The following is a 56,009-nucleotide window of genomic DNA, read 5'->3' as shown; positions in this document are numbered from 1 at the left end:
GTTCGGCATCCGTAATGTGACCGACATCCCGGCGGCGCTGCGCGAGGCGCACCGCGTGCTCAAATATGGCGGGCGCTTTTTCTGCCTGGAATTTTCCAGCACCACCTGGCCGGGCTTCGGCGATGTGTACGACGCTTATTCGCACAAACTGGTGCCCAAGCTCGGCCAGATGATCGCCGGGGATGCGGAGAGCTACCGCTATCTCATCGAATCCATCCGCCGCTTCCCGGACATGCCCAGGTTCAAGGGCATGATCGAAGAGGCCGGCTTCGTGCAGGCGAAGGCCGAGCCGATCATGGGCGGCCTCGTCGCCATCCACTCGGGGTGGAAGATATGACCGGCCGGCGCAGCAGCCCCATGGTGCGTTCCGTAAGGCGATAAGGTCATGACAGCGCATATCACCCATCTCTGGCGCCTGCTTTCGTGGGGGCGGACCCTCGCCCGGCATGGCGCGCTGCGCGGTATCGAGCGGGATGGCAATACGCCCGCGCCGGTCCGCCGCCTCGCACGGCTGGCGCGGCTCGGTGCGCGCGTGCCCAAGGAGCCGCGCTATGCGGAGGCGTTTCAAGCCATTGGCCCGGCCGCGATCAAGCTCGGCCAGTCGCTGGCGACGCGCCCCGATCTGGTCGGTGAGGATGCCGCCCGCGATCTGCTGTCGCTGCAGGACGCGCTGCCGCCCATGCCCTTCTCCGCGATTCGCGCCGAGATCGAAGCCAGCTTCGGGCGACCGCTCGACTCGATCTACGCCAGTGTCGATGAGCACGCCGTGGGCGCGGCGTCCATCGCGCAGGTGCATCGTGCCGTGACGACGGACGGCCGCGCGGTCGCCATCAAGGTGCTGCGCCCGGGCATTCGCGAGCGATTCAACCGCGACATCGACACTTATGAATGGGCAGCGGCGCATCTGGAGCAACTGGGCGGCGAGGCCTCGCGCCTCCGACCGCGTCTGGTCGTCGCCAATCTCAAGCGCTGGACAGCGCGCGAGCTGGATCTGCGGCGCGAGGCAGCCTCTGCCTCCGAACTGGCCGAGGCCATGTCCGCCGTGCCGCGCTATCGCATCCCGCAAATCGACTGGGATCGCACCAACGGCCGGGTGATGACCCTCGAATGGATCGACGGGATCAAGATCAGCGACCAAGCGGCGCTGGTCGCCGCCGGGCATGATCTGAGCGATCTGGCCGCGCGGCTCGTCAACACCTTCCTGCGGCAGGCCATCGCCGACGGCTTTTTCCATGCCGATATGCACCAGGGCAATCTCTTCGTGCAGGCTGATGGCACCATCGTCGCCATCGACTTCGGCATCATGGGGCGGATCGACCGGCGCGCGCGGCTGTGGCTGGCGGAGATTCTCTACGGCCTCATCACCGGCAATTATCGCCGCGTGGCGGAAATCCATTTCGAGGCGCAATACGTCCCCGCCCACCATAATGTCGCTGAGTTCGCGACTGCCCTGCGCGCCGTCGGCGAGCCCATGCGCGGTAAGCCGGTCAGTGAACTCTCTGTGGGCCAGATGCTGGACGGCCTCTTCGCCATCACCCGCGATTTCGACATGCAGACGCAGCCCCATCTGCTGCTGCTGCAAAAGACGATGGTGATGGTCGAGGGCGTGGCGACCATGCTCGACCCGACGATCAACATGTGGGACGTTTCCGGCCCCTATGTGAAGAGCTGGCTGCGCGACGAACTAGGCCCCGAAGCCAAGCTCGCCGATTCGATCCATGAAACCGTGGACACGATCCGCCGCCTGCCCGGCCTCGTCCGGCGGCTGGAGGAAGCCTATCCCGAGCCGGGTGGCGCCCCGCCCCCGCCCCCCCTGCCGGCGGTGAAGCTGGTGCAGGTGAAGGTCGGCTGGTTCTGGCGATATGCGGGCGTGGCGATTCTGGCGGCAGCAGCCGGCGCCGGCGCCATGGCGCTCCTTGGCTGACATCCCGCCCCTGCCGAGCCGCTAGCCGGACCGGCGCCCAGCCGCTATGGAACCATCATGACCCAGCGGATCCTCCTCATCGTCTCCGGCGGGATCGCCGCCTACAAGGCGCTGGAACTGGTGCGCCTGCTCAAGGGCAAGGGCCTTGGCGTGCGCGCCGTGCTGACCGACGCCGCCACCAAATTCGTGACGCCGCTCTCCTTCGGCGTGCTCACCGAGGATCATGTCTATGGTGACATGTTCGACCTCAAGGAGGAGCGCGAGATCGGCCATATCCAGCTCAGCCGCGAGGCCGACCTGATCGTTGTCGCGCCGGCAACCGCCAACATCCTCGCCAAGATGGCATCGGGCATCGCTGACGATCTCGCCACCACCGTGCTGCTCGCCACCGACAAGCCGGTGCTCGCCGTGCCCGCGATGAATGTGCGGATGTGGCACCACAAGGCCACCCAGCGAAACCTCGACACGCTGCGCGGCGATGGCATCCATGTGATGGAGCCGGACGTCGGCGCCATGGCCTGCAACGAGTGGGGCAAGGGCCGCCTGCCCGAGCCAGCCGCCATCGTGCAGGACATCGAGCGTCTGCTGGCAGAGGCGCCGTCACCGGCCGCGCTGCTGACCGACACCAGCCGAACGATCCACGCGCCCGACCTCAGCCACGCCAATCTGCTCGGCCGCCATGTGCTGGTCACCGCCGGCCCCACACATGAGCCGATCGACCCGGTGCGCTACATCGCCAATCGATCCTCCGGGCAGCAGGGCTTTGCGATTGCCGCCGCCGCCGCACAGGCCGGTGCGCGCGTGACGCTCGTCGCCGGACCGGTCAGCCTGCCCACGCCGCGTGGCGTCACCCGCGTCGACGTGCAGACCGCGCGGGAGATGCAGGCCGCCGTGGAGGGAGCCTTGCCAGCCGATATTGCCATATTGGTCGCAGCAGTGGCCGATTGGCGCGCCGCCGACGAGGCCGATCAGAAGATCAAGAAGGATGGCTCGGGCACGCCCGCCCCGCTCGCGCTGGCCGAGAATCCGGACATTCTCGCCACACTGGCGCGGCACATCCAGCGGCCCGCCTTGCTCGTCGGCTTCGCGGCCGAGACGGAAACTGTCGTCGACCACGCCATCGCCAAGCGCCAGCGCAAGGGCGCGGACTGGATCGTCGCCAATGACGTGTCCGGCGATGTCATGGGCGGATCGCATAACAGCGTCCATCTGGTCACGGCGCAGGGCGTCGAAGACTGGCCGGACATGCCCAAAGCCCTTGTCGCCACGCGGCTGATTGAAAGGATTTCCGATGAACTGGCCGCTCGTTGACATTGCGGTGAAGCGCCTGCCCCATGGCGAAGACCTGCCATTGCCCAGCTATGCCACCGCCGGCGCAGCCGGCATGGACGTGGTCTCCGCCGAGGATGTAACGCTGCCGAGCATGGCCCGCCATGCGGTGGCCACAGGTCTCGCGCTTGCCATTCCCGAGGGGTTCGAGGTGCAGGTGCGCCCCCGGTCGGGGCTGGCGCTCAAGCATGGCATCACGCTGCCCAACACCCCCGGCACGATCGACAGCGATTATCGCGGCGAATTAAAGGTGATCCTGGTCAACCTTGGCGAGGATGATTTCGAGATCAAGCGCGGCGACAGGATCGCCCAGTTGATCGTGGCGCCGGTGCAGATCGCGCGCATGGTCGAGGTCGCGACGCTCGATGATACGGCGCGCGGTGCGGGCGGTTTCGGCTCCACCGGTGTCCGCACGGTCTGACGCACAGCCGCACTGATGGACTTCACCGACGATCAGCTTGAGCGATATGCCCGCCACATCGTGCTGCGCGAGATCGGCGGCGCAGGGCAGGCAAGGCTGGCCGGCGCGCATGTTGCGATCATCGGGGCGGGCGGCATCGGCTGCCCGGCCATCGCCTATCTGGCTGCGGCCGGCATCGGCACCCTGCGGATCATCGATCCTGACATAGTGAGCCTCTCCAACCTGCAGCGGCAGATCCTGTTCGCCAGCGACGACATCGGTCGTCCGAAGGCGGAAGCCGCGCGGGATGCAGTGCGCCAGCTCAACCCGGATTGTCATGCCATTCCGATCAACACCGCGCTGGATGCCGACAATGCCGCGACGCTGCTGCGCGATGCCGACATCATTCTGGATGGCTGCGACAATTTCGAGACGCGCCTCGCCGCTTCCGACGCCGCGACCCGGCTACGCATTCCGCTGGTGAGCGCTGCAGTCGGCCAGTTCGAGGGGCAGATCGGTGTCTGGCGGGGATGGGAAGCCGGCCAGCCCTGCTATCGTTGCCTGGTCGGCGACACCCGCACCGACCCCGCCCGCACCTGCGCCGAGGAAGGCATTGTCGGGGCGCTGACCGGCATCATCGGATCGATGGCGGCGCTGGAGGTCATCCGCGCCCTCGTGCCCTTCGGTGAAGCGGCGACCGGCAAGTTGATCGTCTTCGATCTGCTCGCCCGTCGCCTGCGGACCATGGCTATTCCGCCGGACCCGGCCTGCAAGGCCGCGCTGGCCTGCGCATGAGCGCGCGGCCGCCTCTCGCTCTCGTCGTCGTCAGCGCCGAGCCGTCTCGGTTGCGCGCGGCCCTGTCGCTCGCGCGGGCGGAGGTCGCTCTGGGGAGTGCGGCCCGCATCTTCCTGCAAGGCGATGCCGCTGCCCTGTTGCGCACCCCGATCCGCGCGCCGCAGGACGCCGCCTGGGCTGCAGCCGGGGAGCCGACACTCGCGCAGTTGCTGGATGATGCGCTGGATGAAGGCGTGGCGGTCAGCCTCTGCCAGAGCGGCCTTGCCATGGCGGCCGTGGTAGCGGACAGCCTCGACCCCCGTATCGAGATCACCGGCCCCATTGCCTTTCTCGCGGCGGCTGGGCCGGACATCCGCCTGCTGACGCTCTGACCATGAGCCTGGCTCTGTCTCCATCGCTGATCGGGCTTCTCGCCGCTCTCGCCGCCGGCCTTCTGATCGGCCTCGAACGAGGCTGGACTCAGCGCGACAAGCAGGCCGGGCAACGGGTTGCGGGGTTTCGGACCTTCGGCCTGATCGGCTTTGCCGGGGGCCTGTCAGCGCTCCTGCCGGAGATGATCGCCGCGATCATGGCGCTGGGCGTGGTCGGCGCGCTGCTCATTGGTTTCGGTCAGGCGATTCGCGACGACCAGCTTTCCGCCACCACGATTGTCGCGGCGCTCCTGACCTTTGCCATTGGCTATGCCGCGCTGGCGCTCTCGCCAGCCATCGCTCTGGCGGCGGCGGGCGCGGCCTTCGTGCTGCTGAGCGCCCGCCATTCGATGCACGCCCTGCTGCGCGGGCTGACGGAAGGCGAGATCGAGGGCGTCGCCCGCTTTGCGCTGGTCGCCCTCGTCGTCCTCCCACTGCTGCCCGATGCCACTTATGGCCCCTACCATGCCTGGAACCCCCGCCAGATCTGGATGGTGGTGGTGCTGGTCGCCGGGCTCTCCTTTGCTGGCTATGTCGTCGCCCGTCGGTTCGGCAGCAGCCGGGGCGTATTGATGATGGCGCTGACCGGCGCCATCGTCTCGTCCACTGCCGTGACGGCCTGGTACGCCCGCCGCCTGCGCACCGAGCCGGAATTACGCGGCGTGCTGACCGCCGGCATCGCCATAGCCACCATCGTCATGTTCGTGCGCGTGCAAGTGCTGACTGCCATCCTCGTGCCCCGCGCCCTGCCCACGCTCGCGCTGGTGCTGGCGCCGGCGCTGGTCGTCTCGGCGATCATGGCCCTGCTCGCCTGGCGCCGTGACGATTCGCCGGATGGGCCACCGGTCAAGCTCGGCAATCCTTTCGATTTTGGCCCGGCACTGATGCTCGCCGGCTTCGTCGCGGTCTTCTCGCTGGTGGCGCGCTGGGCGCTGGATGTCTGGGGCGACGAAGGCATCGCGGTTGTCATCGGCCTCACCGGCTTCATGGATGTGGACGCGGCGGTGCTCACCCTTGCCGGCCTGCCCGCACAAACGCTCGACAATGCCACGGCGGGCTTCATCCTCGCCGCGCCGGTCTTCGCCAATACCGCCGTCAAAGGCGTGATGGCGCTCGTGCTGGCCGGGGGACGCAATGGCATCGTCGCATCCGCTCCGCTCTTTGCGTCCCTGCTCGCCTCGCTGGCGGGCGCTGCTCTGTTCTGGCTGAGCTGAGCGCGGCGCACCTGCAACGGCGCGGCAACCGATGCCACCAGCGGACGCGCGGGGGCATGACAGCCTGCGTTTATCCTGATACCGCCTCCGCCACCTGAACCCATCCAGCCTCAATGGACAGATTTCGCATGTTGGACTTCACGACCCAGCCGCTCGCCACCCCCACCTCGCCCGAGGACCGTGTTGCCGCCATGGCCACGCTCGGTTTCGGCACGCTCTTCACCGATCATATGGTGACGATCCGCTATACCGAGGGGCAGGGTTGGCATGATGCCGTACTGGGTCCGCGCCAGCCGATCCCGCTCGATCCGGCAGCGGCGGTGCTCCATTATGCGCAGGAGATTTTCGAGGGGCTCAAGGCCTATCGCCTGCCCGACGGCTCCGTCGCCAGCTTCCGCCCAGAGGCCAACGCCGCCCGCTTCAACCAGAGCGCCACGCGTCTTGCCATGCCGCATCTGCCCGAGGAGCTTTTCGTCGAGAGCATCCGCAAGCTGGTCGCGGCGGACATCGACTGGGTGCCGGATGCGGACAAGGGCAGCCTGTACCTGCGCCCCTTCATGTTCGCCAGCGAGGCCTTCCTCGGCGTCCGCCCGGCGCGCGAATATGTCTATTGCGTGATCGCGTCCCCGGTCGGCGGATATTTCAAGAGCGGCAAGTCGGCCGTGACGCTGTGGGTCAGCCATGATTATGTCCGCGCGGTCCCCGGGGGCACCGGTGCTGCCAAGTGCGGCGGCAATTATGCCGCGAGCCTGCAGCCACAATCCGTCGGCATCGAGCATGGCTGCGACCAGGTGCTGTTCCTCGACGCGGTCGAGCGCAAATGGATCGAGGAACTGGGCGGCATGAACATCATGTTCGTGTTCAATGACGGCACGATCATCACCCCGCCGCTCAACGGCTCGATCCTGCCCGGCGTCACCCGCGATTCGTTGCGGCTCGTCGCCGAGGACGCCGGCTACACGGTGAAGGAGGAACCCTACAGCTTCGAGCAGTGGATGGCCGATGCCAAGAGCGGCAGGCTGAAGGAAGCGTTCGCCTGCGGAACCGCTGCCGTCATCACGCCCATCGGCGAGGTGCGCTCGACCCAGGGCGATTTCATCATTGGCAATGGCGATGGCGGCGAGGTGGCCCGCGCGCTGCGCGAGGCGCTGGTCGGCGTGCAGCTCGGCCAGAAGCTGGACCAGCATGGCTGGATGACCCGCCTGGCCTAAGCGGGTTGGCCTGAACGGGCCGGCAGACGGCCGGGAACGGAGCGGGTCATTCTGCATAAGGATATGAACAAGTCTATCTGAAGGAGCAGACCCGATGACCTTGCGCCAGACCGGCATCGACAGTGTCGACATGATCATCCTGCCGCCCGTGCGCGATTTGGGCGACGGCTTTCAGGTCCGGCGCGCGCTGCCATCGGCCCATCGCCGGATGGTCGGCCCCTTCGTGTTCTTCGATCAGTTCGGCCCGACGACCTTCTCGGCCGGCGAGGGCCTGGACGTCCGCCCCCATCCGCACATCGGCCTCGCCACGGTGACCTATGTGCTGGAGGGCGAAATCCTCCACCGCGATTCGCTGGGCAAGGTCCAGCCGGTGCGCCCCGGCGCCGTCAACTGGATGACGGCAGGGCGCGGCATCGTCCATTCCGAGCGCAGCGCCGATGATACCCGCGCCGCAGGCGGGCCGTTGTTCGGCCTTCAGACCTGGGTCGCGCTGCCGCAAGCGAAGGAAGAGGTCGATCCGGCTTTCTTCCATCACCCCGCCGACACGATTCCCGAAACGGAGGCAGAGGGCGTGCGCATCCGCGTCGTCGCTGGGAGCAGCGACGGGCTGACCTCGCCGGTGCAGGCCTTCTCGGACATGCTCTACGCCGACGTCACGCTCCAGGACGGCGCGCGCTACCGGCTGGGCACCGACCATATCGAACGCGCGGTCTATGTCATCTCGGGCGGACTGGCGGTGGAAGGCCAGAGCGGCGGTTTCAACGCCGGCGAACTGGTGATCTTCAAGCCGGATAGCGAGATCGTCCTGCGCGCCAATGGCCCGACCCGCATCATGCTGGTCGGCGGCGAGCCATTGGATGGGCCACGGCACATTTACTGGAACTTCGTTTCCAGCTCCCGCGATCGCATCGAGCAGGCCAAGGACGACTGGCGGCAGGGCCGGTTCGACACCGTGCCCGGCGAGCGCGAGTTCATTCCGCTGCCCGACTAGGCTCTCGCAATCTCAGGCCGGGCGGAGGCCTTCAATCCCGATCCATTTCCTGGATCGCCCGCTCCCGATCGAGCTGGACTTCGGCATTGTGCGTCAGCGCATCGAATGTCGTCATGAAGCTGTCGAGCTGGTCGGCAGGGATGCCCTGAAACAGGAACTCGCTGCGCCGAACCGCTGTCTCCTCGATGATCTGGCTCACCGCGCGTCCCTTCTCGGTCGGACCGAAGAAGCCGTGGCGGCGCCCTGGTCGCCCGGTGCGCTCGATCAGGCCGATCTCGATGAGATGATTGACCGTGCGGCCCGCCTGGCTCTGGTCGCGCGCCAATGCCAACACCAGCTGAGGCCAGCTGATCGGGGGATTGCGGCAGATTTCCGCCATGACCCAGGTCTCGAAATTCGAAAGGCTCGTCTGGCGCTTATGGGCTAGGGCACCGCCGCGCAGCATGTAGGAGCACAGAGTGACGAAGGGCGGCAACACGCGTGAGCGGTCCGCCGCCACACCGTTTTCGTCCGGCAGGCCCTCATCGACGAGATCCTGAAATGCCACGGTTTCGAGCCGCTGGTTGCTCGCCGCCTGCTTGCGCTCCTGCTCGAACAGGGCGATCGCGCGGGTCAGCAGCAGGTCCAGCACGCCGGAGAGCGTCTGAAGCTCCTCGTCGCTGATGCCGAAGGTCAGCTCCCGATTGCGCAGCTCGGCATGGCGCTGCAGTCGATCCGCCAGCTGCTTGCCGCTCGGGCTAAGCCGGATGGGGCTGCGGATGCCGCTGCGCAGCAGCAGGGCGACCTCGCCCATGCGCTTGATCGCACGGCTGATCTGCGCCTTGTCGACACCGCAGGCCAGGGAAATCTGCGCGAGGGTCATGCCGCCCTGGACATGAAGGAGCAGCAGGATCCGGCGGTCCAGCTCGTTGATATGCGCGGTGCGGGCGAAGGAGATATTCGCGCTCTCGCGGGCATTGCGCAGAAAGACCCAGAGCTTGGACTGGAACCGGGCCTGACGCTCATCCCGCGGCCCGGGCGCCGGCGACGGCGCATCGACGGCGATGCCGTCGAGCAGGACATCCAGCTGGCGATCGAAGGAACTGTCAGTCCCGGAAGGCTCTACGCGGGCCTGCTCGACCAGCGTCCACCCGATCACGAAATGCTCGAGCGCCTGCGCGATCACGCGGGCTTCATCGAGCGCGAGGCCGACTTCGCACAAGGGTGCGACGGCGTCCGGCGTCCCCACCGCGAGAGGAAAGCGCGAGGCGACGTGCGCGAACAGCCTGGCGCCATCGCGACTGGAGAGCATAGCGACCCGGCTGGTCTGCGCGCGCAAGGCAAGGCGACCGCGCCAGCCCGGGCCTGCGGCGGCGCCCTCGGCAGCACGCACCATATCCTGCGCCAACGCCGTCAGAAGTTGATCGTCGCTCGCGAAATGCTCTTCGATCTCGGCCGGATCGGCTTCAAGGTCGGCAGCGACGGCCTGCAGAGTGCATCCCTCCAGTCCCGCCCGGCCCAACAGGGCCAGACCGGCGCTGATAATCGAAGCCCTGCTGATGCGCGCCCGGACCGAACCGAGCGCCGCGCGCCCCTTATTCATGATGACCGATCCCCAAAGACCCACCTTTCGCGTGATTCGGCCAGATTCATCGCATTTTCGAGCAGCGGTCAATGTTTATGCAAAATAATCAGACATGATCGTCATCCCCGAGCGATCCGTAAAATCGTTAGACCCGCAATAGATGGCGTAGTAAGATTTTCGCCACGCGGACGACCGCGTCACGAGAAGACAAGATATGTGGGAGCGAGAGGACCGGTGATCAGCAAATCCGTGGCGGCAGTCAGCGCCTTCATCATCGTCGCAGCCGGACTGAGCGGCGTGGCCCAAGCGCAGGGCAGCCTGAACGACCAGTTGGCGACCTGCGCGAGAATTGGGTCCACGGAAGCCCGCCTCGCCTGCTACGATTCGGTGGCGCAGTATAATCAGCCGCAAGGCGGCACCTCTGCGCCCGCGCCTGTGCCGGGCGCGGCCGGCTCCGGCAGTGCGAGCCGCACACCTACGCCCGCACCGGCTGCCCCGCCCGCTCCGGCCGCGACGAGCGGCTTTGGCGCCGAGCAGGTGGAGCGCGCCACGCGCCAGCCCCGCGCATCGCAGGAGGACAAGGAAACAAGCGCCACCGTGGCAAGCGTGCGCGAGATCGGCCCGGGGCTCTGGCAGGTCACGCTCGGGGATGGCGCGGTCTGGCGGATGACCGAGCGGATGACCGCCTTCCAGCCGCCCGCCCCCCAGGACTCGGTCACCATCCGCAAGGGCGCGCTCGGCAGCTATCTGATGCAGGTCGGGCGGCAGGCGGCTGTGCGCGTGAACCGCGTGCGCTGATCGCGCGCGGCATCCGGCGGAAAGACCTAATCAACAAACCGCTGGCTTGCTGCAAGCAGGGTCGGACCCGCCTCTGCTCTGACTTATCGCCTAATCGACTGTCGCGCACCGCAGTCACGCCACGCACGCGCCGCCGCTTTTTTGTGGACTTAGTCATCCTGATCTCGATAGGGCCGTGCCATCCCGCATGAGCAGGCGGATTGAGGAGAGGTGATCTGATGTTGAACGTGAGTGGCAAGACGGCCTTCATCACCGGCGGCGCAAGCGGCATGGGCTGGGGCATGGCAAAGGCCTTCGGTGAAGCGGGGATGCGGGTCATCATCGCCGATATCCGCCAGGACGCGCTCGACCAGGCGATGGAAGGCTTTGCCAAGACCAATCTGGCCGTTCACGCCATCAAGCTGGATGTCGCAGACCGCGATGGCTGGGCCCGCGCCGCCGATGAAGCCGAGGCGCAGTTCGGCAACATCCATGTGCTGGCGCTCAACGCCGGCGTGGGCGTCACCGGCTCGATGCTGACGGCGACCTACAAGGACTGGGACTTCAACATGTCCGTCAATGTCGGCGGCGTCGTTAACGGGCTCGTCACCATGCTGCCGCGGATGCTCAAGCATGGCGAGGAAGGGCAGATCGTCGTCACATCCTCGACCGGCGGCTTTTCTGCGGTCGGCAATGCCGGGCTCTATTGCGCCGCCAAGTTCTGCGTGGCCGGCATGTTCGAAAGCCTCGCCACCGATCTGCGCGGCACCGCGCTTGGCGCCTCGGTCTTCTTCCCCGGCCCGGTGCAGACCCAGCTCGGCAGCACGACCAACGCCACCCGCCCCGAGCATCTGCGCAACGATGCGCCGCCCCCGGCCCCCGAGGCCGTCGGCGCGAAGAAGGATGCGCGGCCGGCACCCGGCTTCGACCCAAGCCTCTTCATGTCCAGCGAGGAAGTAGGCGAGCGCGTGCTGCGCGGTATCCGCCGCCGCGACCTGTTCATCATGACCCACCCGGAGTTCCAGCACGGGATCGAAGCGCGCAGCAAGGCGCTGGTCCGTGCCATTCCGGTTGAAGCGCCGAACGAGGCCCGGGCCAACCTCGTCGCCCAGTTCGGAACGCTCATGTACAACCCAATCTACGACGAGCAGCAGCCGCTCGACGAACCGCTTTGAGACGGCGGAGCTGACCGCAACAGGAGAGAACAGATGGCAAAGGTCGTCCGCGTACATGAACTGGGGCCTCCTGACGTGCTCCGTTTTGACGAGATCGCGGTCGGCGCGCCCGGCCCTGATGAAGTGCGGATCAGGGTCGAAGCCATTGGCCTCAATCGCTCCGAAGCGATGTTTCGGGCAGGGCGCTATCCCACCAAGCCGACATTGCCGACGCTGATCGGCTATGAGGCCTGCGGCGTCATAGAAGATCTGGGCGATGGAGTGTCCGGCTTCGCCGTCGGTGATCGGGTCTGTGCCCTGCCCATGTATCCGCTCGGCCAATATGGCGTCTGGGCCGAGCAGGCAATCGTGCCGGCCCGCTGCTTGCTGCACGCACCACCCGGGCTCAGCGCCGCGCAGGCTGCAGCAGTGTGGATGCAGTATATGACAGCCTATGCGGTCATCGAGGTCGGCAAGGCCGGCATCGGGGATTATGTGATCATCCCCGCAGCCTCCAGCAGTGTCGGTCTCGCTGCGATTCAGCTCGCCAACTGGGCCGGCGCCGTCTCGATTGCGGCCACGCGCACCAGCGACAAGGCCGAGGCGCTCAAGGCGCACGGGGCCGCCCATGTCATCGCGACCGGGGAGACGGATCTGGTTGAGGCCGTGATGCAGATTACCGACGGCAAGGGTGCGCGGCTTGTGTTCGACCCGGTGCAGGGGCCGTATGTGCAGACGCTCACCAGCGCGATGGCCGAGCGCGGCATCCTGTTCATCTATGGCAGCCTGTCCGAACAGCCGACCCCCTATCCGCACTGGAACATGGCCTTCAAAGGCCTGTCAATGCGCGGCTGGGTCGCCTCGGAGATCTGGAACCACCCCGAGCGGTACAAGCGCGCGCAGGAGCACATCCTGCTGGGATTGAAGCTGGGCAAGCTCAAACCGGTGATCGCGCGCACCTTCCCGTTCAGCGAGATCGTGGAAGCCAATCGCTATCTGGAATCGAACCAGCAAATCGGGAAGATCGTCGTCACTGTCTGAACCGGATGGCGGCGTCGCTGCGGGAGAGAAATATGGCGGATGAAGAGCACGGCCAGACCAGCGTGAAACTCCCGGCGCGGGACATCCCGCCACCCCGGACGATCAGCCCGCAAGCCCGGCAAGCGCTGATCGATGGCGCCGCCACGCCGGCGACGGACTGGCCGAGCGCAACCGATCTGGCAGGCTGGCGGGAACGGCTGGCGGCCAGCAACGCCATGTGGGAGCCGATGGCGCAGGCCATGCTCGCCGCGCTACCGGTGACCATCGACACCGTGCAGATCGCTGGCGTGACCTGCCATGATTGTGTGCCGCACGCCGGAACAGCTGATGATGGTCCGGTCTATCTCTTCATTCATGGCGGCGCCTTTGTCTTCGGCGGTGGCGCGTTTGCAGAGGCGACCGGCGCCCGGCAGGCAGCGGCGCTGGGCTGCCGGGTCGTCTCGGTGGATTATCGTATGCCGCCCGACCACCCTTACCCGGCTGCGCCGGAGGATTGCCTTGCGGTATATCGGGCGTTGCTGGCCGGGACCGATCCGCGCCGCATCGTGATTGGCGGCAGTTCCGCCGGCGGCAATCTCGCCGCGGCTGTGACGCTGATGATTCGCGATCAGGGCCTGCCGCTCCCCGCCGGTCTCGTGCTGCTGACGCCCGAAGTCGATCTGACCGAGTCGGGTGACAGCTTCCTCACCAATGAAGGGCTGGATGTGGTGCTCAAGCGCGGGCTGCCGGAGTGCAACGCGCTCTACGCCAACGGCCATGACCTCACGCAGGCCTATCTTTCCCCGCTCTTCGCCGACTTCACCAGCGGCTTTCCGCCGACACTGGTGCAGACCGGAACGCGCGACCTCTTCCTCTCCAATTCCGTGCTCTTCCACCGCAAGTTGCGAGAAGCGGGCGTCGATGCCGAATTACAGGTGTGGGAAGCAATGCCGCACGCCGGGTTCGGTTGGGGCGAGGTGCCGGAGAACAGGGAAATCGAGCGCGAGGTTGAGCGGTTCATCGCGCGCGTAGTGCCGCAGCCTACCTAACGCTGCCTCAGGCTGGCCATAAAAAAAGGGAGAGCGCGCGCCCTCCCTTTTCCTATCTCACAGCGAATTGCGCGCTTACTCAGCGGCAATCGCGTCGACGCGGGCCGGAATGTCCAGCCCATAGAGCTTGGCGGCATTCTCATAGGCAATCTTGCGCACCAGCGCCGGATCGGCGCCCTCGGTGAACTCCGCCAGCACCTTGCGGCTGTTCGGCCAGATGCTGTCCGGGTGCGGATAGTCCGTCGCCCACAGCAGCTTGTCCTCACCGTAGAACTTGTGCAGCGCGATTGCCGTCGGGCTCTGCTGGAACGTGCCGTAGACCTGCCGCTTGAACAGCTCGGACGGCTTCATCTTGTGCGGAATGCCGCCGCGCGCGTTCCAGAATTCTTCGGCTTCCCACAGGCGCCAGTGGCGATAATCCAGTTCCTCGATCACCCAGGGCAGCCAGCCAATGCCGCTCTCTGCAATGACGATCTTGAGGCCGGGGTGACGCTCGAGAATGCCCCAGGCAAACAGGTCCACGAACGGATCCATGAACTGCTCGATGAACATCTTCACGTGCAGGAAGGTGGCGCCGGGGCTGCCCTTATACTTGTCGAACGCGCGGCTGACGCTCGGGAACACGGTCACGTGGAAGGAGAGAATGATATTATTCTCCTCCAGCATGGTCCACAGCGGCTCCCAGCGCTCGTCCTCAAGGCGCGGCTGGGCCATGGCGATCTGCAGATTGGCCTGCTTGAAGCCGCCCAGATCGACGATCTTCTGCAGCATCGCGACGGCCGCCTCCGGCTCGGGCGGCAGCATCGGCACGCCGATCAGCCGGTCGGGAGCGGCGGAGCAGAACTCCTTGAGCCATTCATTATAGGCGCCGTAGCAGGCGTCGCGCAGTTCCTTATCGTCGAAATCGAGCGAGGTGACCGGGCCGAAGATGACATGCGCATACACGCCATCCCGATCCATGTCGGCCAGTCGCAGTTCGGCGACCGCAGGGCGACGCTCGGTCTGATCGACAATGCCACCGCGATCCAGGGCGGTGAAGATCGGCTTGGGGCCGGTCATCGTGCTCGGCGCACCCGACCAGCCGCCCAGGCTTTTACCGTCGCTCATCCAGGTGGCGCGGCCATCGACCATCTCGACCTTGGGGCCGCGATCCTTCAGATGGTCGGGCAGCCGGCTCGTCCAGAGATCGGTGGGAAGTTGATTGAGATCGAGGTGATCGTCACAACTGATCAGCGGATAATCCATGGGCCTGCTCCTCTCGCCTGAAGACCGAATGAAACGAGGACGGCTTTGTGCCGTCAGCCTTCGGTCCTCAGCAATGTAATTAGCTACCTAACTATCTTGCAGCTTTTCATGGAGCAATGCAAGCATTTCCGTCGCCTTTGCCCTTCGGTTCAACCCGGCTGGCGCCGCTCAACTGGAAATGGCGCGTAACGGCGCGGTGATCGCGCTGCGCTCCTCGCCATATTCATTGACGTTGGCGCGGCGCAAATCCCGCTTGTAGCGCACATAATCGAACGCAGTCCCGCGGTGCAGCGCATAGCGATTGTCCCAGATCAGCAGGTCGCCCTGGCGCCATTTGTGCGCGTAGATAAACTTCTCCTGACTGGCGAAGGCGATCAATTCGTCGATCAGGGCCGTGCCCTCGGCATCGCTCAGCCCCTCGACGCGGAACGCATGGCTGCCCACGAACAGGCTCTTGCGACCCGAGGGACTGATTCGCACCATAGGCTGCATCGCGCCCGGCATGATCTCGCGGATACGGGCCGCTTCCTCGGGGCTGGCGCCGCCCTTGATGCGGCTGGCCGCAAAGCTGTGCTCGGCAACAAGAGTCTCGATACGATCCTTCATCGCCTGCGGAAGTTCATCATAGACATGGCGCAGATCCACGAACTGGGTGTCGCCGCGCTCCGGCGGGACAATCACACCGCGCAGCATCGACCATTTGCTCGGCATGTCGTTGAAGCTGCTGTCTGCGTGGAAAATCTCATTGCCCTTGGCGAACTTGGCCCGCAGCGATTCGCGGACCACAATCTCGCCGTTCACGTCGAGATTGGAGGCATCGTAGAGGCCATAGGCCATCCGGCGCGGCTCATCCGGCCGATAGACGCCGGGCAGTTCGAGCGGCCCGAAGGCACGGGCGAAGCGCAGATGCTCCTCATCCGTGATATGCCCCTGGCCGCGGATGCACAGCACGACATGCTCGTCCATCAGGCGTTCGACGAGATCGATCAGCGGCTGATCGGGGACTTGCGACAGGTCGGGGCCGGACAATTCGGCGCCAAAAATCGGATGCAGCCTCCTGACGTCCATAGCACCTCTCCCGTCTCACACGTTTGTGCAGCTTCTATTAATTCCGATTCAAATGATTTGCAAATTCAATGCTTGCGATGCCGAGCCGTCAAGGATCGACCAGGATGATCCGCAAATCGTTGACGTTGGTGAGCGTCGGTCCGGGCGTGAACAGCGCGCCCACCTGACCCAGCGCGCCCCCGGCATCGTTGGCGGCCTGCACCGCCTCAACATCGATGCCGGCCTCGTCCAGGGCAAAGCCGGTCTCCCCATCGACATAGGCGCCCGCGACATCCCGGTTGCCATCCACCCCGTCCGTATCGGCAGCCAGCGCGGCCACGCCGGGATGGTCGGCGATCTGCCCGGCCAGCTCCAGCGCATATTCCTGATTCGGGCCACCGACCCCATGGCCGGTGACCGTCACCGTCAGTTCGCCGCCCGAGAGCAGCGCGCAGCGTTGGGCACGATTATGCGTCAGGATCGCGGCCTGGGCATGACGGCGCGCGACCTCGCGCGCATCGCCATGGGCCTCCCGATCGAGAATGACCGGTTCATAACCCTGCGCCTGCAAAAATGCGGCGGCGGCATCCAGCGCGTCATCGGGGCGGACGACCACCTCAAACCGGCTCTCCGCCAGGCGGGGATCATCCGGCTTGATCGATTCGCTCCAGCCGCCCGGATCGGCAATGCCATAGCGCGCCAGCACGGCCTGCGCCTGTGCCACCGTGCTTTCATCGCCCACGGTCGGGCCGGAGCCGATGTCCTGCGGCACATCGCCGACCACATCCGAGACGGCAAGGGTCACGACCTGCGCCGGCCAGGCAGCCGCCGCGAGACGCCCGCCCTTGATACGCGACAGGTGGCGCCGCACCATGTTGATCTCGCCGATCGACGCGCCGGAGCGCACCAGCGCGCGGGTCACCGCCTGCTTGGCCGCGAGATCGAGCGGCGGCGATGGCGCTGCGAGCAGGGCCGAGGCCCCGCCCGAAAGGAGCACCAGCAGCAGATCGCCTTCCCCCGCGCTTTCAGCCAGGGCGAGACAGCGCTCCGCCGCCGCAAGACCTGCCGCATCCGGCACGGGATGGCTGGCTTCAACCAGTTCAATGCGGGTGAGCGGGCCGCCGTAGCCGGTGCGGGTCACGGCGAGGCCGGTGGCATCCGGCCAGCGCTGCTCCACCGCCTGCGCCATCGGCACGGCGCCCTTGCCTGCGGCGATGACGAGCACGCGCCCTTTGGGCCGGGGCGGCAGGGCCGCAATGATCGTCTCGGCCCGCTTGCACGCCGCCACAGCGACGGCAAAAGCCTCCTCCAGCAAAGCGCGCCGGTTCATCGCCATTTAGCGGGCCGCCAGGAAGGTTGCGACATTCTCGCCGGTGCGCCGCGCCACTTCCGTCACCGCCTGTGCGCTCAGCCATGCCGAGTGCGGCGTGACGATCACATTGTCGCGTTGAGCAAGGCGCAGAATGGGGCTGCCCGGTGGTGGCGGCTCGACCGGCGCCACATCGATTCCGGCGCCGCCGATATGGCCTGACGCCAGCGCGTCCTCCAGCGCATCGAGATCGATCAGGGCGCCGCGCGCGGTGTTGATGATGACGGCACCGGCCTTCATGCCGGCCAGCGTCTGCGCGTTGAGCATGTGCCGCGTGTCGTCCGTCAGCGGGCAATGCAGGCTGATGATGTCGCTGGTCGCCAGCACCTCCTCGAAGGCCAGCCGCCCCTCACCGGCCGGCTGCCCCTGGCGCCCGGCGAACACAACATCCATGCCCATCGCCTGCGCGCGGCTGGCGACGGCCTGCGCAATCGCGCCGCTGCCGAACAGGCCGAGCCGCTGCCCGGCAAGATCCCGCACGGGTGCAGCGAAGACGCAAAAGGCCTGGCCATTCTCCCATTGGCCATCGACAACCGAATTGCGGAACGGCACCAGCCCGCGAGCGAGCGCGAGAATCAGCATCATCACATGCTCGGCGACGGATGTGCCGGCGTAACCCACCACATTGCGCACTTCGATGCCCCGGGCCTTGGCCGCGACGCTGTCGACCACGTCCGTCCCGGTCGCCGTCACGGCAATGAGCTTGAGGTCCGGCAGCGCGGCAAGCATGGCGGCGTCCAGCCGCACCTTGTTGATGATCGCCACCTGCGCGCCGGCGAGGCGAGCCGCCACATCCTGCGGCTCGGTGAAATCATGCTCGATCCACTCATGCGCGATATCGGGCCGGGGAATCTCGAACCCGCCCATCGTTATCTTGTCGAGATGCACAATGCGCGGCGCGCCGTGCGCTGCCTGCTCGTTCGTGCCCGTTGCCATGCGGATCGCTCTCCCTAGATCGTTCGCAATGCAACTATCTAGCGCGGCATGCCAAGTCCAGCGCCTGATGCAACGGACCCGACGGGCAATCAGCCCATTGGAGATTCGTACAGCAATCTCATGAGCTTGTCGGTGACGACATTGACCTGATCGATCTCCTTGTCGCTCAGCCCTTCCAGCACGGACGCACGGAAAGCGTGGGCAACAGCCATGATTTCATCCAGCGCCTCCTGCCCGGCCGGCGTGAGTTGGATCAGCTTGGTGCGCCGGTCGCTGGGGTCCTGCAACCGCACCACCAGACCATCGGCTTCCAGCGTATCGAGCATCCGTGTGAGGGTCGGCCCTTCGATGCCGATCCGCTTGGCGATGGCAATCTGCGCGCTCGGTTCCGGCGACCGGGCGATCGTCGAGAGCGCTTCCATGCGGGCCGAGCCATAGCCCAGCGGACGCAAGCGCTCGTCCAGCATCGCGCGATAACGGCGCGCGACGAGGATCATGCGATAGGTGAACCCATATTCGCGATCCAGCCGGCTCCCACCGGTGATCGTCGGCAGGACGATGGCTGCCGGTTCCTCAGAATTCTCAGCCAATAGTAACCCCCACGTGGCCGGCGCGCCTGATTGCAAGTCGTTCCAAAGGCCCGATCATTTGCCCCCTGTCAACCCGAGAGCTGAAGCCCGGCCGGATTGCCGCCCAGCCGGCCGGCGTATCGCAATGCACAATTGAGTGTTGACGCTGCCCGTCCGCCACGCCAGATGCTTGGGCACAAGCCCGTGAGGGTTGGAGAGGACGACAGAAAAGATTGTTGGGAGTTGCTGCAATGTCCACCCTTCGCGCGCTGTCGACTCGCGCTCACGCTGCCCTGATCCTGCCTTGCCTTGCCGTGCTTTCGGCCTGTGGCGGCAGTGCCGAACCGGTCCAGAACAATGTTTCCGAACCTGACAATGTGCAGGAAAACGCCGTGAACGCGGCGGTGGTGCCTGTCACAAATGAAGCCAGCAATCAGGCGGCGGCGACACCCGCGCCGGCTGCCGGGGCGACAGAGGCTGCAGCGACAAAGCCTGCCGCCGAAACCGCAGCACCCAAGGAAACCGCAGCGGCCGCACCGGCCCCCGCGAAGGTCGCAACCTCGGCACCCGCCAGTGCTCCGGCTGCCGCGCCGGAGGGCGATGCCGCCAATGGTGCCAAGCTGTTCGCACAATGCCGCGTGTGCCACTCTGTCGAGCCTGACAAAAATGGTCTTGGCCCGTCGCTCCACGGCGTGGTCGGCCGCAAGGCCGGCACGCTCGCCGGGTTCAATTACTCGCCGGCCGTCAAGGGCAGCGGCATTACCTGGTCGGCATCTGCGCTGAACACCTATCTGCGCTCGCCGATGAAGGCGATGCCGGGCACGAAGATGGCGTTCGCGGGCATTGCCGACGATGCCAAGCGCGCCGACGTCATCGCCTATCTTCAGACCCTCAAATAAGCCGCCAGGCTGAAGCCGAGCCAATAAGGTCCGGCTTCAGCGGGACGACCCGAACCGATCCGGCGCGTAGATGGATGCATCGATGTGCCGGACCGCCGTCGGCAGCGCCTCGTCGAGCAACGTGGCCGCGCCGATCTGTGCTGCGGCCGGCGCCGTTTGCATGCCGAAACCGCCCTGTCCCGCGAACCAGAAAAAGCCGGGCACAGCCGCATCATAGCCATAGACCGGCAGCCGGTCGGGCGCGAAGCTACGGAGTCCTGCCCATTTATGCTCCACGGCCGCGACCGGCCAGTCGGTGACCTGCATGAACCGATCGACCGCGCGCGCGACATCCAGCTCTTCCGGCACCACGTCGCGTGCATCGTCCGGCGTTTCGTCATGCGGGGTCACCCACAAGCGCCCCTGCCCTTCCGACTTGAAGTAGAAGCTTCCATCGAGCGCGATGACCAGCGGGACATGCGCGGGCGCCGTTGGGCAGCGCAGTTGCACGACCGTCCGGCGCAGGGGCGTGATGCCCAGCGGCACGACGCCGCAACGCCGGGCGACATCATCGGCCCAGGCGCCGGCTGCATCGACGATGATGCCGCACGACAGCGGCCCGTCGCTGGTCTCCACAGCCCAGCCAGCGCCCTCGCGGCGCGCTGAAAGCAGCCGATTCGTCAGCCGCTCTTCCACGCCGCCGCGTCGTGCGGCCCGCCGATAGGCAGCGAGAAGCCCGCCGGTATCGATGTCCGCACAGGAGGGGGCCGCGACACCGATCGTCCATTCGTCACGGATGCCCGGCACGGCCTCGGCAACCGCCTCACGCCCGAGTCGCGTGAACTGGACATCGCTGCTCGCGAAATCGGCGATCAAGCGGTCGGCAAGCCCCTGCTGATCATGGCGGCCAAGGTGGATGGCGCCGCGCGGCGAGAGAAAGCCATGCTCGGAAAATGACGGTTCCGGCCGCGCCAGCATCGGCCCGCTCGCACTGGTCAACGGCTGTACGCCGGGACCACCATAGGTCTCTTCCCAGAACGCCACCGACCGCCCGGACGCGTGATAGCCGGGCTGATCTTCCTGCTCGATGAGCATGACCCGAGCGCTGCCGGCAATGCCTGCGGCCAGACTGAACCCGGCGATCCCGCCGCCGACGATAAGGATATCGACCGAGGTCATCGGCGCCGCTCCGAAGCGGGGGCAGGCCGGCAAAGCCAGGGAATACGCCCCAGATAGTGGTTACGCTTTGGTAAGGCGTACACTCTAGTCGTGCCCCATCATGTCGGGTGTCTGGATATCGACAGCGCTCAGCGCCATGCTGGCTTTGCTCCTCATATGGGGAGCGACGACGGACCTGCGCAGCCGAATCATATCCAACCGCCTCAATCTGGCCATCGCGCTACTCGCGCCCTGCTGGTGGTGGGCCAATGGCCTGTCCTTCTATCCTGACGTTCTGCTGCAAATCGGCCTGGCCGCCGCAGTTTTCCTGCTGTTCACGGGCTTGTTCGCGCTCGGCATGATGGGCGGGGGCGACGTCAAGATGCTTGGCGCGCTGGCCTTGTGGCTTCCGCTGGCGGCAATGTCGACCCTCATCATCGTCATGGCGCTGATCGGCGGCCTCGTCACTATCGTGACCGTCGTCCACCACCGGACGACGCGCCGAATCGGCCAGCCGGAGATCCCCTACGGCGTCGCCATTGCGCTCGCGGGCCTTTGGGTTCTCGGCGAACGCTATCTTAACCATTTGACTTAATGATCACGCGGATTGGGGCCGGGGGTGGCTCCGCCGACTGGAGGCGAGTTTCGAAATGGAACCGAAGAAGATCGCGCTGCTTGCTGGCGCGTTGATCATAGCGGTGGCGGCGGCGTTTCTCGCCCGGTCCATGTTCACCAGCGGCGGGGGATCGCCACAGGCAACGGCATCGGCCATGCCCGATACCGCGCAGATGCCGCATGTGCTGGTGGCGACCAAGCCGCTGCCTGTCGGGACGATCGTCGGGCCGGATGCCTATCGCTTCCAGCCCTGGCCGAAGGAACTGGTCGAGGACGCCTATTATATTCAGGGGAAAGCCGACGAGGCCCAGATGGTGGGCGCGGTCGTGCGCACCGCCATTGCTGCTGGGCAGCCGGTCACGCAGGGATCGCTGATCAAGCCGGGCGATCGCGGCTTTCTCGCCGCAGCCCTCAGCCCCGGCATGCGCGCCGTGACGGTGCCCGTCTCGGTGCAGAGCAGCGTTGCCGGTTTTGTTTTCCCCGGTGATCGCGTCGATCTGGTTCTCACGCAGAGCGTGCCTGGCGGCGGCGACGGCCCGCCCCTCAAGGTCTCCGAGACCATCCTGCGTAACCTGCGCGTGCTGGCGACCGATCAACGCACCAACGCCCTCGACGAATCGGGCAATCCGGTGGTGCGGACATTCTCCAACGTGACCATGGAAGTCACGCCGCGCATGGCCGAAAAGATCAGCGTCGCCCAGACTGTCGGTGCCCTGTCGCTGGCGCTGCGCTCGCTGGCGGACAACACGCAGGAGCTGGAAGCCGCGCTGGCCTCCGGCGACATCGATGCGGTGGATGCCGAGAATGGCGGCAACACGCTGATCACCGCCGCGCGGCCGGTCGATGGCCGCTCCACCTATTCCACCGGTGCCGACGTCTCGCGCTATCAGCGCAGCACGGTTCCCGCCAAGCCCATCGATCCCTCGGGCGCGCCGTCCGGCAATGGTCCGATGGTGCGCGTGGCGCGGGGGACGGCGGTCACCAATGTCGAGCTGGGGAGCAAGTGAGATGAGCAGCCCGTCTAGGCTCCGTATGGCGCGCACCGCGACCGGCGTTCTTGCCACCGCGCTCGCCCTGACCGTCAGCGCTACCGTGGCGCCCGCCCTTCATGCCCAGGCGACCATGGCGCCCAAGACCGACGGCACGCTGCTGCTGGCCGTTGGCGAAAGCCGGGTGATCAACCTGCCGGCCAATCTCACCGACGTGGTGATCGCCAACCCCAATGTGGTCGATGTGCATGTCCGCTCGCAGCGGCAGGTCTATCTGATCGCAAAGGCATCGGGCGAAACCAACGTGTTCATCACCGCGCGCGACGGCAAGATGCTCTACGCCAATGCCGTGCGGGTGGGGAACAACATCACCAGCATCGACCAGATGCTCCGCCTCGCCATGCCCGAATCGGACGTGCAGGTGAACACCATGAACGGCATGGTGCTGCTCACCGGCACCGTCGCAGCGCCGGAAGACGCAGCGGAGGTCCAGCGGCTCGTCCAGGCCTTCTCGGGCGCCGACACCAACGTCGTCAGCCGACTGCGCACCGCGACGCCGCTGCAGGTCAACCTGCAGGTCCGCATTGCGGAAGTGAACAAGAACTTCACGAAATCGCTCGGCTTTAACATCCTTACGCAGGATACGACGGGCGGCTTCCAGTTCGGCATTGGCCGGGGCAACCCCGGCTCGCTGGCGACGGGCCAGTTCAACGTCATCGAGAATGGCACGTCCATGGCCTTCGCGGGCAATCTGCTCGGCCTCAACGTGCTCAGCACGCTTGATCTCGCAGAGAATCAGGGCCTGGCGGTCACGCTGGCCAATCCGAACCTGACGGCCCTCTCCGGCGAAACGGCGAGTTTTCTCGCGGGTGGCGAGGTGCCGATCCCCATCGCGACCCAGCAGCAGGTCAGCGTCGAATATAAGCAATATGGCGTCAGTCTGGCATTCACTCCCACGGTGCTTGCCAATGGCCGCATCTCGATGCGCGTGCGGCCCGAGGTCTCGCAGCTCGACAGCAGCTCGGCGGTGCGCGTGAGTGGGTTCGACATTCCCGGCATCCAGACCCGCCGCGCGGAGACGACCGTGGAACTGGGCTCGGGCCAGAGCTTCATGATCGGCGGCCTGCTCTCCACGGCGAGCGGCAACACGATCGAGAAGACGCCGTTCCTGGGCGACATCCCCATTCTTGGCAATCTGTTCAAGTCGCAGAGCTATCGGCGCCAGGAAACCGAGCTGGTGATCATCGTCACGCCCTATCTCGTGCGCCCGGTCGACGCGCGCCAGATCGCGCTGCCGACTGACGGTTATCGCAGTGCCGATGACGCGCAACGCATTCTGGGTGGTCAGATCCACGACGGTAGATCCGGCGATGCCCGGCCCACGCCGCAACCCCTGCCTCCCAAGACGGTCGAGCAGGGCAGCGTCGCCGCGCGCTCGGGCAATGCCGCACCCGGCTTCAGCTTCTGAGGTGGAAGGACGAGAGATGACCAAGACAAGCTTCTTCCGCACAGCCGGCACCACAACCCTGATGGCACTGGCCCTCATCGGTCAGTCCGCCAATGCCCGCTCCCGCGAGGTCAATCGCGGGGTCGAGCCAGTGCATCAGCCGGTCGTCGAGCGCACCGATTTCGTCTTCGACCTGAGCCCGGACGGCGCAGGCACGCTCAGCCGCATGGACGAGCGCCGGTTGACCGTCTGGTTCAACGCCCTCGGCCTTGGCTATGGCGACCATGTGACGCTCGCCGGCGATACCAGCGGTTCTCTGGCGCTGCGCGATGGCGTGACGCAGGTCGTGGGGCGCTACGGCCTGCTCGTGGATGGCGAGGCGCCACTGACGGCAGGCGCACCGCCCATCGGCGGCCTGCGCGTCGTGGTCAGCCGCTCGGTCGCCAGCGTGCCGGGCTGTCCGACATGGCGGGACAAGGCGGAAGCCAATTTGAGTGGCGGCCTGAGCGACAATTATGGTTGTGCCATGGCCACCAACCTCGCAGCCATGGTCGCCGATCCACGCGACCTGGTCGAAGGACGCGAGGGCGGTCTGGACGTCACCAACGTCGTGAACAGCAAAGCCATCAAGACCTATCAGGAGACGGCCCCGACGGGCGCCGGCGGCCTGCAGGGCATGTCGGTGGGAGGCAAGTGAGATGAACGCACCCTGGAAAGCCGGCGGACCGCATGGCCGCGATGCGTTTCACGCCTATGTCTGCGACGATCATAGCCTTGAGGTACTGCGGACGGCGGTGCAGGAGATGGGTTGGCCCACCGAAAAGCTCTACAAGGGCGGGCTGCGCAATGCCGTGCAGTCGCTCTCGATGTCTGCAAGCCCCAACATTCTCTTCGTCGACCTCTCCGAATCGGCTGACCCGCTCACCGACATCAACAGTCTGGCGGAGGTGTGCGAGCCGGGCACGGTGGTGATTGCCTCGGGGCAGGTGAACGACGTGCGCCTGTACCGCGATCTCGTCGCCAGCGGGCTGCAGGATTATCTGCTCAAACCGCTCGCCGTCGACACCATGCGCGACATTCTCACCGGCGCTCAGGCGGTCTTCCTGACGCCCAAGGCCGAGGTGGCGAGTGAGCGGGCGCACATGATGGTCTCTGTCGTTGGCGCGCGCGGGGGCGTCGGCGCCTCCACTGTCGCCACGTCACTCGCTTATCTCACCAGCGCGCGGGGCAAGCGCTCGACTGCCCTGCTCGATCTCGACGTGCATTTCGGCACCGGCGCCCTCGCGCTCGATCTCGAACCGGGGCGCGGCCTCACTGATGCGGTGGAAAATCCCAGCCGCATCGACGGGCTCTTCATCGAGCGCGCCATGGTCCGCGCCAGCGAAACGCTGGCCGTGCTCTCGGCCGAAGCGCCGATCAGCCAGCCATTGCTGACGGACGGATCGGCTTACTTCCAGCTGGAGGAAGAGCTGCGGTCTGCTTTCGAATGGACGTTCGTGGATATGCCGCGTGGCATGTTGGTCCAGCACCCGCATTTGATCCACGAATCCAGCGCCATCGTGCTGATCACCGACTTCACGCTCGCGGCGGCCCGCGACACCATCCGCATCCTCTCCTGGCTCAAGACGAACGCCCCGCAATCGCAGGTGATCGTAGCCGCCAACAAGGTGCAGGTCGGCGTGGCGGAGATCACCCGCAAGGACTTCGAGCAGAGCATCGAGCGGGCCATCGACGTGGTGCTGCCCTATGACGCCAAGGTCACCGCCCAGGCGGCCAAGCTGGGCAAGACGGCAGCGGAAAGCGGCCGCTCCAGCAAGCTGGGCCAGGCCTTGCTCGATCTGAGCAACCGACTGAACTCGGCAGACCTCGCCGAGACGGGCGCCAAAGGCAAGAGCGGCGGATCGCTGATCGGCCGGCTGCTGGAGGTGAAGATCCCCGGCAAGGCGAAGAAGAAGATGGATGCCGATCCTGTGCCGGGCAATGATTGACGCGGCGCAAGCGCCTGCGAGCAAGACGTAACTGGATGAGACCCTGATGAATAGCCAGCTTCTCCTGCTGATCCTGCTCGCGGCGATGGCCATCGCCTTGCTGGTCATGGCCCTCTCGGGGCCGTCCGCAGACCGCGTCGGGAGCCGCCGGATCGCCGCCATTCGTGGGCGCCATGCAAGCAGCGAGAGCAACCAGATCGAAGCGCGGATGCGCAAGGCGATTGCCGCGCGGGGGCTCGATCAGGGGCATCTGTTCACATCGCTGATCCCGAACCCGGAACTGCTCGCCACCCGACTGCGCATGACGGGCAAGAAATGGACGCTCAGCCAATATGTCACGACATCCGTCGCGCTGGCGATTGGCGTGCTCGCCATCATGGTGCTGCGCGATTATTCGTTTCTTCTGTCGGTGCTCGTCGCGATTGCGATCGGCTTCGGGATTCCGCATTTCGTCGTCGGTCGGCTGATTGCGCGGCGGGTCAACAAGTTCACTACCAATTTCCCTGACGCGCTCGACCTGCTCGTGCGCGGCCTGCGTTCTGGCTTGCCCGTGGGCGAGACAATGATGGTCGTCAGCCAGGAAATCCCCGGGCCGGTGGGTGAGGAATTCAAGCTCATCACCGAGCGGATCAAGATCGGCCAGTCGATGGACCAGGCGCTGCAGGAAACCGCCGCCCGCCTCGGCACGGCGGAATTCAAGTTCTTCTGCATCACCATCAACATCCAGCGCGAGACGGGCGGCAATCTGGCCGAAACGCTCGCCAACCTCAGCAACGTTCTGCGCCAGCGCGCGCAGATGAAGCTGAAGATTCGCGCCATGTCGTCCGAATCCAAGGCATCGGCCTACATCATCGGCGCTCTGCCCTTCATCGTCTTCGGGCTGATCAGCTGGATCAACTTCAAATATATGTCGGCCTTTTTCATCGGCGATCCCAATGGCGTGTTCGGCCTCAGCCTGATGCAGGTCATCGCCATCGGCGCGATGATGTGGATGAGCATCGGTGTGTTCATCATGGCCAAGATGATCAGCTTCGAGATCTGAGGGGAGCGCGCGATCATGCAATCCACCGGCGCCACGCTCTTTGGCCTCACCGCAGCCGATCTCGGCACCTTGCTTGCCGCCATGGCGACCTTCGCCGTGCTGGTCGCGCTCTACGCCGCTACGACCGTGCGCAACCCGATGGGTCGGCGACTGCGGGCGCTGAACGATCGCCGCGAGCAGCTCAAGGCCGGCATCATCGTTGCCCCGTCCAAGCGGCGGACCAAGATAGTCCACCAGAGCGACACGACGGACTGGATGCAGCGCTTCCTGTCCTCGCTCAAGGTGCTGCAGGACGATCAGTTGCGGGATGCGCAGAAGAAGCTCGCCCAAGCCGGCATCCGCTCCAAGGAATATGCTATCGCGGTCATCTTCGCGCGGCTGGTGCTGCCGATCGCCGTGGGCGGCTCGGCGGCTCTGCTGATCTACGGTCTTGACCTCTGGCCGCACTGGGGGCCGCTCAAGAAGTTCGGCGCCTTCGCCGGGGCCCTGCTGCTCAGCTACAAGGCGCCGGACCTCTATGTCGGCAACAAGGTCACCAAGCGCTCCGATGCGATCCGCAAGGGTATTCCCGATGCGCTCGATCTGCTGGTGATCTGCGCCGAGGCCGGCCTGACCGTAGACGCCGCCTTCGCGCGCGTCGCCCGCGAACTGGGCTCGGCCTATCCCGAACTGGGCGAGGAATTTCAACTCACCTCCATCGAGCTCTCCTTCCTCACCGAGCGGCGCATGGCCTTCGAGAATCTGGCCGAGCGGGTGGATGTCGAGGCGCTCAAAGGTGTCGTCACCACGATGATCCAGACCGAGAAATACGGCACGCCGCTGGCCTCTGCGCTGCGCATCCTCTCCGCCGAATTCCGTCATGAGCGCATGATGCGCGCCGAGGAAAAAGCGGCGCGCCTGCCGGCGATCATGACCATCCCGCTGATCCTGTTCATCCTGCCGACGCTGTTCGTCGTCATCCTCGGCCCGGCGGCCTGCTCCATCAAGAAAGCGTTGCTGTAACCTCAGGTTACATCGCGGGCCGCCTTGCGGTCAGGCCGTCCCTGCGCCACTAGGGCCAGAATCGCCATTTGGCACGGACTATCAGGAGACCGTCATTGCCCGCTCAGATCATCACGCCGGTCATCCTCTCGGGAGGATCGGGCACGCGGCTCTGGCCGGTCAGCCGCAGCGAGCATCCCAAGCAATTCATCGCTCTCACGGCGCCGGAAACCATGTTCGAGCTGACGCTGGGCCGGGTAGCCGGTCTCGAAGGCGGCGCGACGCCCCTGGTTGTTGCGAACGCGGCCCATGCCGAGATCATCCGCAAGCAGGCGGGGCCCGAGCTGACGCTGATACTCGAGCCGAGCGCCCGCAACACGGCGCCCGCCATCGCGCTGGCCGCGTTGGCTCTGGAAGAGAGCGACAGCGCTATGCTGGTGATGCCGAGCGATCATGTGATCGCTGACGTCCCGGCTTTCCATGCCGCCATCGAGCGCGCCCGGCCGCTGGTCGCCGATGGCTGGCTCGTGACCTTCGGTATCGAGCCGACCGCACCGGAAACTGGTTTTGGCTATATCGCGCTCGGGGACGAACTGGCTGCGGGCGTCAACACCGTCAGCCGCTTTGTCGAAAAACCTGACGCAACCCGCGCCGCACAGATGCTCGCACAGGGCGGGCACGTATGGAACGCCGGCATCTTCCTGTTTGGCGCCCGCGACTTTCTGGCCGCACTGGCGACGCACCAGCCCGCGATGCTGGCCGCTGCGCGCGCGGCGATGGCGGCAGCCACCCGCCAGGGCGCCGCGATTCTGCCGGATGCCGCAGCCTTCGCGCAATGCCCGTCCGACTCGATCGATTATGCGGTGATGGAACGGGCGGACAAGGTCGCCTGCGTCCCGGTCAGCATGGGCTGGTCGGACGTGGGGAGCTGGGATGCGCTCTATGACCTCGCCGACAAGGATGAGGCGGACAATGCCCTGCAGGGCGCCGCCTATGCCATCGATGCCAAGGGCTGCCTGATCCGCAGCGATGGCCCGGCTGTGACTGTGGTCGGCGCGCACGACCTGATCGTCATCGCGTCGGGCGACGAGATCGTCATCCTGCCGCGCGGGCGCTCTCAGGAGGTCCGCAAGGCCGTCGCGGCGCTGAACGAGCGGCCGGAGCGGTGATGAATCGCACCCGCCCGCACTGGCTGCGGGCACTGCTGATCGTTCTGGCCTTGATGATCGTCCTGCCGGTCGTCGCGCAGTTCGTCTAGTCGCGCGACCGCCGAGGGCACTTCCAAGCGCAACAGGCTCGTGGCAAGGCAGCCCCACGCAGCAAGGAAACCCGATGACCGACAAGCCCACCATCCTCGTTACCGGCGGCGCCGGCTATATCGGCAGCCATGCCGTGCTGGCGCTGGTTGATGGCGGATGGCCGGTCGTCGTGGTGGACAATCTCACCACCGGCTTCCGCTGGGCCGTGCATGAGAATGCCGCGTTCGTGGAAGGCGACATTGGCGACACGGCTTTCATGGAAGGGGTGCTGCGGCAGCACGGCGTCAAGGGCATCATGCACTTCGCCGGCTCCATCATCGTCCCCGAATCCGTCGAGAATCCGCTCAAATATTATCGCAACAACACCGCCAACAGCCGCGCCCTCATCGAGGCCGCGGTGCAGGCCGGCGTGCCGCACTTCATCTTTTCCTCCACCGCCGCCACCTACGGTATTCCGAAGGAAAGCCCGGTGCGCGAAGACAGCCCCAAGCAGCCGATCAACCCTTACGGCATGTCTAAGCTGATGACCGAGATCATGCTGGCGGACGTCGCCGCGGCCCATCCGCTCAATTTCTGCGCGCTGCGCTATTTCAACGTCGCCGGCGCGGACCCGCAAGGGCGGTCCGGCCAGTCGACGGCGGGGGCGACGCACCTCATCAAGGTCGCGGTGGAAGCGGCGCTGGGCAAGCGCGAGAGCGTCGCGGTCTTCGGCACGGATTTCGACACGCCGGATGGCACGGGCGTGCGCGATTATATCCATGTGAGCGATCTGGCTGCCGCGCATGTGCTGGCGCTGGAAGCCCTGATGGCGGAGCCGGAGCGCAATCTGACGATGAACTGCGGCTATGGCCGTGGCTTCTCGGTGCTCGACGTGCTCGACGCCGTTGACCGGGTGACGAACCGCAAGGTGGAGCGCTGCATCGAAGGCCGCCGCGCTGGCGATCCGCCGGCGCTCATCTCTGACAACAGCCGCATCAAGGCCACGCTGCCCTGGCAACCCGCTTATGCGGATCTCAACACCATCGTCGATCACGCGCTGGCATGGGAGCGCAAGCTCTCGGACATCCGCGGCAATAGCTGAACGGTTAGCGCCGGCGCGGCCGGATAGCCCAGTTCGCGGCGAAGTCTGAGGGTTTCTCCGCGAACAACGCCTCGCCCAGCCGGGCGGCCTTGCGGGCAAGAGCCTCGGCGCGTTGGTGCGCCAGGGCTGCGAGTTGCGCCGCCGCAGCGGGGTCGGACAGCAATCCATCATCCTGACGCAGGCGCGCGATCAGCATGTCGAGATCGTGCCGGTCGCCCAGTAGGTCGCCGAGACGATCGGTCCTGGCGAGGCGCCGCTTCGCGAGGTCCGGGTTCAACCGGCTCAGAAGGCGGATATGCTGGCCGTGATATTTGACGTGCTTGCGCCATGCATGACTGGCTTGCGCAGCAGCGGGCGTTCCGCTGACGGCCTCGAGCGCGCGCATCGCTTGCCGGGCCTGCCGATACGTCTTGCGCAAGCCCGGCAGGATCGCGTCCTCGCCCCGCGCGGTGAGCGCCCATGTCGGCGCGCGGACGCGGGCTGCGAGCAACGGCGCCCGACATGACTCGATCTGCTCGGCCATAGCCCCGGCAGCACCATGCCCCGGCGCTGCCCAATGTGACCGCAGCACCGCCCAGTCCTGGCGCGCCTCGTCCGCATCGATCAGGCTATCCAGCGTCTCGATCAGCACCGCGCTGTCCCGCGCGCCGGAAAGCATTGCTGCGATATCCCGGAAGGCGGCATTTTCGGTTTGATAAGCTGGAAAGGCGGGGCGGACGAGCCGCAGCAGGCCGCGCATCGCCTTGCAGGTCCGCCGCAGCTGATGAACGATCCGAGCGGGCGGCTCCTCACCGCTGCGAAGGAGAGCGAGGGCCTCGTCCAGTCGCTCACACGCGATCCGGCGGAAACCCTCCTCCACGGATGTATCGGACGATCTGAACCGAAACGGCATGTCGCGCCCACCCCCCTCGTGACGGGCCTGACGCTAAAGACTCGGGGCAGGCTGGTCCAGCTGGGATGCTGCGGAAGCCGGCCGCGCACGCCCTGCGCGCAGCCGCATGACCGCTCGCCAGCCGAGCAGCGCCGCCACGATCCCCCCGTAGATCAGCGGCGAGCGTGTATCGGCCTTCACTAGCAGGAAATAGTGCACGACGCCCATGATCGCGATGAGGTAGACAAGCTGGTGCAAGCGCCGCCATGCGCGCACGCGCATTTTGCGCCGGATGCGATTGGCGGAGGTGATCGCCAGCGGGACCAGCAGCACGAAGGCCGCCATGCCGATGGTGATGTAGGGCCGCTTGACGATATCCGCGACGATGAACGACCAGCCGAACTGCTGGTCCACCGCCACATACATGATCAGATGCAGCGCCACATAGGCAAAGGCCCACAGGCCAATGCGGCGGCGATAGCGCAACAGCGCCGGCATTTTGAGCAGCTTGGCCAGTGGACTGATCGCCAGCGTAATGCACAGGAAGCGCAGGCCCCACAGGCCCAGCTCACGCAACACATATTCGATGGGATTGGCCGTGAGTCCACCGGTCAGGCCCTGCCAGACGAACAGCAGCAGGGGCGCCACGCACAGCAGCCAGACCAGCGCAGAGATCAGGCGATCGCGCGTCTTCCTGGTCATGCCGTCAGTAAAGCTTCTTGGGGTTCATGCCGCGATAGAGACTCGCAACCTGATCGCCATAGCCATTGAACGGCAGCGTCTTGCGGCGCAGCAGCTCGCCGATGCGCCGCTCACGCGCCTGCGACCAGCGAGGATGATCCACATCCGGGTTCACATTGCCGTAAAAGCCATATTCGTCGGGCGCGAGCATCTGCCAGCTCGTGCGCGGCTGGCGGTCGGTTAGCGTGATCCGCACGATCGACTTGATGCCCTTGAAGCCATATTTCCACGGCACGACCAAGCGAATGGGCGCGCCGTTCTGGCGGGGCAGCAGGCGGCCGTAGAGGCCCACCGAAAGCAGCGTGAGGGGATTCATCGCCTCATCCAGCCGCAAGCCTTCACGATAGGGCCAGTCGATCACGTTCCGGCGCTGGCCGGGCATCTGCTTGGGATCGTTGAGGGTCTGGAAAGCCACACATTTAGCGCTGCCGAGCGGCTCCACCTCGCGCAGCAGCGCGGAGAGCGGAAAGCCGATCCACGGAATGACCATCGACCAGGCCTCGACGCAGCGCATCCGGTAGATGCGCTCTTCCAGTGGAAAGCGCCGCACGATGTCCGAAATGTCGAACTTCCGCGGCTTCTGGCACAGGCCATCCACGGTGACGGTCCAGGGCGCGATTCGCAGGCTGCCGGCATTGGCCGCCGGGTCGCTCTTGTCGGTACCGAACTCGTAGAAGTTATTGTAGGTCGAGACGCCCGCGAAGGGCGTCGGCGTCTCGTCGATCTTCATCTTGTTGGGCGAGAACTTTACCGTCGCGGGCGCATCCGCCGCCATCGCCGCCGGCGCGATCAGTCCGGCGGCGCCGATGCCGGCCACACCGGCAATGAACTCGCGCCGGCGCAGATACAGCGCTTCATCGGTGACGTCGTTTTCGGTCAGGTCGGCAGATTGACGGATCAGCATGGCAAGACTCTCCTGCCCCCAGAGCCGGAACAATGCCTGCCCTTGGCTGCATGTGCAATGAACATGCCGATGGCCGAAGGGGCAATAACCCCTCCCGCCAGACGCAAAAGCCGGTTTCCATCCGCCGCACCAGCCTCTAGGGGCGCAGATCATGGATCATTTCGCTTACAAGGATGGCGTACTGCACGCCGAGGACGTGCCGATGGCGGCGATTGCCGAGGCCGTCGGGACACCGGTCTACATCTATTCGCGCGCCACGCTGGAGCGCCATGCCCGCGTGTTCCGCGAGGCGCTGGCCGGCCTGCCCCGCAAGCACATCGCCTTTGCCATCAAGGCCAACCCCAATCTCTCCGTGCTGCGCGTGCTGGCGCGCGAGGGTTATGGCGCGGATATCGTCTCGGGCGGCGAGATGCAGCGCGCGCTGGCGGCCGGGATGCCGGCTGGGGACATCGTCTTCTCCGGCGTCGGCAAGACCCGCGCCGAGCTGAGCGCGGCGCTGGAAGCCGGGATCGGCCAGTTCAACATCGAGCTGGAGGAGGAGGGCGCCGTCCTCGCCGAGATCGCCGCCGCGATGGGCAAGACCGCCGATGCCGTGCTGCGCGTCAACCCGGATGTCGATGCCGGCACGCACGCCAAGATTTCCACGGGCATGAAGGAAAACAAGTTCGGCGTCGCCATCGATCAGGCGGGCGGCATCTTCCAGCGGCTCTGCGCCCTGCCCGGCCTCAATCTGCGCGGTATCGCCACGCATATCGGCAGCCAGTTGTTCGACCTCGCCCCGCTCGAAGCCGCCTATGGCAAGATCGGCGCGCTGATGGGCGAACTCCGCGCGGCCGGCCACACCATCGACCGCATCGATCTGGGTGGTGGACTCGGCGTGCCCTATGAACGCACGAAGGTGCCGCCGACGCCGGCCGATTATGGCGCAATGGTGGAGCGGGCGACCAAGGGCTGGGACGTCACGCTCTATTTCGAGCCGGGCCGCGTGATCGTCGGCAATGCCGGCGTGCTGCTCACCCGCGTCATCTGGGTGAAGCCCGGCGTCATTCGCCCCTATGTGATCGTCGATGCGGCCATGAACGACCTCGCCCGGCCGGCCATGTACGATGCCTTCCACGACTTCGAGGCTGTCGCGCCGACCGGCGAGCGGATCGTGGCCAACATTGCTGGCCCGGTCTGCGAGAGCGGCGACACCTTCGCCATGGCCCGCGATATCGACGTGGTGAAGACCGGCGATCTCGGCATCTTCCGCACCGCCGGGGCCTACGGCGCAACGATGGCCAGCACCTACAATTCGCGCGCGCTGGTGCCCGAAGTGATGGTGGATGGCGACCAGTTCGCCGTCGTTGCCGACCGCATCATGCCCGAGGCGATCATCGCCGCCGAGCGCCTGCCGGATTTTCTTAAGGACTGAGCATCGGCCGCAAGGGGCAGACGGACGGGCCAGGACCGGCTAGGAGAGCGCCATGCACAGCCTTCCGCTCTTCGTCACCCTGTCGGGTCAGCCGGTCATCCTGCTCGGCACCGGCGAGGCCGCCGACGCCAAGCGCCGGCTGATCGAGCGGGCCGGCGGCGTGCCGGTTGCGGACGAGAATGCCACTGCCCGCATTGCCTTCGTGGCGCTGGAGGATGAAACAGCCGCTCAAGCCGCCGCAGAGCGGCTGAAGGCACGCGGACTGCTGGTCAATGTCGTTGACCGGCCGGCTTTGTGCGATTTCACGACGCCCGCCATTGTCGACCGCGATCCGGTATTGATCGCCGTTTCCACGGGCGGCGCCTCCTCGGGGCTGGCCGCAGCCTTGCGCCAGCGGCTGGAGACGATCCTCCCGGCCCGGCTCGGCGCCCTCGCCAGCGCGCTCAATGCCGCCAAGGCCGCAATGCGGGAGGCCTGGCCCGATGCCCGCGACCGCCGCCGCGCGCTTGGCGAGGCGCTGGCGCCGGGCGGCATGCTCGACCCCTTCGGCACGCCTGCGGTGGACCCGTGGCTGGAAGCACGCATCGCGCCCGCCTCGCGCGCCGTGCATGTCATCGCCTTGCGCTCGGACGACCCCGATGACCTCACGGTTCGGGAAGCCCGCACGCTGGGCCAGGCCGACCGCATCCTGTTCGCCCCCGACACCCCGCCCGCCATTCTCGCCCGCGCCCGCGCCGACGCGGAACGCCTGCCGCTCAGCGCGGAAGAAGCCCCGCCCGAACTGCCGGGGCTGACCGTCTGGCTCGTCCCGGCCGAGGATTGATAGGCCTTTCCGCCGTCAGCGCCGGGAATCCCGGCCCAGGAGATCGTTCATGACGTCACATCCCTCCGCCCCCGCAGCCTCGCCCGCCGTATCGGTCGCGCTCGATGCCCGCGCCGCGCTTGGCGAAGGGCCGCGCTGGCACGCAGCCGAGCGCCGGCTTTACTGGGTGGATATCCTGCGCAATGAACTGCACCGCTTCGACCCCGAAACGGGCGCGGACGAGTTGCGCGCCTTCGCCCAGCCGGTCGGCTGCTTCGCCTTCCGCGCAGCCGGTGGCTTGCTGCTGGCGATGAAAGACGGCCTCGCCATTCTGGCCGACTGGGGCTCCGAGCCGCAGCCCTTTGGCGATCAGATTCTCGCGGACAGGCCGGACCTGCGCTTCAATGATGGGCGGACGGATTCGGCCGGGCGGTTCTGGGTGGGCAGCGTCAACATGGCCAAGAGCGCGCATGATGCCGCGCTCTATCGCGTCGGCAGGGATGGGGCGATCGACCTGATCGAAGGCGGCATGCTCACCTGCAACGCGGCTGCCTTCAATGCGTCGGGGACGACCTTCTGCCACGCGGACACCCCCAGCCACGCCCTGCGCGCCTATGATGCCGATCCGGCGAGCGGCACGCTCTCCAACCGCCGCATCCTTCACCAGTTCGAGCACGGCACCGGGCGCCCCGATGGCGGATCGTTCGATGCGGAGGGTTGTTACTGGAGCGCCCTGTTCGAGGGTGGCCGGGTGGTGCGGCTTTTACCCGAAGGCGAGTTGCTGCAGACGGTGACACTGCCGGTCAGCCGACCGACCATGATCGCATTTGGGGGTGATGATCTGTGCACCGCTTATGTCACCACGGCGCGGGCCGGGCTGGACGAGGCGGCGTTGGCGCGCGAGCCGCTTGCGGGCGCGATTTTCAGCTTCCCCGTCGATGTGCCGGGCCTGCCCGAGGCACCCTTTGGCGGCTAAGCCTAGGCTTTGTTGGCTCGCTTGGCGAAGCGGGTCACAAACACCGGGGGGCTGGTCGCGTAGCAGGCCTGTGCGAGCGGCAGCGCCGTTTCGCAGACGGCGCATTGGGCGCTGACGCGTCCGACATACCATTGGGTGCTGGCGCAATCGGGACAGTGATTGAGCTTGCCTGGCTCGTAGCGCGCGCCAATGGCCGTGCCATCGAATGGTTTAACGTGAATGCCCGGGTGACGAACGGCAGAGCTCAAAGCCTGCACAGGTGAATGCGCCATGTCACGATCCTTCCGGCCATGAAAACGTCCCGCGCGTTCGCGGGTTCCTGCCTATGCCAACGGCTCGGCGCATCCTGTCTCTTGTCGGGACGATTTCCCGCGCGCGCCTGATCGCGACCTGCGACGGGGTGCGACCCTTGCCCCCCGCGGCGGGTTGATCCGCGCAATCCCCCCTCGCCTCTGCCCTAGAGCGGGGCTATAAGCGCCGGGATGATGACCGACCCCCGGACACGCCCCTTCTCCAAGGACAATCATGTCAGAGCATAATCCCGGCCTGCGCCCGTGGCGCGACATCGCGCGGCGCGAGTGCCGCCAGATCATGGTCGGCAACGTGCCGGTCGGCGGCGGCGCGCCGGTGACCGTGCAGACGATGACCAACACGCCGACCCACGATGCGAAGGCGACGATCGACCAGATCCGCCGCTGCGAGGAGGCCGGTGTCGACCTCATCCGGGTTTCCTGCCCGGACGTGGAGAGCACGGCGGCGATGAAGCAGATCGTCCGCGCGGCCAAGGTGCCGATCATCGCGGACATTCATTTCCACTATAAACGCGCGCTGGAAGCCGCCGATGCGGGCGCGGCCTGCCTGCGCATCAACCCCGGCAATATCGGCTCTGCCGCCCGCGTGAAGGAAGTGGTGGATGCCGCCAAGGCCAATGGCTGTGCGATCCGCATCGGCGTGAATGCCGGCAGCCTCGAAAAGGATCTGCTGGAGAAATATGGCGAGCCCTGTCCCGAGGCGCTGGTGGAAAGCGCGCTCGACCATATCAAGCTGCTGCAGGACCAGGATTTTCACGACTATAAGGTCGCGGTGAAGGCCAGCGACGTGTTTCTGGCCGTCGCGGCCTATATGCAGCTTGCCGACGCGGTGGACTGCCCGCTGCACCTTGGCATCACCGAAGCCGGCGGGCTGATCGGCGGCACGGTGAAGAGCGCAATCGGCATCGGCAACCTGCTCTGGGCCGGCATCGGCGACACCATTCGCGTTTCGCTCTCCGCCGAGCCGGAAGAGGAAGTGCGTGTCGGCTACGAAATCCTCAAGTCGCTCGGCATCCGCACACGCGGTGTCCGCGTCGTCTCCTGCCCGAGCTGCGCAAGGCAGGGCTTCGATGTGATCCGCACGGTCGAGGCACTGGAGAGCCGCCTTCAGCACATCAACACGCCGATCTCGCTTTCCGTGCTGGGCTGCGTGGTCAATGGCCCCGGCGAAGCGCGGGAGACGGACATCGGCCTCACCGGCGGCGGCAATGGCAAGCATATGGTCTACCTCTCCGGCGTGACCGATCACCACATCAACGATGCCCAGATGATCGACCACATCGTCGCGCTGGTGGAAGCCAAGGCGGCCGAGATCGAAGCGGCCAAGCTTGAGGCCGAAATGAGCGATGCTGGCAATGCCAGCGCGGTGGCGGCCGAATGACCGACCGGCCCGACATGGCCCCGTCCGCGCCGAGCCGCGATCTGCGCGCGCCGCAGACGCAGGCTGCGTCACGGGTCACGGGCGCCAGCGCCACGGGTGCAGTGGCAACCGGTGCGACGGCGACGGGGGCCTCAGCGACCGGCGCAATTGCGGTCGGCGCCTTCGCATTGGGTGCCCTCGCCATGGGCGCAATTGCCATCGGCGCGCTCGCCATCGGGCGACTGCGCATCGGACAGGCCCGCATCAGCCGGCTGCGGATCGACACGCTGGAAATCGGGAACGCCACTCGCACCGGGGAAACGCCTCGCCGGTGAGGCTCGCAGCGCCGGCGCCTGCCGTAGCGCGCCCTGCATGCCGAAAAACCGGGGACTCTTGACGCCGAGTCCGTGAAAGAGGATTGTCGCCGCGCGGAACATTTCGGGCACGGCGCATGCGTGACCCCGCCGCGCCGGACGAAGGAGTGAGTGGCAATGGCAAGTCGGGCACCGATGAATCGGACCCCCGAATGGCAGGCGATGCTGCGCCGGAGCCTGATCCGCATCGGCACCTTTGCTGGCTCGGTCGGGCTGTACGCGCTGGCGCTGTTTCTGCTGCTAGCCCTGCTCAGCTACAAGGTGAGCGACCAAGCGCTGAACACCGCCGCCGGGCCGGAGACGCGCAATTTGATGGGCGCCGCCGGTGCCTGGGCAGCGGACATTCTCTTCACCTTCGCCGGCCTGCCTGCCTTGCTGTTGCTGCCCTTCATCCTCGTCTTCGCGCGGCGCCTGTGGGCCGATGCGGACATGAGCGGCTGGCAGGGGCAGATCGCCAAATGCATCGGCGGCCTGCTGCTCATCGGCACCGGCCTGTGGATCGCCCAGCCCGAACCGCTGGTCGGGCTGCCGGCCCGCTGGGGCGGCGTCATCGGCTTCCTGTTCGCCCACGGCCTCACGGCCCTAACGGCGCGCCTTGGCGAAACCGCCGACCTCATTCTGCAATGGCTACTGCTGGCGGCGTTCATTGCGTCCGGCCTGTGGCTGTGGGTCCGCAGCCTCGCGCTCGAAAAGCCGCTTTGGCATCTCGCCCGCCCCGCCCTGCCGCTGCTCTCCAGCCTTGGCTCCTTGCGGACGGCGAAAACCGGCAGCCTGGATGTCGCGGAGCCCGAACGCGACCCGCATCCCGAGCGCGAGGCGGAACCACGCCGCCCGGTGGACACCACACCCCGCCAGCCGATCACCATCCAGTCACCGAGCAGCGCCGCCATTCCCAAGGCCTTCGGCCCCGTCTCGGGACAGGAAGACCTGTTCGGCAATGGCGCGCTGCCATCTCCCGATCTGCTGTCACCCGCGCCCGCCAGCGCGGTCAGCAAGATCGATCGGCCGGGCCTGGAGCGCAATGCGCGACTGCTGGAAAGCGTGCTCGATGACTTCCACGTCAAGGGCGCGATCACCGAAGTGCGCCCCGGCCCCGTCGTCACCATGTATGAGCTGGAGCCGGCCCCCGGCATCAAGGCCAGCCGCGTCATCCAGCTCGCCGACGACATCGCCCGCAACATGTCCGCGCTCTCGGCGCGCGTCGCCACCATTCCGGGGCGGACGGTGATCGGCATCGAGCTGCCCAATGCGGACCGCGAATCCGTGGTGCTGCACCAGCTCATCACCAGCCAGCAGTTCGCCGAGCAGAAGGGCGGCCTGCCCATCATCCTTGGCAAGAACATCTTCGGTGAGCCGGTCATCGCCGATCTCGCCGGTATGCCGCATCTGCTCGTCGCGGGTACGACCGGCTCGGGCAAGTCGGTCGGCCTCAACACCATGCTGCTCTCGCTGCTCTACCGGATGACGCCAGACGATCTGCGCCTGATCATGATCGACCCGAAGATGCTGGAACTGAGCATCTACGACAACATCCCGCATCTGCTCTCCCCGGTCGTCACCGAGCCGGCCAAGGCCATCCGCGCGCTCAAATGGGCGGTCGAGCAGATGGAGGATCGTTATCGCATGATGGCCTCCATCGGCGTGCGCAACCTTGCCGGCTACAATGAGAAGGTCCGCGGCGCCCGTGCCAAGGGCAAGTCCCTGGGCCGCCGCGTCCAGATCGGTTTCGATGAACAGACCCGCCAGCCGATCTACGAGGAGGAGGAACTGGATTATCAGCCCCTGCCGCAGATCGTGGTGGTGGTCGACGAGCTGGCCGACCTGATGATGACGGCCGGCAAGGAAGTCGAATTCCTGATCCAGCGCCTCGCGCAGAAGGCGCGCGCCGCCGGCATCCACCTCATCCTCGCGACGCAGCGCCCCTCCGTCGACGTCATCACTGGCGTCATCAAGGCGAACCTGCCGACCCGCATCAGCTTCTTCGTCACCTCGAAGATCGACAGCCGCACCATCCTGGGCGAGCAGGGCGCCGAGCAGCTGCTGGGCAAGGGCGACATGCTCTACATGGCGAGCGGCAAGGGCCTGATGCGCGTCCACGGGCCGTTCGTGAGCGATGACGAGGTGCGCGGGGTCGCCGACCATTGGCGCTCCAAGGGCCAGCCTGATTACATCTCCGCCGTCACCGAGGAGCCGGAAGATGGCAGCTTCGCGCTCGATGGCGTGGATCTGGGCGATGACAGCGCCGATGCCAAGCTGTTCCGCAAGGCCTGCCAGCTCGTGTTCGAGAACCAGAAGGCCTCGACCAGCTGGCTCCAGCGCCAGATGCGCATCGGCTATAACAGCGCGGCGCGCCTCATCGAGCGGATGGAAAATGAAGGCATGGTCGGCGCGCCCAACCATGTCGGCCGCCGGGAAGTGCTGCGCGACGAAATGGGCAATCCCAAATAAGAGCGGTCCGTTGCCCCGCCCCCGGGCGCGGGAACGCGCTGCGGCGCGCGGCATTCAGTGGATATTCAACGGCAGGGACTTATCCGGGCGCGATGATCAGACTTCCCAAATTCACCCGGCGTTCCGCCACCCTCTCTCTGCTGCTGACCGCGCTCGCGGCGCCGGCCTTGGTGCCGGCCAGCCCGGTGGCTGCGCAAGCCGCGAGGTCGAGCGACCTCGCGAGCGTCAGCACGGCGGTTCGCGGCATCACCACGCTGAGCGGCGACTTCACCCAAACCGACCGCAACGGGCAGGTGCAGAACGGCAAGCTGCTCTGGAAGCAGCCGGGCAAGATCCGCTTCGATTATGGCGCCGGCGATCTGCTTATCGTTGCCGACGGCAGCTCGCTTTACATGATCGACTATCAGGTTGCGCAGGTGCAGCGCTGGCCGATCCGCAATTCGCCGCTGGGCGCCTTGCTCGACCCCAAGCGCGATATCACCCGCTATGGCAAGGTCGTCGACACCGGCGATCCACGCGTCGTCTCGGTGGAGGTGCGCGATCCCCAGCATCCCGAATATGGCGTGATCACGCTCATCTTCACCCGCAAGGCCGGCGTGCCGGGCGGGCTCTCGCTCTATGGCTGGGTGGCGCTGGATGCGCAGGGCAATCGCACCAACATCCGCCTGAGCAACCTCAAATATGGCGCGCCCATTGCCGATGCGGCCTTCCGCTGGCGCGACCCGCGCGGAACCCGCGGCCCGCGCTGATCCGGCCGCGAAACCGGCGACCGGCCGCGCCACCCCGAAAGGGGCGGACGCGGTCGCGATGATCTGAAAAGCTGGATGCCCCGCGAGGATTCGAACCTCGATTGACGGAGTCAGAGTCCGTAGTCTTACCTTTAGACGACGGGGCAAGAGCGGGCGCAGATAGGGCGCGGACTGCCTGCGGTCAAGGCGATTTTCCACCCTCATCGTTCAGAGCATGGCAGCCACCTTGCGTCGCCCGCCACGCACGTCTAGCGTGGTAGCAAGTCCCGGCGGAAGTCCCGCCGGAAGAGAAGGTCAAGAAGTCATGGCGCATAAGGCGACGCCCGCGCCGCGCATGGGGCAGGAGCCCGGCACACTAGTGTCCGCCGGGAGCGCGAAACAGAAGGCGCGATCCTTCAATCGTCCGCTGCCGCGCGGCAATCTCGCTGCGCTCGACCTCGGCACCAACAATTGCCGCCTGCTCATTGCGCGGCCGGATGGCGACCGCTTCGTGATCGTGGACGCCTTTTCCCGTATCGTGCGCCTTGGCGAAGGCCTTTCCGCCACCGGGCGCCTGTCGGACGCCGCGATCGACCGCACCTTGTCCGCCCTCTCCGTCTGCGCCGAGAAGCTGCGCCGCCGCCGCGTGGTCCTGGCGCGCTCTGTTGCGACCGAAGCCTGCCGGCAGGCAGAAAACGGGCGCGCCTTTGTCGACCGGGTGCAGCGCGAAACCGGCATCATGCTCGACATCATTTCGCCCCGCGAGGAAGCGCGGCTTGCGGTCCTCGGCTGTAAGGCGCTGCTGGAACGTGGCGAAGGCCCGGCGCTCATCTTCGACATCGGCGGGGGCTCGACCGAGCTGGTGCTGCTCGATGGCGATGGCGACCAGTTGCGCATCGTCGACTGGCACAGCGCGCCGCACGGCGTCGTGTCGCTGGCGGAAGCCGTGGCGGGCTATGGCGACACCGCCAGCGAGCGCGCTGCGGCCTATGCCGAAATGCTCCGGCGGATGCGCGAAGCTTTTGCCGCCTTTGCCGAGCGACTGCCCAAGACCGGGCCGGTGCGCCTGCTCGGCACGTCCGGCACTGTCACCACGCTCGCCAGCGTCCATCTGGGCCTGCCCCGCTATGATCGCAAGGCGATCGACGGGCTGACCGTGCCGGCCGATGCCATGCGGGAAATCGCCGGCCGCCTCTCCACCATGAGCATAGCGGAGCGCATCGCCCAGCCCTGCATCGGCGACGAGCGCGCCGATCTGGTGGTGGCGGGCTGCGCCATCTTGGAAAGCATTCTCGACATCTGGCCGGCAGACCGGCTGGGCGTCGCCGATCGCGGTATTCGCGAAGGGATTCTCCGTGCGCTGACGGACAGCGCCTCAAGCCGGGACCTGGGATAATGGCCAGAGGTGACAAATCTGTCGGCACGCGCGTGCGCACGGCACGCGGGCGCACGGCCCAATCGACGCGCTGGCTGCAGCGCCAGTTGAACGACCCCTATGTGAAGCGGGCCAAGGCGGAGGGCTATCGCAGCCGCGCCGCCTACAAGTTGCTGGAGCTGGACGAGAAGTTCGGCCTGCTCAAGGATGTCCGCCATGTCGTCGATCTGGGCGCAGCGCCCGGCGGCTGGACGCAGGTGGTGCGGAAGCTACTGCCCAAAGCGAAGGTCGTGGGCATCGACCTCTTGCCCGTCGAGCCGCTGCCCGATGTGACGCTGCTCCAGATGGACTTCATGGCAGACGAAGCGCCCGATCAACTGATCGCGGAGCTGGGCGCCGCGCCGGATCTGGTCCTGTCGGACATGGCGGCCAACACGGTCGGCCACCAGCAGACGGACCATCTGCGCACCATGGGCCTGGTCGAGGCCGCCGCGGACTTCGCGATGCAGACCCTGCGGCCCGGCGGCGCCTTCGTCGCAAAGGTTTTTGCCGGCGGGACCGATGATGGCCTGCTGCGCCAGCTCAAGGCGGCCTTTCGCACCGTCAAGCACGCCAAGCCGCCGTCCAGCCGGAAGGGATCGGTGGAGTGGTTCGTCGTCGCGCAGGGGTTCAAGGGCCGGCAGGCGCCCTAAAGGCGGTTGTGCGGTTGACCCGGACCGCACAAGGGGACTAGCGCGATCTGGCCTGCCACTGCGCGGGCAAGCAGCGTCGCTCACCCGCATGGACATGCGACCAGACGCCGCGTCGGGCGTTGTGCCGGAACAGGATAGAGGAGGCGGCATGAGGTCAGGCGGCAATGGCATGTTTCGCTCCCTCTCCAACCGCAACTTCCGGCTGTGGGTCAGCACCAATCTGTTTTCCAACATCGGCACCTGGATGCAGGGCACGGCCCAGACATGGTTGGTGCTCACCGAACTAACCGATCATAGCGCCGGCGCGGTCGGCATTCTCACCGCGCTGCAGTTCCTGCCGCAGGTGCTGCTTGTGGCGGTGACCGGATCGGTCGCCGACCATGTCGACCGGCGCAAGCTGCTCATCACGATCCAGTGCTTCCAGACCCTGTTGGCGCTCAGCCTTGGCGCCCTGATCATTTCCGGGCTGGCGGAGCTCTGGCACGTCTACATCTTCGGCTTTGCGCTCGGTTGCTGCATGGCATTCGAGGCGCCCGCGCGGCACAGCTTCGTCTCCGATCTGGTGGGGGACGAGATCATCGGCAACGCCGTAGCCATGAACAGCACGGCCTTCCAGACCGCCCGCATGATCGGCCCGGCACTGGCGGGCCTGTGCATCGCGCTGGTCGGCACGGGCTGGGTGTTCGTGATCAATGGCCTGTCCTACCTGATCGTCACCACCGGCCTGCTCAACGTGCGGGTGACACGGCATGCCCATGCGGCGGCGCAGCCGCGCGGGGTGAGCCGGCTGCTCGACGGCTTTCGCTATGTGGCCGGGCGACCGGACATTCGCACCGTGTTCCTGATGCTGTTCTTCTTCGGCACGCTGGGCATGAACTTCGGGATTTTCATCAGCGTGATGGCGGCGACCGTCTATCAGCAGGGCGCCAGCGAATATGGCCTGCTGACCTCCATCATGGCGATCGGCTCGGTCACCGGCGCCTTACTGACCGCCCGGCGCGACCGGCCGCGGATGCATCATGCCGTTATCGGCACCTTCCTGTTTGGCTGTTTCATGACCGCCGCCGCGCTCTCGCCGAGCTATATCCTCTTCGGACTGGTGCTGATCGGCGTGGGCCTCGCGGCTCAGACCTCGCTCACCTCATCCAACGGCTTCGTCCAGTTAGCGACGGACCGGGCGATGCGCGGGCGGGTAATGGCCATCTATGTCGCGATCACCTTGGGCGGCCTGCCGCTCGGTGCGCCGCTGATCGGCTGGGTCGCCGACACCTATGGCGCGCGGGCGGCGATGGGCGTTGGCGGCGCGGCCGGCTTTCTCTCCGCAGCGATTGGCCTCAGTTATCTGATCCGCGTGCGCAACCTGCGCTTCATCTGGGATGACGAAGGACCGCGCCTGCACATGAACCCGGACCCGCATCTGCGCGAGCCTGGCCCGGCGGTGCTACCGCCAGATCGGGCGCTTTAAGAGCAACGCTCCCTCCCCCCGCGCGGCGCGGTGGGAAGGAGCGCGTCTAGTCCTCGTCAACCCCAGACCTCCTGGGCCACCTCGGCGACCAGCTCCATCTTCGCCTTCTGCTGGTCGAAGGCGATGTCATTGCCGTGGACGGTCGAGGCGAAGCCGCATTGCGGCGACAGGGCAAGCTGGTCGAGCGAGGCATATTTCGTCGCGTCGTCAATCCGGCGCTTCACCTCGTCCTTGGTCTCCAGTTCACCCAGCTTGGTGGTGATCAGGCCGAGCACGACGATCTTACCCTTGGGCAGGAAGCGCAGCGGCGCGAAGTCGCCCGAGCGCGCATCGTCATATTCGAGGAGGAAGGAGTCGATATCGACCTCGTTGAACATGATCTCGGCGACCGGCTCATAGCCACCCTCGGCGGCCCAGCTGGAGCGGAAGTTGCCCCGGCACAGGTGCATCGCCGTGAACATGTCATCCGGCGCGGTGGCCAGCGCATCGTTGATCATCTTGGCATAATGGCGCGGCAGATCATCGGGATCGAGGCCGCGCTTGCGGGCATTTTCGCGCTGCTTGTCATCGCACAGATAGGCGAGATTGGTATCGTCGAGCTGCAGATAGCGGCAGCCGGCCTCGGCGAGATCGGCGACTTCCTCCTGATAGGCCGAGGCCACGTCCGCGAAGAAATCGGCCATGTCGGGATAGACCGCCTCGCTGATGCCTTCGCGCCCGGCGCGGAAATGCAGCATGGTCGGCGAGGGAATGGTCACCTTGGGCGTCTCGCTCACCACGCTGGCGAGATATTCATAATCCGCGCGCTGGATCGGCTTGGCGTGGGCGATCTTGCCGGTCACCACCATTTTGGGCGGCGCGAAATGCACGTCCTTGCCGATCGCATTCTGGAACTGCACTTCCATGCCGCCGTGCTCCTCGATGCCGTCGAGCTGCAGCAGGAAGTCGGTGTGGAAGAATTTGCGGCGGAACTCGCCGTCCGTCACCGCCTTGACGCCGACGCTCTCCTGGAACGCCACGACATCGGCAATGGCCTTGTCCTCGATCGCGCGCAGAGCGGCAGCGTCGATCTTGCCGGCGGCATGATCGTGTCGGGCCTCGATAAGCGCCTGCGGGCGCAGGAAGCTGCCGACATGGTCGGCGCGGAAAGGGGGTTTGGACGTCATGGCAGTCTCCAGCTCCAACCGGCGCAACACACGCCGTACGAATCCTCATATAAAGGATTCTTTATATATAGGAAGCTTTATGTGATAGACTGACGCGATGGGCCGACAAATGAAAAAGCCCGGCGCAAAGGCCGGGCTTTCATGGATGCTGTGAAGAAGGCAAAGCCGCTCAGGCGCGCGCCTTCGCAGGCGCTTCCGCGATCTCCTTGGGCCGCAGCACGATGTGGCCGACGGCGGTGTTGGAGGCCGGAACATGATAGAAACGATGCAACGCCTCCACCTCGGTGCCGAGCGCGGCGCGCATGATGAGCCACATGATGAGCTCAATGCCCTCAGTGCCCGCCTCGCGCAGATATTCCAGCCGCGTGATGGCACGCAGCTCATCGGTCTCGCCGACGAGCTTGTCCAGAAAGGCATTGTCGAACTCGGGATTGATCAGCCCGGCGCGCGGCCCCTGCAACTGATGGCTCATGCCGCCAGTGCCCCAGATCTGCACGTTGAGATCTTCGGGATAGGTCTCCACCGCATAGCGGATCGCCTCGCCCAGCGCCCAGCAGCGCGCGCCCGAGGGCGTGGGGAACTGCGTCACGTTCACCGCAAGCGGAATGACCTTGCACGGCCATTTGTCGACCTTGCCGAACATCAGGCTGAGCGGAACCGTGCAGCCATGGTCGACATCCATATTGTTCATCAGGGTCATGTCGAACTCGTCGATGACGAGTTGTTCGGCCATGTGCGCGGCCAGCTCGATATGTCCCTCGACAACCGGAACCTCGCGCTTGCCCCAGCCTTCGTCGGCCGGCTCGAATTCCTCGGCCATGCCGAGCGCGAAGGTCGGCACCACGTCCAGCATCATCGCGGAGGCATGATCGTTGTAGCACAGGATGACGACGTCGGGCTTTTCCTCCTGCTCGAAGGTCTTCACCCACTCATAGCCATCGAAGATCGGCTTCCAGTAATCGTCCGTCGAGCGCCCCGTGTCGAAGGCGGCGCCGATGGCGGGGACGTGGCTGGTGGCAATGCCGGCAGTGATCCGTGCCATGTCAGTTGCCCTCCCGCTTGGAGCGCTGGCCAGTCGGCGAGCGACCGCCGGACCGCATCATCGCGGCATATTCGTCGGGCGTCATGTTGGTCATCGAGCTCACCGCGCGCTGCGTGCTCCAGCCGTCGGTATTGGAGAGCTTGACGAGGAAGTAGATGTTACCGCCCAGATCGATGAGCTTGCTGAAATCGCGATCCTGCACGGCGCGCTTCTGCTCTTCGCTCATCTTGAACTTGTCGAGATAGGCGCGCTCATGGTCCTTGAACTCGGCGCGGTTGCCCGCGTCCATCAGCGACATGCAGAATTTGTGCAGGTGATAAGCCTCGCGCGAGCGACGGGCGTTGAACACGGTCGTGCCGGGAATGTCTTCCAGCTCGCTGAGCGGATAAAGGCGAGTGCGCATGGCGGACCTTTCGATCGGTCGAATGAAGAATATAATGGAAGGCCTGCGCCTTTCCAATGGCAGAGGCCCTTGTCATTGTGCGCCTGCGAAATCAAGCGGGGTGATGCTGTCGGACGTGCGCATTGGCCCTGCCTGCAGCGCAAAATCGAACGAGAACACCTCGCTTCAAAAGGATACGCAGGCCCCTCCTCTGAAGAGGAGGGGAGCAGGCGGTGTCATTCCGCGGCGCCTTTTGTCTTTAATCCCGCTCCGGCTTTCGCGGCCGTGCGCCGCCGGTGGGCCGCTTGGCACCCGGGCGCGCGGCTGGCCCGGCCGGCTTGGCCCCCTTGCCGCGCGGCTTCGGCGGGCCCTTGAAGCGCTCGGGCTTGTCCGGGGCGCTGCGGGAGCGGCGTTCCCCACGGCGAGCCTTGCGCATGTCCTTGGCGTGGGCGGTGGACGCACGCTTGTCGGCGGCCTTGCGGTCGGAGGCGGTCGGCTGGATGTCGATCTCCAGCGGCAGATCGCCCTCATTCACGTCGAAGCCCAGGCTCGCCAGCGTTTCGGCGAAATGGAAGGGCGGCTCGGCCTTCACATCGAGCGGGGAGCCATCGGGATGGTCGATGCGGATGCGCCGGGCGTGCAGGTGCATCTTGCGGCTGATCGATCCGCTGAGGAACGCCTCCTTGCCGCCATATTTGCCGTCGCCCACGATCGGGTGGCCGATTTCGGCCATATGGACGCGCAGCTGATGGGTGCGGCCGGTGTGCGGCTGCAGCTCCACCCAGGCGGCGCGGTTGCCGGCGCGCTCGATGACCCGGTAGCGCGTGCGCGCGGGCATTCCATCCTTCTCATCGACATGCATCTTCTCGCCACCGGTGCCCGGCTGCTTGGCGAGCGACAGGTCGATGAAGCCGTCCGAGACGGAAGGCACGCCCATCACGATGGCCCAATAGACCTTGCGCGCCGTGCGGGACGAGAAGCTCTTGGCGAAATGCGCCGCGCTGCGCGAGGTGCGAGCGAGCAGCAGCGCACCGCTGGTGTCCTTGTCCAGCCGGTGGACGAGGCGCGGCCGGTCGTCGCGCTCGAACATCAAAGCATCGAGCAGTCCGTCGACATGCTCGTGCGTTTTGGTGCCGCCCTGCGTGGCAAGGCCCGGCGGTTTGTTGATGACGATGGCCTGCGCGTCGCGGTGGATGACCAAACCCTCGGCAAAGTTGATCTGATCCTCGGTCAGGATGGGTCGCGGGCGTGGTGCCTTGCCGGCTTCCTTTGCCGCAGCGACATCGAGCGGGGGCACGCGCAAGGTCTGCCCCTCGGCAATGCGGTCGCCCGGTGTCGCGCGAGCACCATCGACCCGCAATTGCCCCGTCCGCGCCCAGCGCGAGACGATGGCGAAGCTCACTTCCGGCATGTGGCGCTTGAACCAGCGGTCGAGGCGGATGCCATCGTCCTCGGCGCGCACGGTGAACTGGCGGACGCCAGCGAGATCGGTCTTGCTCATGCCGTGGCACTCCGCATGAGGGTGAGCCCCAGCGCAAGCGCGCCGATGGAGGCGGCGACGGAGAGCAGCACATAACTGAGCGCATTCAGCGCTTCGCCGCGCTCGATCATCAGCATCGTCTCCAGGCTGAAGGCGGAAAAGGTGGTGAAGCCGCCGAGTACGCCCACGGCGACCAGGAGCCGGATCTGCTCGCCCTGCTGGCCCTGATAGCGCGCGGCCAGCCAGCCCGCGACAAGGCCCATGGCCAGCCCGCCCAGCACGTTGGCGGCGAGCGTACCCCAGGGGTAGCCCGGCCCCATGATGCGCAGGCTCGCGCGTCCCAACTGGTAGCGCAGGGCCGCGCCGATGGCGCCGCCGATCATCACGAGAACTGTATTGAGCATGGTCCACGCCTTAGCCGCTTTTGCGCAACAGGCAAATGGGCGTTCGCTGCGAGGCCGCGCCGGGGCTTGCTCAGTCAGGTTGTGCCAGCAATCCATCCCGCACCACTGTCCGGTCGACCTCGGCAACGAGCCTTGCGTAGCGCGGGTCTTCGACGCTGCCGTAGCGCGCGGCGAAGGCGGCATCGCTCAGCCCCTCGTCGTTCTGAAGCAGAGCAGGCGGCAGCAGGCGTTCCTGCGTCGCGGTCGCCAGGCGTCGCGCCACGTCCTGCGCCCGGCGCGGATCGCCAGCGGCCTGCGCGATCTGGGAGCCGGAGCGGTCCGCCGCCAGATCGACGAAGGAGAAGCCAGAGGCGGTGCCGGTCTGGAACGCCGACGCGGCAGACAGGCTGTCCGCCAGTTCCTTCCATTCGCCCATTGCGGATGAGAACTGCACACCGGTCTGCGCAGCCAGCGCGGCGGACAGCGCCCAATGCTTGGGGAGGTCGTCCCGGCCATGGAGCGTGATTGCTGTCGCAGGCGGCGGACAGCGGCGCGTGGCGCTCAGCGCCAGCCCGGCCAGTTGCCCGGCGCGCGGATCGACCACTAGCATCGCAAGCGCGACAAAGCCCGCCCGATTCGTTTCCGACGTTGCGGTTTGGCTCGGCGGGAACGCACGGCGGACCTGTATGGCAAAGTCGCTTTGCGGATCGCGCGCCTGCAGCGCGACCAGCGCGCAATAGCGATCGAGCACCTGCGCGCCGTCGACCGCGTCACCGCCAGTAAACTGATCGAGCAGGCCGGTCTTGGGCGGCAACTGCACCGCCGCCATCACCGCGCCATTGCGGATGGAGAAGCGCTGCACGACCGTGTCGAGCGGCGGGATCACGGCGCCGCGCAGACGCAGCAGCTGACGCAACCCCTCCAGCAGCAGCCGGGTCGGATATGCCGGCAACGAGACCGCGCCGATGCGCGCCTCTACTTCGGGAAATCCGTTACTTGGGCCGCTTACGACCAGACCGACATTCAGCCAGCGCCCGAGCGGCAGGGCATGGCTCGCGGCGATATGAAGCCGCTCATCGTGGAGATAGAGATCGAGCCGGTCAGGGCGGAAACCATGAGTTGCGAGCGCGCCCAAGCCATCGAGATGGGTGGGCGCGAGCGTGAGCATGCTGACACCGCCGGGCCGCTGCCTGCTGGCCTGCAACTGCTCGATTGCGGCCCGACCGGCACCGACCTGCAGAGGCGTTGGCGTGGGGCGGGCGTCGGCAAGGGGCGCCCCGCTGGTGAACAGCACCGCGCCGATGAGCACCGGCAGGACGAACAGGACGAAGAGGATCGCCAGAACACGCCAGACCTGCTGCCGCGGGCTACGGCCTGCCAATCCCATCCACGAGCCAGAGGCACGCTTGCGCTGCATCGCGTCCCCTATTCGTTACGACTGCCCCTTCGCCTAGGCGACGAGCGCAATCCGCAAACTCGTCAGCCGGCTACCGTCATCAGGCGCTTTTCACCGGCGATCCGCAACATGGCGCGCTGCAGTTTCTCGAACGCCCGAACTTCGATCTGGCGCACGCGCTCGCGGCTGACGCCATAGACCTGGCTCAGCTCCTCGAGCGTCTTGGGCTCCTCCGCGAGGCGCCGCTCCTGCAAGATATGCCGTTCGCGGTCATTGAGGTCGTCCATTGCATCGAGCAGCATGTCGTGCCGCACGTCGCTTTCCTGCGCGTCGGCAATCCGCTCATCCTGCAACGGCCCCTCGTCCGCCAGCCAGTCCTGCCACTGCCCTTCGCCGTCATCGTTCATCGAGACGTTGAGGGATGTGTCGCCGCCCATGGCCATGCGGCGGTTCATGGAAATGACGTCATCTTCCGAGACGCCGAGATCGGTCGCGATCTTCGTCACATCCTCGGGGCGCAGATCGCCATCCTCGAAGGCTTCGATCTGGTTCTTCATCCGCCGCAGGTTGAAGAACAGCTTCTTCTGCGCCGCCGTGGTGCCGATCTTCACGAGGCTCCACGAGCGCAGGATGAATTCCTGGATCGACGCGCGAATCCACCACATCGCATAGGTCGCGAGGCGGAAGCCCCGGTCCGGCTCGAACTTCTTCACGCCCTGCATCAGGCCGATATTGCCCTCTGAGATCAGCTCGGAGACGGGCAGACCATAGCCGCGATAGCCCATGGCGATCTTCGCCACGAGTCGCAGATGGCTCGTCACCAGCCGCGCCGCCGCTTCCGGATCGCCATGCTCCTGATAGCGCTTGGCGAGCATATACTCCTCCTCGGGCTTGAGGAGCGGGAACTTGCGAATCTCCGACAGATAGCGGTTCAAGCTTGCATCGCCGCCAAGCGCAGGGATCGTTGCAGGGAGATTACTGCCGTTACTCACGAAACTTCATCCTTCTGGAGCGCGCAAACAAGAAGGGGCATCGCGCTCATCCTTATACGCAAAGATGGCTGAACAGTTGCTGCATGTCATCCGTAATCGGGCTTTCAAAGCTGAGAGGCTGGCTTGTGACCGGGTGGATGAAGCCCAGCCGGGCCGCATGAAGCGCCTGACGACGAAAGCCAAGGTCAGCCAGCATCGCCTTGTGGATGCCGCCGCGGGCATAGACCGGATCGCCCAGCAGCGGGTGGCCGAGATGGGCCATATGCACGCGCACCTGATGGGTCCGTCCCGTCTCCAGCCGGCACTCGATCAGCGCCGCCCGATCCAGTCGCTCGAGCGTGCGATAATGAGTGATGGCGTGCTTGCCGCGCCCCTCGCGCTGCACTGCCATCTTCTTGCGATCCGCATCCGAGCGGCCGATCCATTGATTGACCGTGCCAGAGGGCGGCGCGGGCCGCCCCTGCACAATGGCGAGATAGCGCCGGTCGATGCTGTGATCCTTGAACTGGCGGGCCAATCCCTCATGTGCCTGATCGGTCTTGGCGACGACGAGCAGACCGGAGGTATCCTTGTCGATGCGGTGGACGATGCCGGGCCGCGCTACCCCGCCAATGCCGGAAAGCTGCCCGGCGCAATGGTGGAGCAAGGCATTGACCAGCGTGCCATCCGGGTTGCCGGCGGCGGGATGCACGACCATGCCCGCCGGCTTGTCCACCACGATCAGATGCGCATCCTCATGGGCGATCACCAGATCGATCGCCTGCGGCTGCGCCTCGGCGGGCGTCGCCTCCGGAATCTCTACGGCAAAGGCCATGTCGGCCTTCACCTTGTAGGCTGGATCAGCCGCCGGGCGGCCGTCCGGCCCGGTCACCTGACCTGCCAGGATCAACGCCTTCACGCGCTCGCGCGACAGGGCTGGCAGCACGCTCGCAAGCGCGCGATCCAGTCTCATGCCGTGCTCGGCCTGCGTGATCAGCGCCGTAATGCTGGTAACCCCCGTTTCCACGGCCTAATATCTGGGGATGGCCGTGCACATATCAAGACCGCTGCGCGATGCGATCCGCGCGCAGGCGAAGGCCGCCGCCCCGCTGGAATGCTGCGGCCTGCTGCTGGGGCGGCGCCTCGCCAGCGCGGAAGGCGGAACGACTACCATCGCCATCACCGAACTTCGCGCCGCCGCCAATGTCGCGGAGCAGCCCGAGCACCGCTTCGAGGTCGATCCGGCCGTACTCATCGCCGCGCATCGCGAGGCGCGCCAGGGCGGGCCGGCCATTGTCGGCCATTATCATTCGCATCCCCATGGCGAGGCCGTCCCCTCGGCGATCGATGCGGCCATGGCGGGGGCGGCGGGCGAGATCTGGCTGCTCGTCGACGCGCGCGGCGACCTTCTGGCCTGGCAAGTTGTTGCGTCAGGCCGCATCCATGGCGTTTTCGATCCCGTCGAACTGGTCGGTTCGCCGCATGGGCGGCTTGCACCCGCGCGCCCGCAGCGCCATGAGGGCACGGCCATCGCCTGAAGAGAGGATATCCCCGTCTTGGTCAAATCCACCGCGTCCGACTCCATCGATTTCGCCAGCCTGCTCTGCTCTCGCCTGTGCCATGATCTGCTCAGCCCCGTCGGCGCGCTGAACAACGGCATCGAGCTGCTTGCCGATGAGACCGACCCGCGGATGCGCGAGCAATGCCTCACGCTGCTGGCGGACAGCGCCCGGACGACGGCGGGCAAGCTCAAATTCTTCCGCTTGGCCTTCGGTGCCGGGGGCGGATATGGCGAGGCCATTCCCGTGCACGAGATCCGTTCTGCCGTGGAAGGCATGTTTCCGCCCGGCGGCAAGATCTCGCTCGACTGGATGATCGCCGGGGACAGCCTTTCCAAGCCGGCCGCCAAGCTTTTGCTCAATCTGGTGCTGTTGACCGGCGAAGCCCTGCCGCGCGGCGGCGTGATCGCCATCGGCGCGGAACAGCAGGGCGGATCGACCGAGATCGCGGTGCGCGGCGAAGGCACGCGCATCACCTTCGACCCCGCCATTCGCGCCGGGCTGGAAGGGCATGGCGATCTGACCACCCGCACGGCCGCAGCCGTGATGATCCGCACGGTGGCGACCGAAGCGGGCGGCGAGCTGATGATCTCGGGCGCTGATGAGCCCCACCTGCTGTTCGGCGCGCGCCTGCCGGCTTGATCCCGCCTGTGTGAGAGCCCGACCGGCAGGTCTTAACCGGGCTTTCACGACTTGGCCCCAAAGGTGTCGCCGCGTTAACCACAGGCGGCGGCATGGACGAGATCATCGGGGAGTTCATTGCGGAAACTCTTGAAACGCTGGAGGTCCTCTCCGGCGAAGTCGTCGCGTGGGAAGCGGACCCGACCGACAAGTCTCGCCTCGACGCGTTTTTCCGGTTTTTCCACACCGTCAAGGGAAGCTGCGGCTTCCTGAACCTGCCCCGTTTCGAGCGGCTGGCGCATGGCGCCGAGGACGTGCTGGCAGCCATCCGGCGCGGCGAACGGCTGGCCGATCCCGCCACCGTCACGGCTGTGCTGGCGGTTATGGACCGAATCGGCGCGCTGGCGCGTGGTCTGGGCGGCGAGCCCGTCCCGGATGAAGCCGATGATGACGGGCTGCTGGATGCCCTGTCACTCCGATCCGGCGGCTTCGAGCTCTTTCACCCGATCGCCGCGCGTGCCGCAACGATGCCGGCCCCGCCCCACGAACCGCCCGCGCAGCGCGCGGACTCGCTAGAGACACCCGCTCCCCCGACGCCCAGCCAGCAGCAACCAACCGCCCCACCGCGCGACAAAGCGCCGCGCACGATTCGACTGCCGCTGGCTCTCATCGATCAGCTGATGAACGGCATCTCCGACATGGTGCTCGCCCGCAACGATCTGGCGCGCCGGATGCGCGACCATGGCGTCGCGCCGGATGTGGAGAGCAGCTTCGAGCGGATGTCGACCAATGTCGCGGACCTGCGCGACATGATCAGCAAGACGCGCATGCAGCGGGTCGACCGCCTGTATGCGGCCATCCCGCGCATGGTGCGCGACCTCAGCCGCGAGCTGGGCAAGAAGGTCACCGTGACTCTCGACGGCGGCGATGTCGAGATGGACCGCGAAATGATCGAGATGGTCGCCGACCCGCTCACCCACATCGTCCGCAATGCGCTCGATCACGGTCTTGAGCTGCCGGCGGACCGCATCGCCGCCCGCAAGCCGGACGTCGGGCGCCTGAACATCGTCGCCCGTCAATCGGGCAACCAAATCGTCATCGAGGTGGCCGACGACGGGCGCGGCATGGACCGGGCGGCCCTGGTCGATCGGGCGGTCGCGGCCGGGCTTGTCACCGCTGCCGAGGCGGCCGGGATGAGCGACGCCGAAAAGCTGAACCTGATCTTCCTGCCCGGCCTCAGCACGGCGCGGGAGGTGACCTCCATCTCCGGGCGTGGAGTCGGCATGGATGTCGTGCGGGCCAATATCGAGCAGATCGGCGGCGTGATCGACATCACGACCGCGCCCGGCGACGGCACCGTGATCACCATGCGCGTACCGCTGACACTGACCATCATTCCCGGCCTGATCGTGCGGTGCGGCGGCCAGACCTTCGCCATGCCGCGTGGCAATGTCGTGGAACTCATTCACGAAAACAGCGCCATGGTCTCGGTCGAGGAGGTCGCCGGCGGACGCATCGCGACCATTCGCGGCGAGCGTCATCCGGTTGTGGCGCTTGAGGACGTGCTGGGCCTTGCCCGTCAGGCAGAAGCGAACGGGCCGCGGACCTTGATGGTCATTCGCTCCTCGGCCGGCCAAAATTATGTGCTGGGTGTCGAAACCGTCGACAGCAATGAGGAACTGGTCATTCGCCCGGCCTCACCGGTGATCGCATCCGCCGGGGCATTTGCGGGCATGACGCTCCCCGACAACGGCCAGCCAATGTTGCTGCTCGACGCTACCGGGCTGTTCCAGATCGCGCAATTGCCCGTGGTCGATGCCGACAAGGCGCGCCGGGATCATCACAACCAGGAACCGACCGAGGCCATCGACACCTTGCAGGTGCTCTTCTATCGCGACCGGGATGGCGTGGAACGGCTGATGCCGCTGCCCATCGTCGAGCGCGTCGAGGAACTGGACTGTGCGCAGATCGGCCGCTCGGAGGGGCGCGCATTCGCGCGGATCGAGGAGCGCCTGTTGCCGGCGCTCAATGTCCGCCCGGATGAGACCGGTGTGCTCAAGGCCATGCGCCTGCATGACGGGCGCGATCTGCTCATCTTCCTCATCG

55 protein-coding genes and 1 tRNA gene (2 of these 56 running past the window's edge) are annotated in these 56,009 nt (G+C 66.2%); 36 read left to right on the top strand and 20 right to left on the bottom strand.

All coding sequences use genetic code 11. From position 1 onward, the window contains the following. The 9 genes from M2335_RS02220 to M2335_RS02180 form a co-directional block, all read left to right on the top strand. Window positions 1–337: the 3' end of a class I SAM-dependent methyltransferase gene (locus M2335_RS02220; RefSeq protein ID WP_264593641.1), read on the top strand. Its footprint begins 395 nt before the window's first position; 337 of the gene's 732 nt are visible here — the last part of the coding sequence; its start codon lies beyond the left edge, outside the window; its stop codon occupies window positions 335–337. Window positions 338–385: 48 nt separating this feature from the next. After that, window positions 386–1,924: a 2-polyprenylphenol 6-hydroxylase gene (ubiB, locus tag M2335_RS02215; protein ID WP_264593640.1), complete on the top strand. Its 1,539-nt coding sequence runs from the start codon at window positions 386–388 to the stop codon at window positions 1,922–1,924. A 57-nt stretch (window positions 1,925–1,981) separates the two neighbouring features. Further along, window positions 1,982–3,235, top strand: coding sequence for a bifunctional phosphopantothenoylcysteine decarboxylase/phosphopantothenate--cysteine ligase CoaBC (coaBC, locus tag M2335_RS02210; RefSeq protein WP_264593639.1), 1,254 nt, complete (start codon window positions 1,982–1,984; stop codon window positions 3,233–3,235). Beyond that, entirely contained in the window at window positions 3,216–3,674 is a 459-nt protein-coding gene (gene dut, locus M2335_RS02205) for a dUTP diphosphatase (RefSeq protein ID WP_181561241.1), read from the top strand. The genes coaBC and dut overlap by 20 nt, the downstream gene beginning before the upstream one ends. A 15-nt stretch (window positions 3,675–3,689) precedes the next feature. After that, window positions 3,690–4,448 (top strand): HesA/MoeB/ThiF family protein, encoded by a 759-nt coding sequence (locus tag M2335_RS02200; RefSeq protein ID WP_264593638.1) that lies wholly within the window; start codon window positions 3,690–3,692, stop codon window positions 4,446–4,448. After that, window positions 4,445–4,819 carry a DsrE family protein gene (locus M2335_RS02195; protein ID WP_264593637.1) on the top strand — a complete coding sequence of 125 codons (375 nt, stop codon included), beginning with the start codon at window positions 4,445–4,447 and terminating at the stop codon, window positions 4,817–4,819. Before M2335_RS02200 ends, M2335_RS02195 begins: the two co-directional genes overlap by 4 nt. A 2-nt stretch (window positions 4,820–4,821) precedes the next feature. Next, window positions 4,822–6,072 carry an MgtC/SapB family protein gene (locus M2335_RS02190; protein ID WP_264593636.1) on the top strand — a complete coding sequence of 417 codons (1,251 nt, stop codon included), beginning with the start codon at window positions 4,822–4,824 and terminating at the stop codon, window positions 6,070–6,072. A 113-nt stretch (window positions 6,073–6,185) separates the two neighbouring features. Further along, window positions 6,186–7,283, top strand: a complete 1,098-nt coding sequence (locus tag M2335_RS02185; protein WP_413716097.1) for a branched-chain amino acid aminotransferase — start codon at window positions 6,186–6,188, stop codon at window positions 7,281–7,283. 94 nt (window positions 7,284–7,377) lie between these two features. Further along, window positions 7,378–8,274, top strand: a complete 897-nt coding sequence (locus tag M2335_RS02180) for a pirin family protein (RefSeq protein WP_264593634.1) — start codon at window positions 7,378–7,380, stop codon at window positions 8,272–8,274. A 31-nt stretch (window positions 8,275–8,305) separates the two neighbouring features. Here M2335_RS02180 and M2335_RS02175 read toward each other — a convergent pair whose 3' ends face one another. Further along, window positions 8,306–9,856: a winged helix-turn-helix transcriptional regulator gene (locus tag M2335_RS02175; protein ID WP_264593633.1), complete on the bottom strand. Its 1,551-nt coding sequence runs from the start codon at window positions 9,854–9,856 to the stop codon at window positions 8,306–8,308. A 216-nt stretch (window positions 9,857–10,072) separates the two neighbouring features. Between M2335_RS02175 and M2335_RS02170 the strand changes: the two genes are divergently transcribed. From M2335_RS02170 to M2335_RS02155, 4 genes are all read left to right on the top strand, one after another. Continuing rightward, window positions 10,073–10,636, top strand: coding sequence for a hypothetical protein (locus M2335_RS02170; protein ID WP_264593632.1), 564 nt, complete (start codon window positions 10,073–10,075; stop codon window positions 10,634–10,636). A 218-nt stretch (window positions 10,637–10,854) separates the two neighbouring features. After that, window positions 10,855–11,790 carry an SDR family NAD(P)-dependent oxidoreductase gene (locus M2335_RS02165; protein WP_264577161.1) on the top strand — a complete coding sequence of 312 codons (936 nt, stop codon included), beginning with the start codon at window positions 10,855–10,857 and terminating at the stop codon, window positions 11,788–11,790. A 33-nt stretch (window positions 11,791–11,823) separates the two neighbouring features. Then, complete coding sequence (locus M2335_RS02160; protein ID WP_264593631.1) at window positions 11,824–12,810, top strand: zinc-dependent alcohol dehydrogenase family protein; 987 nt, start codon at window positions 11,824–11,826, stop codon at window positions 12,808–12,810. Between the two features lie 32 nt (window positions 12,811–12,842). Then, complete coding sequence (locus M2335_RS02155) at window positions 12,843–13,838, top strand: alpha/beta hydrolase (RefSeq protein WP_264593630.1); 996 nt, start codon at window positions 12,843–12,845, stop codon at window positions 13,836–13,838. Between the two features lie 75 nt (window positions 13,839–13,913). On the opposite strand, the gene M2335_RS02150 is transcribed toward M2335_RS02155, so the two are convergent. The 5 genes from M2335_RS02150 to M2335_RS02130 all read right to left on the bottom strand — a co-directional run bounded on the left by M2335_RS02150 (window position 13,914) and on the right by M2335_RS02130 (window position 19,025). Next, window positions 13,914–15,083 carry an amidohydrolase family protein gene (locus tag M2335_RS02150; RefSeq protein ID WP_264571772.1) on the bottom strand — a complete coding sequence of 390 codons (1,170 nt, stop codon included), beginning with the start codon at window positions 15,081–15,083 and terminating at the stop codon, window positions 13,914–13,916. A gap of 168 nt (window positions 15,084–15,251) precedes the next feature. After that, a complete protein-coding gene (locus tag M2335_RS02145) occupies window positions 15,252–16,151 on the bottom strand; it encodes a TauD/TfdA dioxygenase family protein (protein ID WP_264593629.1) in 900 nt (299 codons plus the stop codon). A gap of 88 nt (window positions 16,152–16,239) precedes the next feature. After that, complete coding sequence (locus M2335_RS02140; RefSeq protein ID WP_264593628.1) at window positions 16,240–17,466, bottom strand: glycerate kinase; 1,227 nt, start codon at window positions 17,464–17,466, stop codon at window positions 16,240–16,242. Then, on the bottom strand, window positions 17,467–18,435 hold the full coding sequence (locus M2335_RS02135; protein WP_264571769.1) for an NAD(P)-dependent oxidoreductase: 969 nt from the start codon (window positions 18,433–18,435) through the stop codon (window positions 17,467–17,469). It lies immediately after the preceding gene. Between the two features lie 89 nt (window positions 18,436–18,524). Continuing rightward, on the bottom strand, window positions 18,525–19,025 hold the full coding sequence (locus tag M2335_RS02130) for a MarR family winged helix-turn-helix transcriptional regulator (protein ID WP_181561226.1): 501 nt from the start codon (window positions 19,023–19,025) through the stop codon (window positions 18,525–18,527). A gap of 230 nt (window positions 19,026–19,255) precedes the next feature. Between M2335_RS02130 and M2335_RS02125 the strand changes: the two genes are divergently transcribed. Further along, on the top strand, window positions 19,256–19,903 hold the full coding sequence (locus M2335_RS02125) for a c-type cytochrome (RefSeq protein ID WP_264588050.1): 648 nt from the start codon (window positions 19,256–19,258) through the stop codon (window positions 19,901–19,903). A gap of 36 nt (window positions 19,904–19,939) precedes the next feature. On the opposite strand, the gene M2335_RS02120 is transcribed toward M2335_RS02125, so the two are convergent. Continuing rightward, window positions 19,940–21,061: an NAD(P)/FAD-dependent oxidoreductase gene (locus M2335_RS02120; protein WP_264593627.1), complete on the bottom strand. Its 1,122-nt coding sequence runs from the start codon at window positions 21,059–21,061 to the stop codon at window positions 19,940–19,942. Window positions 21,062–21,161: 100 nt separating this feature from the next. Between M2335_RS02120 and M2335_RS02115 the strand changes: the two genes are divergently transcribed. The 9 genes from M2335_RS02115 to galE all read left to right on the top strand — a co-directional run bounded on the left by M2335_RS02115 (window position 21,162) and on the right by galE (window position 30,442). Next, a complete protein-coding gene (locus M2335_RS02115; RefSeq protein ID WP_181561223.1) occupies window positions 21,162–21,635 on the top strand; it encodes a prepilin peptidase in 474 nt (157 codons plus the stop codon). A gap of 55 nt (window positions 21,636–21,690) precedes the next feature. Next, window positions 21,691–22,662: a Flp pilus assembly protein CpaB gene (gene cpaB / locus M2335_RS02110; protein ID WP_181561222.1), complete on the top strand. Its 972-nt coding sequence runs from the start codon at window positions 21,691–21,693 to the stop codon at window positions 22,660–22,662. Window position 22,663: 1 nt separating this feature from the next. Then, window positions 22,664–24,112, top strand: a complete 1,449-nt coding sequence (locus M2335_RS02105; protein WP_264573872.1) for a type II and III secretion system protein family protein — start codon at window positions 22,664–22,666, stop codon at window positions 24,110–24,112. 16 nt (window positions 24,113–24,128) lie between these two features. Next, complete coding sequence (locus tag M2335_RS02100; protein ID WP_264571764.1) at window positions 24,129–24,788, top strand: CpaD family pilus assembly protein; 660 nt, start codon at window positions 24,129–24,131, stop codon at window positions 24,786–24,788. A gap of 1 nt (window position 24,789) precedes the next feature. Beyond that, window positions 24,790–26,079, top strand: coding sequence for an AAA family ATPase (locus tag M2335_RS02095; RefSeq protein WP_264588054.1), 1,290 nt, complete (start codon window positions 24,790–24,792; stop codon window positions 26,077–26,079). Between the two features lie 46 nt (window positions 26,080–26,125). Further along, a complete protein-coding gene (locus tag M2335_RS02090) occupies window positions 26,126–27,121 on the top strand; it encodes a type II secretion system F family protein (RefSeq protein ID WP_264573875.1) in 996 nt (331 codons plus the stop codon). Window positions 27,122–27,136: 15 nt separating this feature from the next. Further along, on the top strand, window positions 27,137–28,123 hold the full coding sequence (locus M2335_RS02085; protein ID WP_181561218.1) for a type II secretion system F family protein: 987 nt from the start codon (window positions 27,137–27,139) through the stop codon (window positions 28,121–28,123). A gap of 95 nt (window positions 28,124–28,218) precedes the next feature. After that, window positions 28,219–29,271, top strand: coding sequence for a mannose-1-phosphate guanylyltransferase/mannose-6-phosphate isomerase (locus M2335_RS02080; protein WP_264593626.1), 1,053 nt, complete (start codon window positions 28,219–28,221; stop codon window positions 29,269–29,271). 163 nt (window positions 29,272–29,434) lie between these two features. Then, window positions 29,435–30,442 (top strand): UDP-glucose 4-epimerase GalE, encoded by a 1,008-nt coding sequence (gene galE / locus M2335_RS02075; protein ID WP_264593625.1) that lies wholly within the window; start codon window positions 29,435–29,437, stop codon window positions 30,440–30,442. 4 nt (window positions 30,443–30,446) lie between these two features. Here galE and M2335_RS02070 read toward each other — a convergent pair whose 3' ends face one another. Genes M2335_RS02070 through msrP form a run of 3 tightly spaced genes read right to left on the bottom strand, consistent with a single transcriptional unit; the run spans window position 30,447 to window position 32,958 of the window. Continuing rightward, complete coding sequence (locus tag M2335_RS02070) at window positions 30,447–31,334, bottom strand: CHAD domain-containing protein (RefSeq protein WP_264593624.1); 888 nt, start codon at window positions 31,332–31,334, stop codon at window positions 30,447–30,449. Window positions 31,335–31,367: 33 nt separating this feature from the next. Further along, complete coding sequence (locus M2335_RS02065) at window positions 31,368–32,015, bottom strand: sulfite oxidase heme-binding subunit YedZ (protein ID WP_264577627.1); 648 nt, start codon at window positions 32,013–32,015, stop codon at window positions 31,368–31,370. A gap of 4 nt (window positions 32,016–32,019) precedes the next feature. Next, a complete protein-coding gene (gene msrP / locus M2335_RS02060; protein ID WP_264593623.1) occupies window positions 32,020–32,958 on the bottom strand; it encodes a protein-methionine-sulfoxide reductase catalytic subunit MsrP in 939 nt (312 codons plus the stop codon). Window positions 32,959–33,109: 151 nt separating this feature from the next. Here msrP and lysA point away from each other — a divergent pair, with 151 nt between their 5' ends. From lysA to M2335_RS02045, 3 genes are read left to right on the top strand one after another with little or no spacing between them, the layout of a single operon-like run. Beyond that, window positions 33,110–34,372, top strand: coding sequence for a diaminopimelate decarboxylase (gene lysA, locus M2335_RS02055; RefSeq protein ID WP_264593622.1), 1,263 nt, complete (start codon window positions 33,110–33,112; stop codon window positions 34,370–34,372). Window positions 34,373–34,424: 52 nt separating this feature from the next. Continuing rightward, on the top strand, window positions 34,425–35,195 hold the full coding sequence (locus tag M2335_RS02050; protein ID WP_264593621.1) for a siroheme synthase: 771 nt from the start codon (window positions 34,425–34,427) through the stop codon (window positions 35,193–35,195). Window positions 35,196–35,244: 49 nt separating this feature from the next. Beyond that, the gene (locus tag M2335_RS02045) at window positions 35,245–36,150 is read left to right on the top strand and encodes an SMP-30/gluconolactonase/LRE family protein (protein ID WP_264593620.1); all 906 of its coding nucleotides are present in this window, start codon (window positions 35,245–35,247) and stop codon (window positions 36,148–36,150) included. 2 nt (window positions 36,151–36,152) lie between these two features. Here M2335_RS02045 and M2335_RS02040 read toward each other — a convergent pair whose 3' ends face one another. After that, window positions 36,153–36,422 (bottom strand): hypothetical protein, encoded by a 270-nt coding sequence (locus M2335_RS02040; protein ID WP_264588063.1) that lies wholly within the window; start codon window positions 36,420–36,422, stop codon window positions 36,153–36,155. 253 nt (window positions 36,423–36,675) lie between these two features. Here M2335_RS02040 and ispG point away from each other — a divergent pair, with 253 nt between their 5' ends. The 4 genes from ispG to M2335_RS02020 all read left to right on the top strand — a co-directional run bounded on the left by ispG (window position 36,676) and on the right by M2335_RS02020 (window position 41,392). Further along, window positions 36,676–37,842, top strand: coding sequence for a flavodoxin-dependent (E)-4-hydroxy-3-methylbut-2-enyl-diphosphate synthase (gene ispG / locus M2335_RS02035; RefSeq protein WP_264593619.1), 1,167 nt, complete (start codon window positions 36,676–36,678; stop codon window positions 37,840–37,842). Beyond that, window positions 37,839–38,156: a hypothetical protein gene (locus M2335_RS02030; protein ID WP_264593618.1), complete on the top strand. Its 318-nt coding sequence runs from the start codon at window positions 37,839–37,841 to the stop codon at window positions 38,154–38,156. The genes ispG and M2335_RS02030 overlap by 4 nt, the downstream gene beginning before the upstream one ends. 156 nt (window positions 38,157–38,312) lie before the next feature. Beyond that, window positions 38,313–40,643 (top strand): DNA translocase FtsK, encoded by a 2,331-nt coding sequence (locus M2335_RS02025; protein ID WP_264593617.1) that lies wholly within the window; start codon window positions 38,313–38,315, stop codon window positions 40,641–40,643. Between the two features lie 92 nt (window positions 40,644–40,735). Further along, entirely contained in the window at window positions 40,736–41,392 is a 657-nt protein-coding gene (locus M2335_RS02020; RefSeq protein ID WP_264593616.1) for a LolA family protein, read from the top strand. Between the two features lie 72 nt (window positions 41,393–41,464). Here the strand turns inward: M2335_RS02020 and M2335_RS02015 are convergent. Continuing rightward, window positions 41,465–41,538, bottom strand: a tRNA-Gln gene (locus M2335_RS02015). Between the two features lie 158 nt (window positions 41,539–41,696). Here M2335_RS02015 and M2335_RS02010 point away from each other — a divergent pair. From M2335_RS02010 to M2335_RS02000, 3 genes are all read left to right on the top strand, one after another. Beyond that, window positions 41,697–42,767, top strand: coding sequence for a Ppx/GppA phosphatase family protein (locus tag M2335_RS02010; RefSeq protein ID WP_264593615.1), 1,071 nt, complete (start codon window positions 41,697–41,699; stop codon window positions 42,765–42,767). Continuing rightward, window positions 42,767–43,438 carry an RlmE family RNA methyltransferase gene (locus M2335_RS02005; protein WP_264593614.1) on the top strand — a complete coding sequence of 224 codons (672 nt, stop codon included), beginning with the start codon at window positions 42,767–42,769 and terminating at the stop codon, window positions 43,436–43,438. The genes M2335_RS02010 and M2335_RS02005 overlap by 1 nt, the downstream gene beginning before the upstream one ends. A gap of 169 nt (window positions 43,439–43,607) precedes the next feature. After that, a complete protein-coding gene (locus M2335_RS02000) occupies window positions 43,608–44,903 on the top strand; it encodes an MFS transporter (RefSeq protein ID WP_264577637.1) in 1,296 nt (431 codons plus the stop codon). A 56-nt stretch (window positions 44,904–44,959) separates the two neighbouring features. On the opposite strand, the gene M2335_RS01995 is transcribed toward M2335_RS02000, so the two are convergent. The 8 genes from M2335_RS01995 to M2335_RS01960 all read right to left on the bottom strand — a co-directional run bounded on the left by M2335_RS01995 (window position 44,960) and on the right by M2335_RS01960 (window position 52,696). After that, window positions 44,960–46,069, bottom strand: coding sequence for a 5-methyltetrahydropteroyltriglutamate--homocysteine S-methyltransferase (locus M2335_RS01995; RefSeq protein WP_264577638.1), 1,110 nt, complete (start codon window positions 46,067–46,069; stop codon window positions 44,960–44,962). 169 nt (window positions 46,070–46,238) lie between these two features. Beyond that, entirely contained in the window at window positions 46,239–47,111 is an 873-nt protein-coding gene (locus M2335_RS01990) for a class III extradiol dioxygenase subunit beta (protein WP_181561201.1), read from the bottom strand. 1 nt (window position 47,112) lies between these two features. After that, window positions 47,113–47,514: a protocatechuate 4,5-dioxygenase subunit alpha gene (gene ligA / locus M2335_RS01985; RefSeq protein ID WP_264571743.1), complete on the bottom strand. Its 402-nt coding sequence runs from the start codon at window positions 47,512–47,514 to the stop codon at window positions 47,113–47,115. A gap of 238 nt (window positions 47,515–47,752) precedes the next feature. Next, complete coding sequence (locus M2335_RS01980; RefSeq protein ID WP_264593613.1) at window positions 47,753–48,994, bottom strand: RluA family pseudouridine synthase; 1,242 nt, start codon at window positions 48,992–48,994, stop codon at window positions 47,753–47,755. Then, the gene (gene crcB / locus M2335_RS01975) at window positions 48,991–49,377 is read right to left on the bottom strand and encodes a fluoride efflux transporter CrcB (protein ID WP_264593612.1); all 387 of its coding nucleotides are present in this window, start codon (window positions 49,375–49,377) and stop codon (window positions 48,991–48,993) included. Before crcB ends, M2335_RS01980 begins: the two co-directional genes overlap by 4 nt. Before the next feature lie 70 nt (window positions 49,378–49,447). Beyond that, a complete protein-coding gene (locus M2335_RS01970) occupies window positions 49,448–50,773 on the bottom strand; it encodes a hypothetical protein (protein ID WP_264593611.1) in 1,326 nt (441 codons plus the stop codon). 62 nt (window positions 50,774–50,835) lie between these two features. Next, a complete protein-coding gene (rpoH, locus tag M2335_RS01965; RefSeq protein WP_181561196.1) occupies window positions 50,836–51,744 on the bottom strand; it encodes an RNA polymerase sigma factor RpoH in 909 nt (302 codons plus the stop codon). Window positions 51,745–51,796: 52 nt separating this feature from the next. Beyond that, window positions 51,797–52,696 carry an RluA family pseudouridine synthase gene (locus M2335_RS01960; protein ID WP_413716131.1) on the bottom strand — a complete coding sequence of 300 codons (900 nt, stop codon included), beginning with the start codon at window positions 52,694–52,696 and terminating at the stop codon, window positions 51,797–51,799. Between the two features lie 70 nt (window positions 52,697–52,766). On the opposite strand from M2335_RS01960, the gene M2335_RS01955 reads away from it, so the two are divergent. The 3 genes from M2335_RS01955 to M2335_RS01945 all read left to right on the top strand — a co-directional run. Further along, entirely contained in the window at window positions 52,767–53,261 is a 495-nt protein-coding gene (locus tag M2335_RS01955) for a M67 family metallopeptidase (protein ID WP_264593609.1), read from the top strand. Between the two features lie 9 nt (window positions 53,262–53,270). Continuing rightward, window positions 53,271–53,924: a histidine phosphotransferase family protein gene (locus M2335_RS01950; protein ID WP_181561590.1), complete on the top strand. Its 654-nt coding sequence runs from the start codon at window positions 53,271–53,273 to the stop codon at window positions 53,922–53,924. Between the two features lie 92 nt (window positions 53,925–54,016). Continuing rightward, window positions 54,017–56,009, top strand: the 5' portion of a protein-coding gene (locus M2335_RS01945) for a chemotaxis protein CheA (protein WP_264593608.1). Its footprint extends 455 nt past the window's final position; 1,993 of the gene's 2,448 nt are visible here — the first part of the coding sequence; the start codon lies at window positions 54,017–54,019; its stop codon lies off the right edge, out of view.

The sequence above is a fragment of the Sphingobium sp. B12D2B genome (assembly GCF_025961775.1).
GTDB lineage: Bacteria > Pseudomonadota > Alphaproteobacteria > Sphingomonadales > Sphingomonadaceae > Sphingobium.
This window is presented reverse-complemented; position numbering and strand designations above follow the sequence as displayed.

What these genes read in the sequence shown, in the direction of transcription:
- M2335_RS02140 (WP_264593628.1), bottom strand. Translation starts at nt 17,466, where the DNA reads ATGGCGATGAACCGGCGCGCTTTGCTGGAGGAGGCTTTTGCCGTCGCT.
- M2335_RS02175 (WP_264593633.1), bottom strand. Translation starts at nt 9,856, where the DNA reads ATGAATAAGGGGCGCGCGGCGCTCGGTTCGGTCCGGGCGCGCATCAGC.
- M2335_RS01980 (WP_264593613.1), bottom strand. Translation starts at nt 48,994, where the DNA reads ATGAGCAAGACCGATCTCGCTGGCGTCCGCCAGTTCACCGTGCGCGCC.
- coaBC (WP_264593639.1), top strand. Translation starts at nt 1,982, where the DNA reads ATGACCCAGCGGATCCTCCTCATCGTCTCCGGCGGGATCGCCGCCTAC.
- M2335_RS02190 (WP_264593636.1), top strand. Translation starts at nt 4,822, where the DNA reads ATGAGCCTGGCTCTGTCTCCATCGCTGATCGGGCTTCTCGCCGCTCTC.
- M2335_RS01990 (WP_181561201.1), bottom strand. Translation starts at nt 47,111, where the DNA reads ATGGCACGGATCACTGCCGGCATTGCCACCAGCCACGTCCCCGCCATC.
- M2335_RS01995 (WP_264577638.1), bottom strand. Translation starts at nt 46,069, where the DNA reads ATGACGTCCAAACCCCCTTTCCGCGCCGACCATGTCGGCAGCTTCCTG.
- M2335_RS02185 (WP_413716097.1), top strand. Translation starts at nt 6,186, where the DNA reads ATGGACAGATTTCGCATGTTGGACTTCACGACCCAGCCGCTCGCCACC.
- M2335_RS02165 (WP_264577161.1), top strand. Translation starts at nt 10,855, where the DNA reads ATGTTGAACGTGAGTGGCAAGACGGCCTTCATCACCGGCGGCGCAAGC.
- lysA (WP_264593622.1), top strand. Translation starts at nt 33,110, where the DNA reads ATGGATCATTTCGCTTACAAGGATGGCGTACTGCACGCCGAGGACGTG.
- M2335_RS02030 (WP_264593618.1), top strand. Translation starts at nt 37,839, where the DNA reads ATGACCGACCGGCCCGACATGGCCCCGTCCGCGCCGAGCCGCGATCTG.
- M2335_RS02025 (WP_264593617.1), top strand. Translation starts at nt 38,313, where the DNA reads ATGGCAAGTCGGGCACCGATGAATCGGACCCCCGAATGGCAGGCGATG.
- M2335_RS02050 (WP_264593621.1), top strand. Translation starts at nt 34,425, where the DNA reads ATGCACAGCCTTCCGCTCTTCGTCACCCTGTCGGGTCAGCCGGTCATC.
- M2335_RS02005 (WP_264593614.1), top strand. Translation starts at nt 42,767, where the DNA reads ATGGCCAGAGGTGACAAATCTGTCGGCACGCGCGTGCGCACGGCACGC.
- M2335_RS02115 (WP_181561223.1), top strand. Translation starts at nt 21,162, where the DNA reads ATGTCGGGTGTCTGGATATCGACAGCGCTCAGCGCCATGCTGGCTTTG.
- M2335_RS01960 (WP_413716131.1), bottom strand. Translation starts at nt 52,696, where the DNA reads ATGAGACTGGATCGCGCGCTTGCGAGCGTGCTGCCAGCCCTGTCGCGC.
- M2335_RS02200 (WP_264593638.1), top strand. Translation starts at nt 3,690, where the DNA reads ATGGACTTCACCGACGATCAGCTTGAGCGATATGCCCGCCACATCGTG.
- M2335_RS02070 (WP_264593624.1), bottom strand. Translation starts at nt 31,334, where the DNA reads ATGCCGTTTCGGTTCAGATCGTCCGATACATCCGTGGAGGAGGGTTTC.
- M2335_RS01955 (WP_264593609.1), top strand. Translation starts at nt 52,767, where the DNA reads ATGGCCGTGCACATATCAAGACCGCTGCGCGATGCGATCCGCGCGCAG.
- M2335_RS02095 (WP_264588054.1), top strand. Translation starts at nt 24,790, where the DNA reads ATGAACGCACCCTGGAAAGCCGGCGGACCGCATGGCCGCGATGCGTTT.
- M2335_RS02065 (WP_264577627.1), bottom strand. Translation starts at nt 32,015, where the DNA reads ATGACCAGGAAGACGCGCGATCGCCTGATCTCTGCGCTGGTCTGGCTG.
- M2335_RS02195 (WP_264593637.1), top strand. Translation starts at nt 4,445, where the DNA reads ATGAGCGCGCGGCCGCCTCTCGCTCTCGTCGTCGTCAGCGCCGAGCCG.
- ligA (WP_264571743.1), bottom strand. Translation starts at nt 47,514, where the DNA reads ATGCGCACTCGCCTTTATCCGCTCAGCGAGCTGGAAGACATTCCCGGC.
- ispG (WP_264593619.1), top strand. Translation starts at nt 36,676, where the DNA reads ATGTCAGAGCATAATCCCGGCCTGCGCCCGTGGCGCGACATCGCGCGG.
- M2335_RS02120 (WP_264593627.1), bottom strand. Translation starts at nt 21,061, where the DNA reads ATGACCTCGGTCGATATCCTTATCGTCGGCGGCGGGATCGCCGGGTTC.
- M2335_RS02085 (WP_181561218.1), top strand. Translation starts at nt 27,137, where the DNA reads ATGCAATCCACCGGCGCCACGCTCTTTGGCCTCACCGCAGCCGATCTC.
- M2335_RS02135 (WP_264571769.1), bottom strand. Translation starts at nt 18,435, where the DNA reads ATGGCAACGGGCACGAACGAGCAGGCAGCGCACGGCGCGCCGCGCATT.
- M2335_RS02010 (WP_264593615.1), top strand. Translation starts at nt 41,697, where the DNA reads ATGGCGCATAAGGCGACGCCCGCGCCGCGCATGGGGCAGGAGCCCGGC.
- M2335_RS02125 (WP_264588050.1), top strand. Translation starts at nt 19,256, where the DNA reads ATGTCCACCCTTCGCGCGCTGTCGACTCGCGCTCACGCTGCCCTGATC.
- M2335_RS02020 (WP_264593616.1), top strand. Translation starts at nt 40,736, where the DNA reads ATGATCAGACTTCCCAAATTCACCCGGCGTTCCGCCACCCTCTCTCTG.
- ubiB (WP_264593640.1), top strand. Translation starts at nt 386, where the DNA reads ATGACAGCGCATATCACCCATCTCTGGCGCCTGCTTTCGTGGGGGCGG.
- M2335_RS01970 (WP_264593611.1), bottom strand. Translation starts at nt 50,773, where the DNA reads ATGCAGCGCAAGCGTGCCTCTGGCTCGTGGATGGGATTGGCAGGCCGT.
- M2335_RS02180 (WP_264593634.1), top strand. Translation starts at nt 7,378, where the DNA reads ATGACCTTGCGCCAGACCGGCATCGACAGTGTCGACATGATCATCCTG.
- M2335_RS02145 (WP_264593629.1), bottom strand. Translation starts at nt 16,151, where the DNA reads ATGGACGTCAGGAGGCTGCATCCGATTTTTGGCGCCGAATTGTCCGGC.
- M2335_RS02000 (WP_264577637.1), top strand. Translation starts at nt 43,608, where the DNA reads ATGTTTCGCTCCCTCTCCAACCGCAACTTCCGGCTGTGGGTCAGCACC.
- M2335_RS02090 (WP_264573875.1), top strand. Translation starts at nt 26,126, where the DNA reads ATGAATAGCCAGCTTCTCCTGCTGATCCTGCTCGCGGCGATGGCCATC.
- crcB (WP_264593612.1), bottom strand. Translation starts at nt 49,377, where the DNA reads ATGCTCAATACAGTTCTCGTGATGATCGGCGGCGCCATCGGCGCGGCC.
- M2335_RS02105 (WP_264573872.1), top strand. Translation starts at nt 22,664, where the DNA reads ATGAGCAGCCCGTCTAGGCTCCGTATGGCGCGCACCGCGACCGGCGTT.
- M2335_RS02160 (WP_264593631.1), top strand. Translation starts at nt 11,824, where the DNA reads ATGGCAAAGGTCGTCCGCGTACATGAACTGGGGCCTCCTGACGTGCTC.
- M2335_RS02045 (WP_264593620.1), top strand. Translation starts at nt 35,245, where the DNA reads ATGACGTCACATCCCTCCGCCCCCGCAGCCTCGCCCGCCGTATCGGTC.
- cpaB (WP_181561222.1), top strand. Translation starts at nt 21,691, where the DNA reads ATGGAACCGAAGAAGATCGCGCTGCTTGCTGGCGCGTTGATCATAGCG.
- M2335_RS02040 (WP_264588063.1), bottom strand. Translation starts at nt 36,422, where the DNA reads ATGGCGCATTCACCTGTGCAGGCTTTGAGCTCTGCCGTTCGTCACCCG.
- dut (WP_181561241.1), top strand. Translation starts at nt 3,216, where the DNA reads ATGAACTGGCCGCTCGTTGACATTGCGGTGAAGCGCCTGCCCCATGGC.
- msrP (WP_264593623.1), bottom strand. Translation starts at nt 32,958, where the DNA reads ATGCTGATCCGTCAATCTGCCGACCTGACCGAAAACGACGTCACCGAT.
- M2335_RS02155 (WP_264593630.1), top strand. Translation starts at nt 12,843, where the DNA reads ATGGCGGATGAAGAGCACGGCCAGACCAGCGTGAAACTCCCGGCGCGG.
- M2335_RS02100 (WP_264571764.1), top strand. Translation starts at nt 24,129, where the DNA reads ATGACCAAGACAAGCTTCTTCCGCACAGCCGGCACCACAACCCTGATG.
- M2335_RS02150 (WP_264571772.1), bottom strand. Translation starts at nt 15,083, where the DNA reads ATGGATTATCCGCTGATCAGTTGTGACGATCACCTCGATCTCAATCAA.
- galE (WP_264593625.1), top strand. Translation starts at nt 29,435, where the DNA reads ATGACCGACAAGCCCACCATCCTCGTTACCGGCGGCGCCGGCTATATC.